Origin of the sequence: Prochlorococcus marinus XMU1405, from assembly GCF_017696275.1 — a bacterium.
Taxonomy (GTDB): domain Bacteria; phylum Cyanobacteriota; class Cyanobacteriia; order PCC-6307; family Cyanobiaceae; genus Prochlorococcus_A; species Prochlorococcus_A marinus_AB.
Window position 1 is genome coordinate 286,410 of the sequence record NZ_JAAORF010000002.1, and the last position, 51,448, is coordinate 337,857.

Annotated in this window: 87 protein-coding genes (2 of these 87 only partly in view); 52 read left to right on the forward strand and 35 right to left on the reverse strand. The window is 28.7% G+C overall.

Annotated features, from left to right (window positions below):
• The 3 genes in view from HA148_RS05075 to HA148_RS05085 are tightly spaced (each overlapping or abutting the next) and all read left to right on the forward strand, a layout consistent with a single transcriptional unit that may run on beyond the window.
• Positions 1-377, forward strand: the end of a protein-coding gene (locus tag HA148_RS05075) for an ABC transporter ATP-binding protein (RefSeq protein ID WP_209130774.1). Its footprint begins 619 nt before the window's first position; only the last 377 of its 996 coding nucleotides appear in the window; its start codon lies off the left edge, out of view; the stop codon is at positions 375-377.
• Positions 367-1,161, forward strand: a complete 795-nt coding sequence (locus HA148_RS05080; RefSeq protein ID WP_209130776.1) for an ABC transporter permease — start codon at positions 367-369, stop codon at positions 1,159-1,161. The genes HA148_RS05075 and HA148_RS05080 overlap by 11 nt, the downstream gene beginning before the upstream one ends.
• A complete protein-coding gene (locus HA148_RS05085; protein WP_209130778.1) occupies positions 1,158-1,952 on the forward strand; it encodes an ABC transporter permease in 795 nt (264 codons plus the stop codon). The genes HA148_RS05080 and HA148_RS05085 overlap by 4 nt, the downstream gene beginning before the upstream one ends.
• Positions 1,953-1,955: 3 nt before the next feature.
• Here HA148_RS05085 and HA148_RS05090 read toward each other — a convergent pair whose 3' ends face one another.
• The 3 genes from HA148_RS05090 to HA148_RS05100 form a co-directional block, all read right to left on the reverse strand.
• Complete coding sequence (locus tag HA148_RS05090) at positions 1,956-2,222, reverse strand: hypothetical protein (RefSeq protein WP_209130780.1); 267 nt, start codon at positions 2,220-2,222, stop codon at positions 1,956-1,958.
• Positions 2,222-2,449, reverse strand: coding sequence for a hypothetical protein (locus HA148_RS05095; RefSeq protein WP_011863020.1), 228 nt, complete (start codon positions 2,447-2,449; stop codon positions 2,222-2,224). The genes HA148_RS05090 and HA148_RS05095 overlap by 1 nt, the downstream gene beginning before the upstream one ends.
• A 445-nt stretch (positions 2,450-2,894) precedes the next feature.
• Positions 2,895-3,707: a sulfite exporter TauE/SafE family protein gene (locus tag HA148_RS05100; RefSeq protein WP_209130782.1), complete on the reverse strand. Its 813-nt coding sequence runs from the start codon at positions 3,705-3,707 to the stop codon at positions 2,895-2,897.
• Between the two features lie 142 nt (positions 3,708-3,849).
• Between HA148_RS05100 and HA148_RS05105 the strand changes: the two genes are divergently transcribed.
• The gene (locus tag HA148_RS05105) at positions 3,850-4,197 is read left to right on the forward strand and encodes an HNH endonuclease (RefSeq protein WP_209130784.1); all 348 of its coding nucleotides are present in this window, start codon (positions 3,850-3,852) and stop codon (positions 4,195-4,197) included.
• A gap of 284 nt (positions 4,198-4,481) precedes the next feature.
• Here the strand turns inward: HA148_RS05105 and HA148_RS05110 are convergent, their stop codons facing one another.
• Positions 4,482-4,883, reverse strand: coding sequence for a hypothetical protein (locus HA148_RS05110; protein WP_209130786.1), 402 nt, complete (start codon positions 4,881-4,883; stop codon positions 4,482-4,484).
• Between the two features lie 179 nt (positions 4,884-5,062).
• On the opposite strand from HA148_RS05110, the gene HA148_RS05115 reads away from it, so the two are divergent.
• The 7 genes from HA148_RS05115 (at position 5,063) to rpsU (ending at position 7,630) form a co-directional block, all read left to right on the forward strand.
• Complete coding sequence (locus tag HA148_RS05115) at positions 5,063-5,269, forward strand: hypothetical protein (RefSeq protein WP_245152019.1); 207 nt, start codon at positions 5,063-5,065, stop codon at positions 5,267-5,269.
• Between the two features lie 36 nt (positions 5,270-5,305).
• Positions 5,306-5,530 (forward strand): hypothetical protein, encoded by a 225-nt coding sequence (locus HA148_RS05120; protein ID WP_209130791.1) that lies wholly within the window; start codon positions 5,306-5,308, stop codon positions 5,528-5,530.
• A 223-nt stretch (positions 5,531-5,753) separates the two neighbouring features.
• Positions 5,754-6,257, forward strand: a complete 504-nt coding sequence (locus HA148_RS05125; protein WP_209130793.1) for a josephin — start codon at positions 5,754-5,756, stop codon at positions 6,255-6,257.
• 74 nt (positions 6,258-6,331) lie between these two features.
• A complete protein-coding gene (locus tag HA148_RS05130; RefSeq protein ID WP_209130795.1) occupies positions 6,332-6,517 on the forward strand; it encodes a hypothetical protein in 186 nt (61 codons plus the stop codon).
• A gap of 1 nt (position 6,518) precedes the next feature.
• A complete protein-coding gene (locus tag HA148_RS05135; RefSeq protein WP_209130797.1) occupies positions 6,519-6,914 on the forward strand; it encodes a phosphoribosyltransferase in 396 nt (131 codons plus the stop codon).
• Positions 6,911-7,369 carry a nucleoside 2-deoxyribosyltransferase gene (locus HA148_RS05140; RefSeq protein WP_209130799.1) on the forward strand — a complete coding sequence of 153 codons (459 nt, stop codon included), beginning with the start codon at positions 6,911-6,913 and terminating at the stop codon, positions 7,367-7,369. The genes HA148_RS05135 and HA148_RS05140 overlap by 4 nt, the downstream gene beginning before the upstream one ends.
• Positions 7,370-7,453: 84 nt before the next feature.
• Complete coding sequence (gene rpsU, locus HA148_RS05145) at positions 7,454-7,630, forward strand: 30S ribosomal protein S21 (RefSeq protein ID WP_002806486.1); 177 nt, start codon at positions 7,454-7,456, stop codon at positions 7,628-7,630.
• Positions 7,631-7,706: 76 nt separating this feature from the next.
• Here rpsU and HA148_RS05150 read toward each other — a convergent pair whose 3' ends face one another.
• Complete coding sequence (locus HA148_RS05150; RefSeq protein ID WP_209130801.1) at positions 7,707-8,039, reverse strand: helix-hairpin-helix domain-containing protein; 333 nt, start codon at positions 8,037-8,039, stop codon at positions 7,707-7,709.
• A gap of 267 nt (positions 8,040-8,306) precedes the next feature.
• Between HA148_RS05150 and HA148_RS05155 the strand changes: the two genes are divergently transcribed.
• Positions 8,307-8,903, forward strand: coding sequence for a uridine kinase family protein (locus HA148_RS05155; protein WP_209130804.1), 597 nt, complete (start codon positions 8,307-8,309; stop codon positions 8,901-8,903).
• Here HA148_RS05155 and HA148_RS05160 read toward each other — a convergent pair.
• Genes HA148_RS05160 through HA148_RS05170 form a run of 3 tightly spaced genes read right to left on the reverse strand, consistent with a single transcriptional unit; the run spans position 8,892 to position 11,146 of the window.
• The gene (locus tag HA148_RS05160) at positions 8,892-10,058 is read right to left on the reverse strand and encodes an NAD(P)-binding protein (protein ID WP_209130806.1); all 1,167 of its coding nucleotides are present in this window, start codon (positions 10,056-10,058) and stop codon (positions 8,892-8,894) included. The two genes, HA148_RS05155 and HA148_RS05160, sit on opposite strands and share 12 nt — an antisense overlap.
• Positions 10,059-10,064: 6 nt before the next feature.
• Positions 10,065-10,880 carry a hypothetical protein gene (locus HA148_RS05165; protein WP_209130808.1) on the reverse strand — a complete coding sequence of 272 codons (816 nt, stop codon included), beginning with the start codon at positions 10,878-10,880 and terminating at the stop codon, positions 10,065-10,067.
• Positions 10,881-10,912: 32 nt separating this feature from the next.
• Entirely contained in the window at positions 10,913-11,146 is a 234-nt protein-coding gene (locus tag HA148_RS05170; protein ID WP_209130810.1) for a hypothetical protein, read from the reverse strand.
• Between the two features lie 169 nt (positions 11,147-11,315).
• Here HA148_RS05170 and HA148_RS05175 point away from each other — a divergent pair, with 169 nt between their 5' ends.
• Positions 11,316-11,720 carry a hypothetical protein gene (locus HA148_RS05175; protein WP_209130812.1) on the forward strand — a complete coding sequence of 135 codons (405 nt, stop codon included), beginning with the start codon at positions 11,316-11,318 and terminating at the stop codon, positions 11,718-11,720.
• Positions 11,721-11,741: 21 nt separating this feature from the next.
• Here the strand turns inward: HA148_RS05175 and HA148_RS05180 are convergent, their stop codons facing one another.
• A complete protein-coding gene (locus HA148_RS05180) occupies positions 11,742-12,422 on the reverse strand; it encodes a peptidase E (protein WP_209130814.1) in 681 nt (226 codons plus the stop codon).
• A gap of 20 nt (positions 12,423-12,442) precedes the next feature.
• On the opposite strand from HA148_RS05180, the gene HA148_RS05185 reads away from it, so the two are divergent.
• The 4 genes from HA148_RS05185 to HA148_RS05200 all read left to right on the forward strand — a co-directional run bounded on the left by HA148_RS05185 (position 12,443) and on the right by HA148_RS05200 (position 13,913).
• Positions 12,443-12,913: a GNAT family N-acetyltransferase gene (locus tag HA148_RS05185; RefSeq protein WP_209130816.1), complete on the forward strand. Its 471-nt coding sequence runs from the start codon at positions 12,443-12,445 to the stop codon at positions 12,911-12,913.
• Positions 12,914-12,915: 2 nt separating this feature from the next.
• Positions 12,916-13,239 carry a hypothetical protein gene (locus HA148_RS05190; protein WP_209130818.1) on the forward strand — a complete coding sequence of 108 codons (324 nt, stop codon included), beginning with the start codon at positions 12,916-12,918 and terminating at the stop codon, positions 13,237-13,239.
• Positions 13,240-13,353: 114 nt separating this feature from the next.
• Positions 13,354-13,503: a hypothetical protein gene (locus HA148_RS05195; RefSeq protein ID WP_209130820.1), complete on the forward strand. Its 150-nt coding sequence runs from the start codon at positions 13,354-13,356 to the stop codon at positions 13,501-13,503.
• 92 nt (positions 13,504-13,595) lie between these two features.
• On the forward strand, positions 13,596-13,913 hold the full coding sequence (locus tag HA148_RS05200) for a DUF3303 domain-containing protein (protein ID WP_209130822.1): 318 nt from the start codon (positions 13,596-13,598) through the stop codon (positions 13,911-13,913).
• A 422-nt stretch (positions 13,914-14,335) separates the two neighbouring features.
• Here the strand turns inward: HA148_RS05200 and HA148_RS05205 are convergent, their stop codons facing one another.
• The gene (locus tag HA148_RS05205; protein WP_209130824.1) at positions 14,336-14,605 is read right to left on the reverse strand and encodes a hypothetical protein; all 270 of its coding nucleotides are present in this window, start codon (positions 14,603-14,605) and stop codon (positions 14,336-14,338) included.
• Positions 14,606-14,708: 103 nt separating this feature from the next.
• On the reverse strand, positions 14,709-14,846 hold the full coding sequence (locus HA148_RS05210; protein ID WP_002806597.1) for a hypothetical protein: 138 nt from the start codon (positions 14,844-14,846) through the stop codon (positions 14,709-14,711).
• A 198-nt stretch (positions 14,847-15,044) separates the two neighbouring features.
• Here HA148_RS05210 and HA148_RS05215 point away from each other — a divergent pair, with 198 nt between their 5' ends.
• The 7 genes from HA148_RS05215 to HA148_RS05245 all read left to right on the forward strand — a co-directional run bounded on the left by HA148_RS05215 (position 15,045) and on the right by HA148_RS05245 (position 20,497).
• Complete coding sequence (locus HA148_RS05215; protein WP_209130826.1) at positions 15,045-15,425, forward strand: DCC1-like thiol-disulfide oxidoreductase family protein; 381 nt, start codon at positions 15,045-15,047, stop codon at positions 15,423-15,425.
• A 107-nt stretch (positions 15,426-15,532) separates the two neighbouring features.
• Positions 15,533-15,718: a hypothetical protein gene (locus HA148_RS05220; protein WP_011818521.1), complete on the forward strand. Its 186-nt coding sequence runs from the start codon at positions 15,533-15,535 to the stop codon at positions 15,716-15,718.
• Positions 15,719-15,754: 36 nt separating this feature from the next.
• Positions 15,755-16,057 carry a hypothetical protein gene (locus HA148_RS05225; protein WP_025931974.1) on the forward strand — a complete coding sequence of 101 codons (303 nt, stop codon included), beginning with the start codon at positions 15,755-15,757 and terminating at the stop codon, positions 16,055-16,057.
• Between the two features lie 66 nt (positions 16,058-16,123).
• Positions 16,124-16,840, forward strand: coding sequence for an MBL fold metallo-hydrolase (locus HA148_RS05230; RefSeq protein WP_209130828.1), 717 nt, complete (start codon positions 16,124-16,126; stop codon positions 16,838-16,840).
• 155 nt (positions 16,841-16,995) lie between these two features.
• Positions 16,996-17,277 carry a hypothetical protein gene (locus tag HA148_RS05235; RefSeq protein WP_209130830.1) on the forward strand — a complete coding sequence of 94 codons (282 nt, stop codon included), beginning with the start codon at positions 16,996-16,998 and terminating at the stop codon, positions 17,275-17,277.
• Positions 17,278-17,327: 50 nt separating this feature from the next.
• On the forward strand, positions 17,328-19,934 hold the full coding sequence (gene pepN / locus HA148_RS05240) for an aminopeptidase N (RefSeq protein WP_209130832.1): 2,607 nt from the start codon (positions 17,328-17,330) through the stop codon (positions 19,932-19,934).
• 401 nt (positions 19,935-20,335) lie between these two features.
• On the forward strand, positions 20,336-20,497 hold the full coding sequence (locus HA148_RS05245; protein ID WP_075440229.1) for a photosystem II reaction centre N prot: 162 nt from the start codon (positions 20,336-20,338) through the stop codon (positions 20,495-20,497).
• Positions 20,498-20,511: 14 nt separating this feature from the next.
• Here the strand turns inward: HA148_RS05245 and HA148_RS05250 are convergent, their stop codons facing one another.
• The 3 genes from HA148_RS05250 to HA148_RS05260 all read right to left on the reverse strand — a co-directional run bounded on the left by HA148_RS05250 (position 20,512) and on the right by HA148_RS05260 (position 22,235).
• Positions 20,512-20,712, reverse strand: coding sequence for a hypothetical protein (locus HA148_RS05250; protein ID WP_209130834.1), 201 nt, complete (start codon positions 20,710-20,712; stop codon positions 20,512-20,514).
• A gap of 93 nt (positions 20,713-20,805) precedes the next feature.
• Positions 20,806-21,981 (reverse strand): formate-dependent phosphoribosylglycinamide formyltransferase, encoded by a 1,176-nt coding sequence (gene purT, locus HA148_RS05255; RefSeq protein ID WP_209130836.1) that lies wholly within the window; start codon positions 21,979-21,981, stop codon positions 20,806-20,808.
• 11 nt (positions 21,982-21,992) lie between these two features.
• A complete protein-coding gene (locus tag HA148_RS05260; protein WP_209130838.1) occupies positions 21,993-22,235 on the reverse strand; it encodes a lectin subunit alpha in 243 nt (80 codons plus the stop codon).
• A gap of 145 nt (positions 22,236-22,380) precedes the next feature.
• On the opposite strand from HA148_RS05260, the gene HA148_RS05265 reads away from it, so the two are divergent.
• Complete coding sequence (locus HA148_RS05265) at positions 22,381-22,860, forward strand: glutathione peroxidase (protein ID WP_209130840.1); 480 nt, start codon at positions 22,381-22,383, stop codon at positions 22,858-22,860.
• A 136-nt stretch (positions 22,861-22,996) separates the two neighbouring features.
• Here HA148_RS05265 and HA148_RS05270 read toward each other — a convergent pair whose 3' ends face one another.
• Positions 22,997-23,578, reverse strand: a complete 582-nt coding sequence (locus HA148_RS05270) for a cell surface protein (protein WP_209130842.1) — start codon at positions 23,576-23,578, stop codon at positions 22,997-22,999.
• Positions 23,579-23,625: 47 nt separating this feature from the next.
• Positions 23,626-24,018 (reverse strand): hypothetical protein, encoded by a 393-nt coding sequence (locus HA148_RS05275; protein WP_209130844.1) that lies wholly within the window; start codon positions 24,016-24,018, stop codon positions 23,626-23,628.
• Positions 24,019-24,189: 171 nt separating this feature from the next.
• Between HA148_RS05275 and dusB the strand changes: the two genes are divergently transcribed.
• The gene (gene dusB / locus HA148_RS05280; protein ID WP_209130846.1) at positions 24,190-25,197 is read left to right on the forward strand and encodes a tRNA dihydrouridine synthase DusB; all 1,008 of its coding nucleotides are present in this window, start codon (positions 24,190-24,192) and stop codon (positions 25,195-25,197) included.
• Positions 25,198-25,215: 18 nt separating this feature from the next.
• On the forward strand, positions 25,216-25,473 hold the full coding sequence (locus tag HA148_RS05285) for a DUF2470 domain-containing protein (RefSeq protein WP_209130848.1): 258 nt from the start codon (positions 25,216-25,218) through the stop codon (positions 25,471-25,473).
• Positions 25,474-25,492: 19 nt separating this feature from the next.
• On the opposite strand, the gene HA148_RS05290 is transcribed toward HA148_RS05285, so the two are convergent.
• Together HA148_RS05290 and HA148_RS05295 are read right to left on the reverse strand one after the other, a co-directional pair.
• Positions 25,493-25,657 (reverse strand): translation initiation factor IF-2 N-terminal domain-containing protein, encoded by a 165-nt coding sequence (locus tag HA148_RS05290; RefSeq protein ID WP_209130850.1) that lies wholly within the window; start codon positions 25,655-25,657, stop codon positions 25,493-25,495.
• A 42-nt stretch (positions 25,658-25,699) separates the two neighbouring features.
• Entirely contained in the window at positions 25,700-25,936 is a 237-nt protein-coding gene (locus HA148_RS05295) for a hypothetical protein (RefSeq protein WP_209130852.1), read from the reverse strand.
• A gap of 443 nt (positions 25,937-26,379) precedes the next feature.
• Between HA148_RS05295 and HA148_RS05300 the strand changes: the two genes are divergently transcribed.
• The 4 genes from HA148_RS05300 to HA148_RS05315 are packed head-to-tail and all read left to right on the forward strand — an operon-like array spanning position 26,380 to position 28,220.
• A complete protein-coding gene (locus HA148_RS05300) occupies positions 26,380-26,799 on the forward strand; it encodes an acyl-CoA thioesterase (RefSeq protein ID WP_209130855.1) in 420 nt (139 codons plus the stop codon).
• 42 nt (positions 26,800-26,841) lie between these two features.
• Positions 26,842-27,039: a hypothetical protein gene (locus HA148_RS05305; RefSeq protein WP_209130857.1), complete on the forward strand. Its 198-nt coding sequence runs from the start codon at positions 26,842-26,844 to the stop codon at positions 27,037-27,039.
• 40 nt (positions 27,040-27,079) lie between these two features.
• Entirely contained in the window at positions 27,080-27,331 is a 252-nt protein-coding gene (locus HA148_RS05310; RefSeq protein WP_011818540.1) for a hypothetical protein, read from the forward strand.
• Positions 27,332-27,350: 19 nt separating this feature from the next.
• Positions 27,351-28,220, forward strand: a complete 870-nt coding sequence (locus HA148_RS05315; RefSeq protein WP_209130859.1) for a restriction endonuclease — start codon at positions 27,351-27,353, stop codon at positions 28,218-28,220.
• 5 nt (positions 28,221-28,225) lie between these two features.
• Here the strand turns inward: HA148_RS05315 and HA148_RS05320 are convergent, their stop codons facing one another.
• Positions 28,226-28,630, reverse strand: coding sequence for an MAPEG family protein (locus HA148_RS05320; RefSeq protein ID WP_025891748.1), 405 nt, complete (start codon positions 28,628-28,630; stop codon positions 28,226-28,228).
• A gap of 373 nt (positions 28,631-29,003) precedes the next feature.
• Between HA148_RS05320 and HA148_RS05325 the strand changes: the two genes are divergently transcribed.
• The gene (locus tag HA148_RS05325; RefSeq protein ID WP_209130861.1) at positions 29,004-29,297 is read left to right on the forward strand and encodes a virion host shutoff protein; all 294 of its coding nucleotides are present in this window, start codon (positions 29,004-29,006) and stop codon (positions 29,295-29,297) included.
• Positions 29,298-29,306: 9 nt separating this feature from the next.
• Here HA148_RS05325 and HA148_RS05330 read toward each other — a convergent pair whose 3' ends face one another.
• The gene (locus tag HA148_RS05330; RefSeq protein WP_209130863.1) at positions 29,307-29,849 is read right to left on the reverse strand and encodes a PAP/fibrillin family protein; all 543 of its coding nucleotides are present in this window, start codon (positions 29,847-29,849) and stop codon (positions 29,307-29,309) included.
• 78 nt (positions 29,850-29,927) lie between these two features.
• Here HA148_RS05330 and HA148_RS05335 point away from each other — a divergent pair, with 78 nt between their 5' ends.
• Positions 29,928-30,212: a DUF1330 domain-containing protein gene (locus tag HA148_RS05335; protein ID WP_011376579.1), complete on the forward strand. Its 285-nt coding sequence runs from the start codon at positions 29,928-29,930 to the stop codon at positions 30,210-30,212.
• Between the two features lie 136 nt (positions 30,213-30,348).
• Positions 30,349-30,528 carry a hypothetical protein gene (locus HA148_RS05340; RefSeq protein WP_209130865.1) on the forward strand — a complete coding sequence of 60 codons (180 nt, stop codon included), beginning with the start codon at positions 30,349-30,351 and terminating at the stop codon, positions 30,526-30,528.
• Between the two features lie 4 nt (positions 30,529-30,532).
• Here HA148_RS05340 and HA148_RS05345 read toward each other — a convergent pair whose 3' ends face one another.
• The 4 genes from HA148_RS05345 to HA148_RS05360 form a co-directional block, all read right to left on the reverse strand.
• Complete coding sequence (locus tag HA148_RS05345; RefSeq protein ID WP_011818547.1) at positions 30,533-30,712, reverse strand: hypothetical protein; 180 nt, start codon at positions 30,710-30,712, stop codon at positions 30,533-30,535.
• Between the two features lie 306 nt (positions 30,713-31,018).
• Positions 31,019-31,321, reverse strand: a complete 303-nt coding sequence (locus HA148_RS05350) for a hypothetical protein (protein WP_209130867.1) — start codon at positions 31,319-31,321, stop codon at positions 31,019-31,021.
• Positions 31,322-31,507 (reverse strand): hypothetical protein, encoded by a 186-nt coding sequence (locus tag HA148_RS05355; protein WP_245152020.1) that lies wholly within the window; start codon positions 31,505-31,507, stop codon positions 31,322-31,324.
• Positions 31,508-31,592: 85 nt separating this feature from the next.
• A complete protein-coding gene (locus tag HA148_RS05360) occupies positions 31,593-31,772 on the reverse strand; it encodes a hypothetical protein (protein ID WP_209130871.1) in 180 nt (59 codons plus the stop codon).
• Positions 31,773-32,010: 238 nt separating this feature from the next.
• Between HA148_RS05360 and HA148_RS05365 the strand changes: the two genes are divergently transcribed.
• Together HA148_RS05365 and HA148_RS05370 are read left to right on the forward strand one after the other, a co-directional pair.
• Positions 32,011-32,193, forward strand: coding sequence for a Nif11 family protein (locus HA148_RS05365; RefSeq protein WP_209130873.1), 183 nt, complete (start codon positions 32,011-32,013; stop codon positions 32,191-32,193).
• Between the two features lie 85 nt (positions 32,194-32,278).
• Positions 32,279-33,040: a PAP/fibrillin family protein gene (locus HA148_RS05370; RefSeq protein ID WP_209131075.1), complete on the forward strand. Its 762-nt coding sequence runs from the start codon at positions 32,279-32,281 to the stop codon at positions 33,038-33,040.
• A 472-nt stretch (positions 33,041-33,512) separates the two neighbouring features.
• On the opposite strand, the gene HA148_RS05375 is transcribed toward HA148_RS05370, so the two are convergent.
• Positions 33,513-33,674, reverse strand: a complete 162-nt coding sequence (locus tag HA148_RS05375) for a hypothetical protein (RefSeq protein ID WP_011818555.1) — start codon at positions 33,672-33,674, stop codon at positions 33,513-33,515.
• Between the two features lie 96 nt (positions 33,675-33,770).
• Positions 33,771-34,145 (reverse strand): hypothetical protein, encoded by a 375-nt coding sequence (locus tag HA148_RS05380; RefSeq protein ID WP_209130875.1) that lies wholly within the window; start codon positions 34,143-34,145, stop codon positions 33,771-33,773.
• Between the two features lie 181 nt (positions 34,146-34,326).
• Between HA148_RS05380 and HA148_RS05385 the strand changes: the two genes are divergently transcribed.
• The 3 genes from HA148_RS05385 (at position 34,327) to HA148_RS05395 (ending at position 35,592) form a co-directional block, all read left to right on the forward strand.
• On the forward strand, positions 34,327-34,533 hold the full coding sequence (locus HA148_RS05385) for a hypothetical protein (RefSeq protein WP_032524652.1): 207 nt from the start codon (positions 34,327-34,329) through the stop codon (positions 34,531-34,533).
• 282 nt (positions 34,534-34,815) lie between these two features.
• A complete protein-coding gene (locus HA148_RS05390; RefSeq protein ID WP_209130877.1) occupies positions 34,816-35,058 on the forward strand; it encodes a hypothetical protein in 243 nt (80 codons plus the stop codon).
• Between the two features lie 126 nt (positions 35,059-35,184).
• The gene (locus HA148_RS05395; RefSeq protein ID WP_209130879.1) at positions 35,185-35,592 is read left to right on the forward strand and encodes an OsmC family protein; all 408 of its coding nucleotides are present in this window, start codon (positions 35,185-35,187) and stop codon (positions 35,590-35,592) included.
• Between the two features lie 610 nt (positions 35,593-36,202).
• On the opposite strand, the gene HA148_RS05400 is transcribed toward HA148_RS05395, so the two are convergent.
• Positions 36,203-36,586, reverse strand: coding sequence for a DUF1499 domain-containing protein (locus tag HA148_RS05400; protein WP_209130881.1), 384 nt, complete (start codon positions 36,584-36,586; stop codon positions 36,203-36,205).
• A gap of 492 nt (positions 36,587-37,078) precedes the next feature.
• On the opposite strand from HA148_RS05400, the gene HA148_RS05405 reads away from it, so the two are divergent.
• The 3 genes from HA148_RS05405 to HA148_RS05415 all read left to right on the forward strand — a co-directional run bounded on the left by HA148_RS05405 (position 37,079) and on the right by HA148_RS05415 (position 37,922).
• The gene (locus tag HA148_RS05405) at positions 37,079-37,225 is read left to right on the forward strand and encodes a hypothetical protein (RefSeq protein ID WP_209130883.1); all 147 of its coding nucleotides are present in this window, start codon (positions 37,079-37,081) and stop codon (positions 37,223-37,225) included.
• Between the two features lie 218 nt (positions 37,226-37,443).
• The gene (locus HA148_RS05410) at positions 37,444-37,692 is read left to right on the forward strand and encodes a hypothetical protein (protein ID WP_209130885.1); all 249 of its coding nucleotides are present in this window, start codon (positions 37,444-37,446) and stop codon (positions 37,690-37,692) included.
• Between the two features lie 83 nt (positions 37,693-37,775).
• Positions 37,776-37,922 carry a hypothetical protein gene (locus HA148_RS05415; RefSeq protein WP_011863089.1) on the forward strand — a complete coding sequence of 49 codons (147 nt, stop codon included), beginning with the start codon at positions 37,776-37,778 and terminating at the stop codon, positions 37,920-37,922.
• On the opposite strand, the gene HA148_RS05420 is transcribed toward HA148_RS05415, so the two are convergent.
• Positions 37,923-38,708, reverse strand: a complete 786-nt coding sequence (locus HA148_RS05420) for a metal ABC transporter permease (RefSeq protein WP_209130887.1) — start codon at positions 38,706-38,708, stop codon at positions 37,923-37,925. It lies immediately after the preceding gene.
• Between the two features lie 17 nt (positions 38,709-38,725).
• Between HA148_RS05420 and HA148_RS05425 the strand changes: the two genes are divergently transcribed.
• Complete coding sequence (locus HA148_RS05425) at positions 38,726-39,160, forward strand: Fur family transcriptional regulator (RefSeq protein ID WP_209130889.1); 435 nt, start codon at positions 38,726-38,728, stop codon at positions 39,158-39,160.
• A gap of 13 nt (positions 39,161-39,173) precedes the next feature.
• Here HA148_RS05425 and HA148_RS05430 read toward each other — a convergent pair whose 3' ends face one another.
• Positions 39,174-39,944 (reverse strand): ABC transporter ATP-binding protein, encoded by a 771-nt coding sequence (locus tag HA148_RS05430; RefSeq protein ID WP_209130891.1) that lies wholly within the window; start codon positions 39,942-39,944, stop codon positions 39,174-39,176.
• Positions 39,945-40,080: 136 nt separating this feature from the next.
• Between HA148_RS05430 and HA148_RS05435 the strand changes: the two genes are divergently transcribed.
• The 3 genes from HA148_RS05435 to HA148_RS05445 all read left to right on the forward strand — a co-directional run bounded on the left by HA148_RS05435 (position 40,081) and on the right by HA148_RS05445 (position 44,110).
• Positions 40,081-41,622 carry a metal ABC transporter solute-binding protein, Zn/Mn family gene (locus HA148_RS05435; protein WP_209130893.1) on the forward strand — a complete coding sequence of 514 codons (1,542 nt, stop codon included), beginning with the start codon at positions 40,081-40,083 and terminating at the stop codon, positions 41,620-41,622.
• Between the two features lie 77 nt (positions 41,623-41,699).
• Entirely contained in the window at positions 41,700-43,049 is a 1,350-nt protein-coding gene (locus HA148_RS05440) for a CobW family GTP-binding protein (protein ID WP_209130896.1), read from the forward strand.
• Complete coding sequence (locus tag HA148_RS05445) at positions 43,037-44,110, forward strand: WD40 repeat domain-containing protein (RefSeq protein WP_209130898.1); 1,074 nt, start codon at positions 43,037-43,039, stop codon at positions 44,108-44,110. The genes HA148_RS05440 and HA148_RS05445 overlap by 13 nt, the downstream gene beginning before the upstream one ends.
• Before the next feature lie 19 nt (positions 44,111-44,129).
• Here HA148_RS05445 and HA148_RS05450 read toward each other — a convergent pair whose 3' ends face one another.
• Positions 44,130-44,285 (reverse strand): hypothetical protein, encoded by a 156-nt coding sequence (locus HA148_RS05450; protein ID WP_209130900.1) that lies wholly within the window; start codon positions 44,283-44,285, stop codon positions 44,130-44,132.
• Positions 44,286-44,842: 557 nt separating this feature from the next.
• Between HA148_RS05450 and HA148_RS05455 the strand changes: the two genes are divergently transcribed.
• Complete coding sequence (locus HA148_RS05455; RefSeq protein ID WP_209130902.1) at positions 44,843-45,118, forward strand: DNA gyrase; 276 nt, start codon at positions 44,843-44,845, stop codon at positions 45,116-45,118.
• 24 nt (positions 45,119-45,142) lie between these two features.
• Here HA148_RS05455 and HA148_RS05460 read toward each other — a convergent pair whose 3' ends face one another.
• Positions 45,143-45,376: a hypothetical protein gene (locus HA148_RS05460; RefSeq protein WP_209130904.1), complete on the reverse strand. Its 234-nt coding sequence runs from the start codon at positions 45,374-45,376 to the stop codon at positions 45,143-45,145.
• A 31-nt stretch (positions 45,377-45,407) separates the two neighbouring features.
• Entirely contained in the window at positions 45,408-45,644 is a 237-nt protein-coding gene (locus HA148_RS05465; RefSeq protein ID WP_011818573.1) for a hypothetical protein, read from the reverse strand.
• A 128-nt stretch (positions 45,645-45,772) separates the two neighbouring features.
• Here HA148_RS05465 and HA148_RS05470 point away from each other — a divergent pair, with 128 nt between their 5' ends.
• From HA148_RS05470 to HA148_RS05490, 5 genes are all read left to right on the forward strand, one after another.
• The gene (locus tag HA148_RS05470) at positions 45,773-47,215 is read left to right on the forward strand and encodes a circularly permuted type 2 ATP-grasp protein (protein ID WP_209130906.1); all 1,443 of its coding nucleotides are present in this window, start codon (positions 45,773-45,775) and stop codon (positions 47,213-47,215) included.
• A 1-nt stretch (position 47,216) separates the two neighbouring features.
• Complete coding sequence (locus HA148_RS05475) at positions 47,217-48,158, forward strand: alpha-E domain-containing protein (protein ID WP_209130908.1); 942 nt, start codon at positions 47,217-47,219, stop codon at positions 48,156-48,158.
• Between the two features lie 11 nt (positions 48,159-48,169).
• On the forward strand, positions 48,170-49,027 hold the full coding sequence (locus tag HA148_RS05480) for a transglutaminase family protein (protein WP_209130910.1): 858 nt from the start codon (positions 48,170-48,172) through the stop codon (positions 49,025-49,027).
• A 174-nt stretch (positions 49,028-49,201) separates the two neighbouring features.
• Positions 49,202-49,675 (forward strand): HNH endonuclease, encoded by a 474-nt coding sequence (locus HA148_RS05485; RefSeq protein WP_209131077.1) that lies wholly within the window; start codon positions 49,202-49,204, stop codon positions 49,673-49,675.
• A gap of 83 nt (positions 49,676-49,758) precedes the next feature.
• Positions 49,759-50,277: a pentapeptide repeat-containing protein gene (locus tag HA148_RS05490; RefSeq protein WP_100883749.1), complete on the forward strand. Its 519-nt coding sequence runs from the start codon at positions 49,759-49,761 to the stop codon at positions 50,275-50,277.
• A gap of 8 nt (positions 50,278-50,285) precedes the next feature.
• Here the strand turns inward: HA148_RS05490 and HA148_RS05495 are convergent, their stop codons facing one another.
• The 3 genes in view from HA148_RS05495 to HA148_RS05505 are tightly spaced (at most 25 nt apart) and all read right to left on the reverse strand, a layout consistent with a single transcriptional unit that may run on beyond the window.
• Entirely contained in the window at positions 50,286-50,639 is a 354-nt protein-coding gene (locus tag HA148_RS05495; RefSeq protein ID WP_209130912.1) for a hypothetical protein, read from the reverse strand.
• A complete protein-coding gene (locus HA148_RS05500; protein WP_209130914.1) occupies positions 50,639-50,830 on the reverse strand; it encodes a hypothetical protein in 192 nt (63 codons plus the stop codon). Before HA148_RS05500 ends, HA148_RS05495 begins: the two co-directional genes overlap by 1 nt.
• Before the next feature lie 25 nt (positions 50,831-50,855).
• On the reverse strand, positions 50,856-51,448 hold the 3' portion of the coding sequence (locus tag HA148_RS05505; RefSeq protein WP_209130916.1) for a carbohydrate kinase family protein. The gene runs 268 nt beyond the window's last position; only the last 593 of its 861 coding nucleotides appear in the window; its start codon lies beyond the right edge, outside the window; it ends in the stop codon at positions 50,856-50,858.

Genomic DNA, 51,448 nt, shown 5'->3' on the forward strand with positions numbered 1-51,448 from the left:
AAACTAATGCAACGATATGCCTAACCAGTCATTACATGAAAGATATTACATCGCTATGCAAGAGAGTTATATGTGTGCACGAAGGGGCAATATCATATGATGGAAAACTTGACCTATTATTAAAAAAACTTTCTCCTGTCAAAGAAATATTAATAGTTTGTCGCTCAGAAGAGGATGCAATTAAATTAGAAAATTCTGGTTTTACTGTTAAAAATAAAATAAAGAATGAAATCACTATAAAAATTGAAAACAACTCTATTACCTCTTCACTAAAAACTATCCTAAATAATTTTGATATTGAAGACCTTTTTATAAATGAACCCCCTATAGATGAAGTTATTGGGAAGGTATTAATCAAAAAAGATTATGATATCTAAATTGATTAACCGTAAATTATTAACCTTATTAAAAGTCCAATATTCAAACATGTTGGAATATAGGGTAGAAATTGCATTATGGGCAATTTCAGGGATTATCCCTTTTTTCATGTTAAACATTTGGACAAACAATAATCTTAATGAATCCATAAACATTAGTGATGTTATGCTTTCTAGGTATTTCTTAAGTGCTTTTTTTGTAAGACAATTTTCTGTAGTTTGGGTTGTATTTAGTTTTGAAGAGGATTCTCTAATGGGGAAGGTATCTCCATATTTAATCCAACCCTTAAATCCATTTTTCAGATATTTTGCACAACATCTTGCTGAACAAATAACAAGATTTCCTTTCGCACTAATAATCGCATTTTTCTTTTTTATTTTTAATCCAGAAAGTATATGGATACCAAATTTAGGTATTTTACTATTATCGATAGTATCTACTTTCTTATCCTTCTTGATTCAATTTTTAATTCAGTCAATAGTTGCATGTCTATGTTTCTGGACAGAGAAAGCATCATCGATAGAAAGATTGTTATTTATTCCAACTTTATTTCTCTCAGGTCTTTTAGCCCCAATAGTCTCATTCCCCGCATATGTTAAATCATGGATTTATTTGACTCCTTTTCCATATCTAATTGATTTCCCTGCGAACTTACTGTCAGGTAATGAAACAAATATTAGTGGAGGCTTAAGTATGCAAATTCTATGGATTTTTTTACTTTTCCCATTATTTAAGAAAATCTGGTCTGAAGGAACGAAAAAATATACAGCAATGGGGTCATGAATTTAAACAAATATTTAAAAGTTTATAAAAAATTCTTACATACTTCTTTGGCTTCTGAATTGGAGTATAAGACAAATATATTAGTTGATTTAATTACTGCAATTTTAAGTTTAGTAGGAAGTATTTTTCTATTATCTATTTTCTTTCAAAATAATGGCTATATTGGAGGGTGGAAATTTGAACAGGCACTAATAATCCAAGCTATTTATACAATTTTGAATGGAATAACAAATACATGGTTCAATCCTAATCTTACAGAAATAGTTAAACATATAAGAGAAGGAACATTAGACTTCGTACTTTTAAAACCTATTGATAGTCAATTTTTTATTTCATTAAAAAAAATAAATCCATCTGGATTTTTAGAAATTATGCTTGGATTTTTCTTGTTGCTCTTCTGCATAAGATTAAATCAAATAAATTTAACTTTAAGTTTTCTAAGCCTATCCTTGATTACGATAAGCTGCTCGATTAGTATTCTATATAGCCTGTGGTTTTTTATATCTACTACTACTATTTGGTTTGTTAAGACTTGGAATGCAATAGAAGTATTGAGATCATTTCTTTATATTGGAAGATTTCCTCTAAATTCATTTTCATTTTCTCTAAGAGTTTTTTTTAGTATTTTCATTCCTATTGCTTTTATAACTACAATTCCTTCTGAAGTTTTTCTAGGACTTTCTCAATTGTGGAAAATATTGCTTGAAGTTATTGTTGCTTCAGTATTCCTTATAACTTCAAGAAAGTTCTGGTTATTCGCATTAAAGTTCTATTCATCAGCATCTAGCTAACTATTATTTAATAACCTCCCTGCAAAATTCCCAAATTTGTTGTTTACTTTTCAGATTAGATAGCCTAGACAAGTTCTTAAAATGAGGTTTAGATTTTTCAACAGATAAAAGCCTACAGTTGTATTCGATTTTATGATTTCTAGATATGATTCCTAATTTATGTGCTAAATCACCAAGGATTATTATTAAAGTGATTAAAAAAACTAAACCGAAAAATTGTGAAATTGATTTTGAATAATTTTCATTTTTAGTTCTTAATTCAAACTTCATTACTTAACTATATGCTGAGGGCATTTGATTGCAGCAATAGCGACAGCCGTAACTTTAAAATTTTCTGACTTCTCAATAACCTTTTTAACCTCCAATGGTCCAAATTTATTGCTTGCATCACTATAGGAAAGAAGTAAAGATTTATAGTTATCATGACCTAAATTTCTATACTCACAAAAATTATCCCCAACATAATTTAAAAGAGTTAGTAAAGTTAATTCAATCATTAAAGCTTTTAACTAGCAAAGTTCTTACGAATGATACTGTGCAGGACATTTTTAACAAGTAAATTACCCAAAAACATTTGAAATTATAAAATAGGATTTTTGCTCATAAACTTAAAAATTACAAAATTTTTTTTAGAATTTTAAATTTTCATATAAGAAAATCATTAAAGCACTATCTGTAGTGTATTGAAAAGATTAAGTTTGCGCTACAGGTAGGGGGTTGCATTTTTCGAGAAATTGGTTTAAAAATAAGATTCCCCATCACCCGGCCCCACATATGTGAGGCCTTTTTTTTGGTTTTTAAATAAAGTCTAAAAGTATTATTAAATAAAATGAGTAATTCATTAACCTCTTTGATGACGAATAAAGATAATAAATAATTTTTTTTTATTTTTAATCCTGCTTTAGAATTTTTACCAAAATGTATTACTAACCTCCAATAATTTTATAAAAAGCTTTTTATAGATTTAATCAATAAGCTAATACCAACCAAAATACAAACTGTTATAAAAGTTTTCTTAATAAGTATATTTCCATTTAATTTTGAGAGGTGAGCTCCGAAGAATCCTCCTGTAAAGGAACCAATTATTAAAACTATCAATAAATTTAATGGAACCGATCCTATTCTTGACAGATATACTGCTCCGACAAAATTCCAAAAAATCCCAACAGTAAAAAATGTCATACTTATGGCTCGAAGAAAATCCATTTCAAAAGTTTTTATTAATAGTATTGTTACAAGCAACCCAGTTCCTGAAGAGATAGAGCCATTTAATATACCTATAAGAAAAATAAAAATTAAAAATCTAATTTTATGAACAAAATTAAGCTGTTTATCACCAGATGACAACCCTAAATCTGGTTTAAGGAATGAGTAAACAGCTAATAATATGGATATTATTCCTAAAATTAAGTACAAATACTTTTCTGATATATATTCAACTACAGAAGCCCCAATAATTACTCCTGGTAATCCAAAAATTAAAATTTGCCAAGCAATACTTATATCATTACCTAAAGACTTGTAATTTCTTAAGGAACCCCCTATTCCTAGTGCTACTGTTGCTAATTTATGACTAGCCAGAGCCTGATAATAAGGAACTCCAGATAAAATTAATGCAGGCAATTGCAATAATCCTGCTCCTCCTCCAGAAATCGCTGAGAACGTATTAGAAAAAAATGATATCAAAAAGATATAAATACTTTTAAATAAAGAATGATCAAAATTTCCAAATAATATTGTTAATAAATAAAGCATTAACTATAAATTGCCCTTTGTATTAATAAATAAAAATTCTTCTTTTCGTAAGAAACATTTGTTTTAAGAAGTCTTATCTTATCTTTTTCAATCATACTTTAAAAAAAACTGTTATTATTTAGAAAAAATTATCAAGAATTTTATGCATAAACAAGATGCAATTTATCTTGATCAGTTTTGTCCAAAGATAAGTAATAAAAGTTGGAGAGAGTCACTTAATAAAGTTACTAATTTTAAATGTATTTATTGCGGTAAACCATCAGAATCACTTGATCACCTACATCCATTGTCAAAAGGCGGTATAAGCAGTACAAGTAATTGCGTCCCATGTTGTTTGTCATGTAATGGTAAGAAATCTGATTCGGAAGTTCTTAGTTGGTACAGGAAACAAAATTTTTATGATCCTCGAAGGGCTATGGCGATACGAGCATGGTTTAATGATGATTTAAAACTAGCTTCAGTTCTTTTGAACTACTTAAATAAAAAATGAAATAAAAAATTTATTTAGCTTCTAAATTATTTAATGTATGGTTGAATAGATTCCTTATATTATAGTGAGTAATGATTTTCTACTTAGATTATTCTTTTTCGGTCTGAATTTATTTTATTCCTAAAAATCGTGATATTAGAGTAATCATCTCTCCACATTATTGGCGAATCTATAACCTTTCTCTCGGGAGACTTTACTGAAAAAATCAAACCAAATACAAAAAGAATAGTAACCAAAATTATAGTCAATACTAATTTGTCTGAAATATTATTCATTAACCTAGTCTATCTTGAAAAATTTTTGTCAGGAGTTGTTTTTTCGTAAATTTCTAAAAAATATGATTTAAAATAATCAACTCCCTCCTTTCCAATTAATCCAAATGACCATCCACAATCATTTATTACTTGCGATGAAATTTGATAAGCCAAGTCACTTTTCTCAATCCATTTTTTCTGTGGATTGTAAGAGAAAGATATAATATTTTCAGTTTTTACAATAGCTGATTTCATTGCTTCATCTTTAGAAAAACCATTTTGAATAGCATTGCAATATTTCTTAGAGAAATTATTAGAGATCCTATTTTGTAGCAAACTTACACTAGGATCAGAGGTGTCAAAAGATAAGCCTATTGCAGGTTTTAATTGGAAAATTATAAATAAAAGTAAGCCAAAAAAGAATTTATGCAACGGCTATTAATCAATACTTTATAAATAATATATTAATATTTTAAATTTGTCTTTTCAATTAAATCTGATAATTATTAAAAGCAAATTAAATTTCAATTTATTAAAAATTAAAAGTATTGCGATAAGTTCAGTAATAATAGTCAGAGGTTTATTTGACTACTTATATGTACGAATCATTGATGACATTGCTATTTTTTCCTGATTGGACAAACGGACTACCCTCAGATTTCTTAATTCTTCATTTTTTTGTAGGAGCTGTTATTTTCCCATTCAACATGATTCATGCTAAAGCAAGAAAAATTGACAGTCAAAACCCACAGGAAGCAGCAAGTGGGTATAAAAATTCAGACAATTCTACATTTTTTGGATACGAAGAAATCAATTAGATTTCCATAAAATTTCTTTGAGTAATAAGTATGTTGATGATAATATTCCTAAATACATCTTTAGATCTCAAAATTTTTAGTCCAAGTGAACCTATAGGAATATTGATTATTTTCTTAGGATTAATATTTTCTGGTATGATTTTTTATATTATTTATGCAGTAAGTACAAATAAAGAATCACTGGAAGATAAAAAAATAAGATCTAAAAAGGAATACCTTCAAAAAGAGAAAATAGGAAAATTATTTCCTAAGAAAAAATGAATTTAATTGTTTTAATACTATAAAGATATTTATTTATATTATTTATGATCAAATCAGTAGGATCCAAAAACATAAGTTTTAGCTCTCTTAAATCAAACATATCCTAAAACTTTATATTAACAACTAAATTTTTATTACGAGGAGTTTATATTGTTAATTGAACAGCAAAATTATTTTCATATCAAGCAAAAAATGTTAAAAATGGAAAAAAAGATTTGAAATCTTGGAGAATTCACCTCAATATCTATTTCTTGCTAGTGGAGTCAATAATGGAGAAGGGTTTTGGCTTGTAGGAATAAAAAATTGCGATGAAAATATTCTTGAGGATAAAAATCTTTTAGATTGCCATAGAAAAGAATTAATGGGTAATGAATCTGCAAAAGATATTCTTTTGGCTATTAATTTAAACATAAATAATTTATTAAATGAACTAAGAAACAAGAATTATTTAATTGAAAGACCTTCAGTGGGGATTTCATTTGATATCCCTTTAGAAATATTGGAAAATATTTTTGATTTTTGGTTAGATATTTATAAAAATCAAGAAGCCTGGGAAGCTTGTCTAGGTCTTCTTAAAGTTAGGAAAAGAATTCCCCTAACAAACCTAATTGAATACAAGAGTTTAAAGGGTAACTCTAAAAAATGGGCTTTAAAAATTGAAACGTTACATACTTATGTTCCTTCTTCTCCTAGAATTGAAAAATCAAATGATCCAATGTGGGAATAATTTTATCTTTAAATACTCAAAATATTTACTTCATTGGATATTTAAGTAAAAATAAAATTACTAATAATTTAAAAATGAATAAACCATATTCTTTTAGTATCGATCAAATGAACGGGATAGTCGAGGATACATACGCCAAGATAATAAATGAATGTGAAAATTTAAAAAAAAATACTAATTGTCCAAATGAGCAAGTAGTAGCACTTTTAAGTGTAATTGCTTCAAATTACGCTACTACAAAAGTAAAAAACGAAAATTAAGATGGTAAGTTATTTTACTTGGAGCGAATTTGATAAGAGCGTAGAACAAATAGCTAATAAATGTAGGTTTAAGGAATTTTCTGGAATATATGGAGTTCCTCGTGGCGGATTATGTCTTGCTGTAGCACTAAGCCATAAATTAAAAATTGAATTAATTTCAGAACCAATAAAGAATTCACTAATAGTAGATGATGTTTATGAAACAGGCATAACTTTGACGAACTTCAAGAATATTGAAGGAGCAATGTTTTTTGTATTATTTAGTAAGATCAAACCTATATGGTGGAATACAGTGCATATATCAAAAAAAAGCCAATGGATTGTTTTCCCTTGGGAAAATACTTTAAATACAAAAAGTGACCGCGAAGAGTACATCAAAAAAAGAGGTTTAAGTTGAGAAAAAAATTATATTTGGCTAATCCATATGGATTTTCAAAACAAACTAAAACCCTCTTAAATGAATTTATTGAAATCTTCAATGATTTAAATGTAGAAGTATTTGAACCTTTTGAGAGAGCAAAACCATTAATGCAACAAGAAAGTGAGTGGGCATATCAGGTTGCAAGAAGTAATTTCCATGATTTAAAAGAATGTGATTGTATTTTTGCGATTGTTAATGGAAATCCACCAGATGAAGGGGTAATGATTGAATTAGGTATAGCAATTGCTTTAAAAAAGGAAATCTTTTTATTCAGGGATGATTTTAGAAATTGTGCTGATAGCAATCAATACCCATTAAACCTAATGTTATTTCTTGGACTGCCTAAAGATAATTGGGAAAAATATTATTTTGAATCATTACAAGATATAAAAAGTAATAAAAAAAGATTTGTGGAGTGGGCTGAAAATTAGAAAATAAACAATCATCCCACAAGTAGAACTTTAAATTTTAAATGTATCTGTTAAAGTGCTAGAATAATATTTATTTATAAAATTTTGACACAAGTTACAGTAGGAGAGAATGAGGGAATTGAATCTGCCCTTAGAAGATTTAAGAGACAAGTTTCTAAGTCTGGAATCTTTGCAGATTTAAAAAGACTTAGACATCATGAAACCCCTATTGAAAAATACAAAAGAAAGTTGCAACAGAGAAGAAAAGCAAGAAGAAGATAATCTGATACAACTTATAAAGTATTTGCAAATCATTAATATTATTAATTTTAAGAGAGATTTTAAATAAAAAATTTAACTATTTTAGCTTTTTTAGCTTCTTAACAAGATTTATTCCTACTCCTGACACAGCAAGAAGATCTTTTTCATCAGCAGCAATAACTGCCTTAGTTGTTTTAAATCCAGCCTCATACAAAGCTTTTGCGGATTTCGCTCCAACACCTGGAAGTGAGGTTAAAGTTTCAATATTTTTCTTAGAATTAACGACTTTAGCTTTGGTTTTGGTTTTTGTTTTGGTTTTTGAAGTTTTTGCAGACTTAGCTGCTTTTTTTTCTTTCTTTAAAGGAGTTTCAGTGGTTACTGCACTTTTAAATAGAATTGATTTTAGTTTGCTTAGAAATTTAGAAATCATTGCAATATATAAGTAATAAAATTAGCTCTTCAATTTAATATAATATCAAATTCCAGGGGAATTAATAATAAAAAATAGCTAATTGAATAGAAATAATTTATTTACAATCATATAAAGACACAGATTTAATATTTATGCAAGCTTACAAGCCATTGCAAGGTGTTTAAAATTAGTCTAATAACTATAAAAAAGAAAAAATGTACTCCCAAAAAATAAAAGTATTTATTATTAGTAAAGTTAAAATCTTAATAAAGAGCAGATAATAAAATGAAGCTTATCTTCATAAGTGGACCCTCTGGAAGTGGTAAAACAACTTTATCTAATCAAATACTAAAAAAAAACAAACAAGGTATTGTTTTAAGTACCGACAACTACTATAAGACTGGGTTAAAAAGTAAATTACTATCAAAATTTGTAGAAGGTTATTTTGATAGGAGTATTAGTTTTAATAACAAACTGTTGAAGAAAGATTTTGATTTTATTTATAAGAATCGAATTTCAATTCGTGATCGTTATTATGATTTTGAAAAGAAAACAATTCAAATTTTTTTAAACGAAAAAAAAAATATTAGTTTTTTAATTGTTGAAGGTATTTTTGCCAGAGAATTCTCAAGCACTTTAAATATTCAAGATTATTATTTTTTAGAAATAAAAACTAAAAAAAATGAGTGCATGAAAAGAGTTGTCAAAAGGGATATAAAAGATAGGGGGAAGGATAAAAAACAAGCTGAAAGTGATTTCTTAAAATCCTGGGACATTTATTACGAAAAAGGGAAACCTAATAGCACAAAAAATAATACAAATAGATTCATTATTGAGAAAAGTTCTGATTTAGATAAGATTATGAAAAAATTATTTAATTAAATCATTAATTTTTTTTTCTAATATCAAAGCACTTAATATTGAGCCTTCAATTCTGCTAAATCCATCTCCTTCAAACCAGTCTCCGCAAAATCCAATTCTATATTTTCTACTAACTTGCAAAGATAATGGAACAGCAATGCCAGAAGGTTGAGAAGCTCTCCATTTCATAATAGAAATTTTTTCATCAAAAGTTAATTTATTTACTATAGAATTATCTTCAAAGAGTTTATTGAAATTTTCAATTATTTTTTTTTTAAAAACCTCTTCATCCTTTGCATTTAAATAAGAATTAACGAACTCTTTATTTTTTGAATGTATTACAATACCTAAATTATTATTAACTTGCCGCTGAAAAATAATTCTTTCAAATCTAAATTTTTTTTCTAAATTTTTTTTTAAATAAAAATACCTTTGTTTTTTAGAATAAAAATCTTTATAACTATAATTTTCATTTGTATAAATTAAAAAAGTTAACCTAGGTATAAATGTTTGTTCTTCTAAGAAATTTAATAGTAAATCTATTTTTTTATCATAATTTAAAGGAATAGCTTTTCTTAATGGAATTTGATTTATGTTTAATATTTTCAATGACCTTTTATGCAACAACAAATTAGTTGAACAAATAAGATATTTAGATGTAAATTTATCTCCATTTTTTGATGTAAGTAACCATTCATTATTATTAAACTTCAAATCAACTATTAAAGTTTCAAAATAAAAATCAATTTTACCCTTTAAATTATTAGATTCAATTATCTTTTGCGATAATTGACTCATAGAACCTAAAGATAGATAATTAATACCGCAAGAAAATTCTGATTTTTCATTTTTTTCTAAAATAGAATCTTCATTTAGAAAAAATGTATCAGAGTCATCAATTTTAATAAATTTATTTTCCAATAATTCATCAATATAACTTTTTAATAGAAGATTATTTTTACTGTTGGATATATTAAAATTTGGAGCACCATGGTTTAATTTCCATCCTTTAAATCTTTTGCTTATTCTTGTACTTGATCTACCTCCAAGTCCGCGACCAATTTCAACTAATGCAATCTTTTTTGTAATATTATTTTTCAGATAATTCGAAGCGAAGACACACGCAGATATTCCTCCACCTATTATTACTAAGTCATATGTAAAATCACTTTTCATAATTACCTATTGACATAAATTATCTTTCATTTTCCAAAAACTATAAACAGAATCAAGCTTCTCTGATGATGAAAAATCAGATTCAATTACAGGTGTAATATTATTTTTTTTATAAAAACTAACTAAGTCGTTTGTGAAATCAAAAAAATTCTCCAAGGCATATAAACACTTTTCAGATATATATACCTCTTTCCAAGGACGAAATTTAAACCTTGCTATAAATTGTTTAGAAGGAATAAATAAACTTCCAAATAAATTTAATTTTTCTTCTTTTGATACATTTTTAAGATAAGTCACCTCATTCTGAAGAACTTTAATATCTGTACCATATTGAAACCAAATTGAATTTATTAATCCAGTCGAAATTTTTCTTTCTAACCTTTCTCTTTCTGAAGAAACATTATAATATTTTTTCAAATATGGATTGTAAGCTATACCTAATTTAACTTTTAAATCTTTTTCTTTTTTTAAATAAGCTAATACATCAACTGAGTCAAAGTTTTTTTTCTTATTTGATCCCGACACAAGCAGAATTTCACAATTTTTATTAGTCTGAGAATTTTTAACAAACTCTAAAAAATCCTGATACGATTTTTCTTTATTTTTTGAATATTGATGATAAAGACTGTAGTGATATGTCACATTAAATTCATTATAGTTTTTAGATATATATTTTATAGTTGAGTTAAATAAATCCTTCTTTATAAGTCCTTTACATGGAATATTGATATTTTTTATATTATTTAATTTGCAGAAATTAAGTTTATTGTCTAACTGAGAAATATTTTTAAATGATAATTCAAACCTTATATTATTGTTCATTATTTCAAAGTCATATTTAATCACTCAACATATTAACGAAAACACGCATCTGCTACGATTCTTATTTTGGAAGTCGTCTTTTTATTCTTACCTTTTAGCAAATAACTAGGGGAAATCTCTAATGCAGCTTTTAAAGAAATTTTATCTTCTGAAGATTTTGCAATAATTTGATAAAAACATTTCCAATTTTCTGGTATTACTAAACCTGGCCATGATAGATAAAGACCTATAAAAATCCCGAAAAATAAAAATAAAAGAAATCTCATAACAAATAAAATTTTTAATTTTACTAATTAAAATTTAAAAACAATAATTCAATTGTATTGGAAAATAATTAATAAATTACTTCCTTTCTTCTTATCGCAGATATTTATTCCATGAAAGATTTTCATGAACTCGAGAGGTTAGAATAACAAAAAAGTATTATTTTAGAATATGGCTAGCCAAGATTATCTAATTGCAATAGCTTTAATAGAGCAAAACTTAGTTAGAGCAATGCCTCTTGGAGGTAAAGAAATTAAAGGTAATTTAGAGGAATCAGAAAATTTCAAGAAACTTGGAGAAGAGATAATTTTAAATCTTCTAATGAGAGTGTTTCAAAGAAGTGATGAAGGTTCTTTAAAAAGGGCTTCTGAAGAAAAAGGTTTGCTACTTGTTCATATGCATCCTAAAAGAATGCAGAAAGAGCTTCCATTCATAAAATCTGAATGGATAAGAGATGGAGATACACAACAGTTTCTAAAATATCTTGGCAATCTCTCAAAAGAAGTATGGACTGCATCTTTCGTAAAATACAAAGGGATTGAATTTACTTCTATCTCGAAGAATGATGAGATCTAAAATATATTAAAAATATTTTTTTCAAAGAATTTCTTTCTTTACAATCTTATTTTTCCTTGTAACTCTAAAGCAGTTTCTACCATTACCAAAATCAATTGAGGAATAGTCAAAATCATTTTTAATATGCAAGGCACAATTGCCCTCAATACATATACAAGATTCAATAATTTCTCTCTGAATAACATCATTAACGTAAGGTTCCCTCTCTTTCTCTTCATCGAAATGCGGGCAGGCAATACCTTCAACTATACCTAAGCAATCAATTATGGCTAATTCTTTAGCATAAGAATCAGTTATGCCTTTATCAAACCAGCAAATAGCCCCAGCACTTACACCACTCATTACAATTCCTTGTTCATAAGCAATTTGCAAAATTTTATGTAAATTCCATTCTTTCCAAACAGCTAACATACTTTTTGTATTTCCTCCGCCAACATAAATGATATCTTGAGTTAAAACTTTCTCTTCTAAGTTTTCTGTTCTAGAGAAGAAATCAATATGGCTTGTTATACAATCAAGTTTAGAAAATGCTCTATAAAAATTTAGTTTGTACAAACTACTATCGCCAGATGCTGTTGGAATAAAGCAAATTTTAGGTCTTTTTTTATTAATTAAAGAAACTATATATTTTTCAATTTCAAGAGAGCCTAATGACCGTCCAAACCCTCCTCCCCCAATTGCGACTATATTTTTATTAGGCATATTAAATAAATGATTTATATATGAATTTAAGACAAATCACCATTAAAGATCAAATGGAATTAAAGAAGGTTTATTTTGATTCAATTCAATCTTTAGATGAAAAAATTTATAGTCAAGAACAAAAAAGAGCCTGGTCAAGCCAAGCTTGGAAAAACCCAAATTTTGATAAGTCAATAATTAAAGGAAAAGGATGGCTTATAAGTAAACAAGGAATAATTATTGCTTTTGCCACAAGATATCCCACCGATAGAATTGCGCTATTTTACTGTAAAGCTGAATTCCAAAGAAAAGGCTACGGCACTAAGTTACTTCTTAAATTAGAAGATGAAGCAAAGAAAGAAGGTTTAGATTCTCTTTATACTGAAGCGAGCTTAATAAGTTATGAATTATTTCTTAAAAATGAATGGGAAATTATACGTAAAGAAAAAGTCATTTTAAATAACATTTTTTTTGAAAGATATAAAATGACTAAAATTATAAAAATTAATTAATAATGTCTGGCAAAAGCAAGGGATTAATTCTTATTCAAAGGGTTCTAATTTGGGCATTATACTTTTTTTCAGGATTTATACTTTATTCAAACCAAGGTATTTTGCCTTCATTGATAATTACTTTCTCAAGAATTATTTATCCATTATCTATTTTTTGGTTACAAATAAGAATTAAAAAAAGAACCAATTTTCTGCATATTGATTCAAAAATGACAACTTCGCAATTATGGTTCAATTTATTACCCGTTATTGCATCTCTATTAACTGTAATTTTTTCTTTAACTAATTCTTTCTTATATATCCTAGGAAAATTAATTAACTCTTAAATAAATCAATTATTGTTAATTAGCCTTAGAAATTTCTCTAATAAAAAACATAATGTAAAGAAATTTGTCTTTTACTTATATTTGTTTAAATTTTAAATAGTGATCAATAAAATCATGAAAAATATTTCATTAAAGGGAAATATTAATTTTGATAAAAAAAAATATATAAATAATTATGAATTATTCTCTTTAAAAATCACAGATAGTTTATATAAAAAAGATATTGGCAAATTCCTTGAGACTCTCTCTTCTCACTTTATTTAGGAAAATATTCTTTTTCTGATCTTCAAATTCAAACAGTCCCATTAATTAATTAGTATTTGAGGGATAATGAGTAAAATCTTAAGAATACTCCAATGCAATTATTTCTTGCTGACTGCCAATTCCCAGATATTGAGAATCAAGTGAAAGCTTATCAATTATTTGTAGAAGCTTGGGATAATGGTGAAATTGCTAAATCAGATAAAACAGATAAATTTGAGATGTTATTTAGAGTTCATGCTCCAGGGGAGGGTAGAGTAGTTTGTTTATGTAAGGCAGAGAGTGATAAAGAAATTTTCGAGCATTTTGCTCCATGGAGAGCCAAATTTGGCATTCATATGGAATTTACACCTGTAATAAGTTGTCAAAATGTTGTTGATTACCATAAAGATTTGTTTAAAACTTTAGGGTAATTAGCTTAAATCTTAAATTTATCGTGATTAAACCTTTTTCCAATCTTATTTATAAAAAAAAAGATAGAAATTTTCGTTCTTCAAAAAATAAGCTTAATAAAGAAGAAAATGTCAAATCTAAACCATTAATAATATTTGGTTTTATCATCTCATTAACTTCCATCTTTTTACTTTTATTCACCATTAATAATAAATTTGGATGATATATGAGTAATTAAAACTATTACCTGAGAACAAATATGTTCTATTATTAAATTAAAAATAACTAACTAAATGGCGTTTAACGAAGGGGGAATGGCATCGGGCCTTCTAATCATCGCGGTATCAATAATTTTTGCCGCCGGTTTTGGATTTTTAGTCTTGCATTTTGTACCTGGTACTCCATTTTAGGTTATCCAACTGAATTTGATTCACAAAATATCTTAAACATTAACAGTTTCTAAATCCTGCATTTGATTATCATCAGAATTAGATTTATTCTTTAATCGATAGGCATAAACTAAAGATCCTAAAGCTATAGTACTAGAGGCAAAAATCCCCGATATTAGTATCAAGGCAAAAAGAGCTCCAATTAATCCTCCTTTTAATCTAAGCAAATTTGATTTGATTAAAAGTATTGATAAGAAAATAATAGTAGCTTTAAGAGAAGAGATTTTCAAAAAAGTAAATGGATAAAAAGGATTTAACAACATTTTTTGACGTAATATAATTTAATTTATTCTAAAAATAAATTTAAAAAACCGCATAAAAAAAGACTCAAATGAGTCTTTTAAAATCTATATTAAACATGATGATTTATGCATCAGGGTCAAAATTCTTTAGGTTTGGACCCGCCACAAGACCAACAAGACCAAAAAGGACTAAAGAACCAATTCCAAAGCCTGCTGCCCATGGATTGAAACCACCTAAAGCAAAAGAAGCTAATAAATTCATGATTTTAAAACATAATATCTCCGAGTTAGCATACAGATTTTTATGAAAAATATACCTATATTGAGACATTTCTTCGTAATTATTAGAATGGTTTAACTATCCCTTTATAAAAATCCACAAAATTTTTATTATTTGTTTTATTATCGGAGTACCACCATTTGTTGGGGCACTTCAAGACCATCCAAACTGTTTTTTCTAATGAATTCCAACTATATCTTTATTTATGATGGAGAATGCCCTTTCTGCAACCATTTTGCTGAGCTCCTTGAGATCAAAAGCAAGATAAATAATATTAAAATTCTTGATGGTCGTAAAAATTTAACTCTAATTAAATCTCTTCTAGATAAAGGTTATGATCTAGATAAAGGAGCTATTCTCCTGAAAGATGAAGATATCTTTCACGGAGCAGAGGCAATTAATACTATTTGTAGACAGATAAATAATCCCTCAAGTAGTTTACTGTTGTTACTTACTAGAGTGTTTAAATCAAATAAACGAACAAATTTGATATTTCCTTTACTAGTAAGAGCCAGAAGATTCGCATTGATATCAAAAGGTATATCGTTATCCCTAGTTTAAAAATAAAAACTTTCTAAATATTAAATAACATATTTATAAGCTTCTGTATCAATAAATGATAATTAATTATTTCTTAGCTAGAACTAGGTGGTAGTAACAAGTATTAAATGATAGAAAACTTCAATCCATTTATTTCATTGGGTGGTGATAACCAAAAAGTTAATCATATGGCTGAAGCGGCACTTGAAATGAATTTAACTTGCAATGATTTAAAGAAAGATTTAAATTTAACTGATGGTGATGTAGTGGATATGTTGCAACTAGTCATGGATAGATTTAAAAATAGTAACTAAATATCTTAATTAATCACTAAATATCTATTTTTTTTAATGAAAACAGTACAAATTGAGTTTTCGAAATATGAATTAGTTAACTTTTTATGGCCTGAATTAATAGAAGACTACGGATTTGATAAAGCCAGAAAAATAGTTTCTCAAGCTATTGACTTACAAAAAATGAATGGGACTAAAAATAGCACCATGCCAATCATATTTTCAGGAACAGGAGGATTAGCTCTAATACCAATACAAATGCTAGAAAAAGAAAACTTTGAGATTAGTTATAAAGATAATCAAGTTTTAATATTTAATCTTAAAAGAAAGTCATTTCAAATCTTAAATGAAGCAAACTAATATAAATTAGTAATTTCTCGATAAAGCCAAAATTACCTTATAGTCTAATAAAACAATTAATTGATAATGACTTTTGAAGCGACCTACCTTGGTTCAAATGGTTGGCTTATAAAATTTAAAAAAACCAATTTAATTATTGATCCTTGGCTTAAAGGAGATTTAATATTTCCTCCAGGTGAGTGGTTTTTTAAAGGATCATTAGAAGAAGAAATTTCAATAGATAAAAAAATAGATATTATTTTATTAACTCAAGGATTACCTGACCACTGTCATGTTCCAACATTAGAAATGTTCAGAAAGGATATTCCTATAATTTGCCCTAAAAGTGCTGTTGAAACATTAAAAAAAATTGGTTTTAATTTAATTAAAGTGCTTAAGCCAACTGAAAAGACAAATTATTTTAATTTAAGTTTTGAAGCCACTGCTGGAGCTCCAGTACCACAAATAGAAAACGGATATATTGTTAAAGACGATCAAGATAATGGGTTTTATATAGAACCTCATGGATTTCTTGATGAAAATTTAAACAAGCAAAGTCTTGATGCAGTCATTACTCCTACAAAAAATTTAGAATTACCCTTAGTAGGTTCTTTTGTAAAAGGTGCTGATGTAATCCCTAAATTGATTAACAAATTCAATCCAAAATATATACTTTCAAGCACCATAGGTGGTGATGCAAAATATACAGGCTTTTTAAATAATTTTATTTCAGTTCAAGATTACGCAGAGGAATTAAATTGTAATCTTGTAGATCTAAAGAGTATGCAATCTATTATGATTTAAAACGAACCAAAAAGAACTTTAATAACGTCATTTAGCTTGAAATCTAATCTAATTTAAAAGGAGCTCAAAAAATTCATTCATTTTTTATTACCTCAATACTTTTATTAGCTTTAAATAGTAGCTATATATGTGAAAAGTCAAAGCTTAATCTTGTAATGAGAAATAATATTAATGGTGACTTTTCCATAGTAGAAAAGATATCTGAGTTAAAGCCAGGAGCATTTATTAATATTAATTGGAATAAAAAAAATCTTATGCTTCCATATTCTCTAAGGAAAGATTATATTTCTTTTACAGATAAAAAATGGGACTGGAGGTACCAATTTAATAAGGACGGATCCGCTGATATTAATAATCCTTCTTTATACGAATTACTTCCTTCAGGAAAAGTTAAAGCACATTACTGTCAATCAGAAGATAAAAGTTCTAACTTATAATTTCAAGATAAAATATTATAGTTTTTTAACTTCTGAACTTCTTTGTAAAGATGAACAATCCTATAAACCAAGAAAGTATTTCAAGATATGTAAAACTTAAAGATTACAAAGTTTTTGATTATGAAATTCCAGAAATCTTTTTGGACTTCGTAATTAAGAAAAATCTTGTAAACGTTACGACGAAACTAAAATTGGTAAAAACAAATAAGAATACAAGAAATCTAATCCTTGATGGCACGGATATATTTATTAAAAAATTATTTATAGATGACTCACTACTAGAAGAGGAAAACTACGAACAGCAAAAAAATAACTTAAAAATTAAAAATATAAATAAAGATAATTTTTTATTAAAAATAGAAGGAATAATTAAACCAAAGGAAAATATATCCCTTTTAGGAATGTATGAGAGTAATGGAATTATAACTACGCAATGTGAGGCAGAAGGATTTAGAAGAATAAGTTTTCACTCTGATAGGCCTGATATTCTAAGCAAATACACCGTGAGAATTGAGGCCGACAAGAATGATTATCCTGTTATGCTTTCAAATGGTAACGTCGTAAAAGAAAATGATCTTAAAAATAATCGACATGAAATAATTTGGGAAGACCCATATCCAAAACCCTCATATCTATTTGCATTGGTAGCGGGTAAACTTAATTGTGTAAAAGATAATTTCACAACAAAATCGAATAAAAAAGTAAAAATAAATATTTATGTTGAGTATGGCGATGAAAAATATGTCCAACATGCAATAAGTTCCTTACAGAAATCTATGAGATGGGACGAAGATAAATATAACCTTGAATACGATTTGTCATTGTTCAATATAGTTGCAATTAGGCACTTTAATATGGGAGCAATGGAAAATAAAAGTCTCAATATTTTCAACTCAAAACTAATACTCGCTAATTCTGAAACAACAACTGATCAGGAATTAGAGAGAATAGAGGGTGTGATCGCCCATGAATACTTCCATAATTGGACGGGTAATAGAGTAACTTGTAGGGATTGGTTTCAATTATCTCTTAAAGAGGGTTTAACAGTATTCAGAGATCAACAGTTCACAGCAGACCTTCATAATCATGAAATCAAGAGACTTGAGGATGCAAAATTTCTTAGAGGGAATCAATTTAGAGAGGATTCTGGTCCAACATCGCATCCTGTAATGCCAGAAAGATACAAAGAAATAGACAATTTCTACACGACCACGATATACGAAAAAGGATCAGAAATAATTAGAATGCTCAACAATCTTGTAAAAGATGAAAATTTCTTAAAAGGATTTAGTAATTACATTTCAACATATGATGGTAAGGCAGCAACAATAGACCAATTTGTCGATAAAATTTTAGAGCATAATAATGAAATCGATCCTGAAGAATTTAAAGTCTGGTACAAGCAAAATGGCACACCAAAAGTTAAATTCAAGAGAATCTGGGATCAAACAGACGAAAAACTTACAATTCAAGCATCTCAAAGTAATCCAATAAAGAACAACCCATATAATGATTTACCTCTAATAATTCCTATAAATCTGGCTATATTTTTCGGAGACAATAAAAGAATAGAAAAAACAGTTGTTTTAAAAACAAAAAAACAAGAATTTATTTTTAGGAATGTTAGATCTAACCTCAAAATTCCTTTTGTAACTTATTTTCGCGAATTCTCTTCACCAGTTGAGTGGGAATCTGACACTACCTTGCATGAAAAATTTTTAATCTTAAAATATGAAAAAGATTTTTTTACACTATCTAATACTCTAAGAGAATTATTTAAAAAAATCATTTTATGCAGATTAGATGAAAAGCCAGATCACAAGGTTGAAAATATATTAATCAGCAATTTAATATCATTTATAAAAAATAAAGATATAAATTTGTCTCTTCTATCAGAATTACTATGTATTCCGACATTTGCTGAAATTGAATCAGAGATAAAAAATATAGACCCTTTAAAGATATATAAAATTATTGACGAATTAAATCATTTATTCGGTACCAGATTAAAAGAAGAATTAAATTTTAAGCTTCAAGAAATAGAGAAAAATCTAGATAAAGTTTGGCCAGAAGGTAAAAATGAAAGAAAACTAATCGAAACTATTTGGAAACTACTCTTGCACAGTAATGATGAGGAAATTAAATGCAAAATAATTAATTATGTCGATAGTAATTCGATGACGTTAGCAAAAGCTGCATTGAATTCTTTCAGTAGAATTAATTGTCCCGAAAGAAAAATTATTTCAAATATATTCTTCAATAAATGGAAAAATAATAGTGTCGTTTTGGATAGTTGGTTCTCATTCAATGCATCTATAGAAATTGATGAAAAAACAAATAGCATTGAAAAATTATTTCAAAATAAGTTTTTTGATTCAAAATCACCTAACACTTTAAGAGCTATATTAAATACATTCGTAACAAGAAATAGTACTTTTCATGCAATCGATGGTTCTGGTTATAAATATATTGCAAAAAAGATAATTGAATTTGATAAATTAAATCCAATAGTAATTTCCCGTTTTGTAAAAGTATTTAGTAGATATAATTTTTATTCAGAACCTTACAAAAGTAATATGATAGAAACAATAAAGCAGATTAAAAAAAATAAACTATCAAAAAATACTAAAGAAGTTTTAGATGCAATAATAGAGTAATTTTTTGAAGATATTTAATTAAATTTAATAATAACAATTGTAAATATTAATAATAAAATAAATATAATATATTTATTAATAAAAATATAATCAAATACATTTTTATTATTATCTTTATTCCACTTTTTATTTACATATTCCTTAGTTATAAATTTATTAGGTCTACCACAATATAAACATGTTGGGGAAGTGTTTAAAATTAAATTTTTACATTGGGGGCACTTTTTTTTTTCCATAATTTAATTTTACTGAATAAAATTGAAATCAGAAACAACAAACAGAATAAGTAATTTAAATTTTATTTATTATATTTTGGTTAATTAAATATCATTGCAAAAAAAAAATTGACTCTAACTATTTAAAAAAATTCAATAGAATGAAAAATTATTATTTGGTTTGAAATGTTTGCTATTGCACTTGGAATGTCCCCTATCGAAAAAATCACTGTTGCGATATCTGCTTCAATTTTTATAATCGCCTTTACATGGGTCTCGATTAAGGGAGATTTAAGAAAACTTGCTAATGAACTTATTGAAGATAATGAAAAAAATCAGGATAATTAAAAAAATCTTTAATCCTACTTTGCATGCAAAGTAGGATAATCAATAATATGCCTAATTTCTTTTAGAGAAGAACCATAGATTTTTTCACCATTTATGTGAACACCAATCCATTTTTCTTTTTGATTAATAAAATAACTTTTAGTAATATCCCTCTCGAGACAGTCTTTATTATCCCAATTTAAAGTTATATCCCAACCTTTATAATTTTCTATCATTGAGAAAGAGGAAACATACTCAAATAATACCCATAGAGACATAGAACAAAAACAAAGGAAATAAGTATTTTTTTCGTTATTTTTATTTAATATTTAGGTAGTACTGACTTTTATTTTAAGAGCAGCTTCATCTGCATTCTTTCTAGCCAAATTAATATCAGAATTTGATGAGAGAACAACTCCCATTCTTCTGCCTTTTCTGGAAACTGGTTTGCCAAATATGAGCACTTTGGTCTTTTCAAACTCTAATGCTTCATTAAGACCCTTATAAATAGGATTTAAATACTCTTGGTTAGAGAGTATAACTCTGGTTGCAGAGGGTTCTATTAGATATATACGAGGTATTGGTAAATTCAAAAAAGCCCTTAGATGTAATTCAAATTCATTAATATTTTGACTAACTACTGTAACCATACCAGTGTCGTGTGGTCTTGGAGATAATTCTGAAAATATAACCTCACTTCCTTTTATAAAAAATTCTACTCCGTATAATCCAGCTCCATTAAGGTTATTTAATATTCTACTTGTCATTTTCTTAGCTTCAATAATTAAGGACTCCTTAATCTCTAAAGGTTGCCAACTACATTGATAGTCTCCATTTGATTGAAGATGTCCAATTGGTAAACAAAAAATATTTTCACCATTTTCTTTTCTTACAGTAAGAAGTGTAAACTCACAATCAAAATTAATAAATTCTTCAATAATTACACCTTTAACCTTTCCTCTTGAATTTGCTTGCGCCTGCTTCCAAGCATTTTGTAAATCATTTTTTGTTTCAACCAAACTCTGCCCTTTTCCAGAAGAGCTCATTAAAGGCTTAAGTAAAAGTGGGAATCCAATTTCGTCAGCTTTTTTTTCTAAATCATCAAATTCAAAAATGTATTCAAACTTTGCAGTTTTTATTTTTAAATCTTTAGAAGCTAAGTCTCTAATTTTATCTCTATTCATTGTAATTTCTACAGTTCTGGCGTTGGGAACAATATTGAATCCTTCATCCTCGAGTTCTTTTAGAGCTTCAATTGAAAGTGCCTCTATTTCTGGGACAACATAATCAGGCTTAAATTCTTTTATAACATTTTTTAAAATGTTTTTATCTCCCATATCAATTACTCTTGAATAATCAGCAACTTGCATTGCAGGAGCTTTTTCATATCGATCAATTGCAACAACTTCTAATCCTAATCTTTTGGATTCTATTACTAATTCTTTTCCAAGCTCGCCACTCCCAAGTAATAAAATTCTCTTTTTAGAAAAAAATGATTCTTTCATATATATAAAACTTATTCCTCATCATCAGAAGGTTGTGAAGATGTATCATCTGTAATTTTTTTATCTTTAGAATAACTAAATAAGATATTTCTACCAAACCAATTTTGACTTCGCATGCTATTAGTTATTGATCTTGAAATTGCTCCTAAAAAAAAGATTCCAATTATTGCCCAAATAATTCTTTCTAAAGCAATTGCAGGTGAAAAACCTTGACCGGAATTAATAATTTCAGTAAGTGGGTCTAAAGGGTCCAAATTTAAACTGATTAATAATATTAATTATAAATGGTTAAATAGATGAAAAATTAAAACTTATAAAAGAAATAACCAAAACTACCATATAAATTAAACACAATAAAGTCTATACAATGCTATCTTCAAAGGGTAATTTTTTTTAGACATGCAAGTTGACGTACAAAATACTACTGTTCTTTCCGCAGACGGATCATCAATAAAACTAGGTGAATATTCAGGGGAGGTAATTTTAATTGTGAATGTAGCTAGTTATTGCGGAAATACTGTTCAGTATGAGGATCTTCAAAAGCTACATGATTTATATTCAAGCAAAGGCTTAAGAATACTTGCATTCCCATGTAATGATTTCGGAAAACAAGAACCAGACTCTCTTTCAGAAATAAAAGATTTTTGCACAACAAAATATGGAGTCAAGTTTGAAATTTATGAAAAAGTTCATGCAAAAGGCAACACCACAGAACCATACACAACCCTTAATAAAGTTGAACCTGAAGGAGATGTTGAATGGAATTTCGAGAAGTTTCTGATAGGGAAAGATAGTAAAGTAATTGCAAGATTCAAGCCAGGTGTTAAACCGTTTGACGAAAACTTAATAGCAGCTATAGAAGTAGCTTTAGATTCATAACAACCTTGTTGTAATTTAAATTAAAATATTAAAAATAAAGAGTATTTTTATTTAATTAAAAAATAAGCAAATTATTTTAAAATTTCCTTTTTTTAGGATCCAAGCTTGTCTAGTATTCTTTAATTTATTTTAAATCTTATTTATTATCAGAATCAACTTCTACGTCTATTATTTCATCTTTAACAGTTCTTTTTTTAGGTTTAATTGATTTTACTTCTGGCTCTATTGTTTCTTCTTTAACTTCACTTTCTTCTGATTCCTCTGGTTTTTCTTCTGACTCTACTGTTTCTTCTTTAACTTCACTTTCTTCTGATTCATCTGGTTTTTCTTCTGACTCTACTGTCTCTTCTTTAATTTCACTTTCTTCTGATTCCTCTGGTTTTTCTTCTGACTCTACTGTCTCTTCTTTAATTTCACTTTCTTCTGATTCCTCTGGTTTTTCTTCTGACTCTACTGTTTCTTCTTTAACTTCACTTTCTTCTGATTCCTCTGGTTTTTCTTCTGACTCTACTGTTTCTTCTTTAACTTCACTTTCTTCTGGTCCCTCTGGTTTTTCTTTTGAATTCTCTAAGCTTTGATCTTCATCTTTACTTAATAGGAACTTTAATAGTTTTTTTAATAATAAGAAACCTTTTTCAACTCTTTTTGGACCTAAAATTGAAAGCAAAATTACTAATATTATGAATATTTCAGGTGAATTTAAACCTAATAGTTTCATAAAATTTCATATTCTATTTATATTTTAGTACATGGTAAAAATTTAATCTAATTATTCTCAAAAGTTGGTAAATAGAGTTCCCTATTTGATGCAATTAAACCTTCTTCTTTAAAAAAAATCTCTAGGTCTTTTAGATCATTTATATCTACAAATTCACCACAATTATCTATTATATTATTATGAGTGAAATTCCATAAATCAGCCAAATATTCGTCATCATCTGGAAATGCTACAAATTTCAAATATGTATTATTCAAAGCATATTCACTAGCAAAATCAGAATCTAAACCTTCCCTCTTAGCATCACAAAAAACTTTGGCAAATCTTTTGCCTACAGAAGTTTGAGCACTTGATAAATCTAAATTACCTTGAATAGCATTTACATTTATTGGTGCAATAAAAATAATTATTGGAAGAAAAATAGATACTAATATAAACAAGAAAAAATTTCCTTTATAAATTTCAACTCAACATAAACTAGCAAAAAAAGTAATCAATTAGGCCTATTTAAGTAAAAGCACTTATTATAAATCAAGAAATAAATAGAAAAAATAAAATCAGCTCCATATCTGAATTTATAATAAAAAAAGATTAAATATATTTAAAATTATATGTCTTCAAATATAAGGCTAAAAGGAAGGGGAGTTAACAGGATAATTACGAGTAAGGTCATGCTATCGCCATTGGCAGGAGTTACAGATAACATTTTTAGACGACTTGTACGTAAATGGGCCCCAAACTCTTTACTTTTTACAGAAATGATAAATGCCACAAGTCTTAAAAAAGGATATGGCACTCAAAAAATCAATCAAATAGATTTAGAAGAAGGTCCAATTGGAGTACAAATATTTGATAATAGGCCATATGCTGTTTCTGAAGCTGCGAAACAAGCTGAGGACTCTGGAGCTTTCTTAATTGATATAAATATGGGATGTCCAGTAAAAAAAATTGCAAAGAAAGGTGGAGGCAGTGCCTTAATTAAAGACCGAAAACTTGCTATAGAATTAGTCAAAAATGTTGTAAAAGCTGTTAGTGTTCCAGTAACAGTAAAAACACGACTCGGATGGGATAGTAAAGAAGAAAATATAGAGGATTTCTTATTTAAACTTCAAGATGCGGGAGCAACGATGATCACACTTCATGGAAGAACTAGAAAACAGGGTTTTTCAGGAAATTCAGATTGGGAAATGATCGGGAGACTTAAAAAGTTATTGGAAATTCCAGTAATTGCTAATGGAGATATCAAAAATCCAGATGACGCACTTAATTGTTTAAAAAAAACAAATGCTGATGGTGTAATGATTGGACGAGGAATTTTAGGATCCCCATGGAAAATAGGAGAAATAGATTATGCCCTTAGAGATAATAAAAATTTTAAAGAACCAAACACAGAAGAAAAACTATATTTAATTATTGAGCATCTTGATGAATTAATAAAAGAAAAAGGAGATCATGGATTGCTAATTGCAAGGAAACATATCTCATGGACATGCAAAGACTTTAAAGGAGCATCAAATTTGAGAAATAACTTGGTTAGAGCTGTTGATAAAAATGAAGTTAAAAATTTGATAATTAAAATGATTAAAACTTTGAATAATGAAAAAAATAGATTAGCTTAAAACAAATTTATTTTTTTAATGAAAATTATTAGTAAAGAAACAAGTAAAAGAGTTTGTGATCACATGAACAATGATCACATAGATTCAGTGCACAAATATCTTATTCATTATGGGAAGATATCAAAATTTGAGAATGCTTATATGGAAGAAATTAATAATAGTTTTATAAAAATCAATTACGATGGCCAATCAGCAATTATCAATTTTAAAAATGAAATATCTGAAGAAGAAATTCATTCAACTTTAGTATCAATGATTAAAGACATAAAAAAATAAAATAATTTATAAAAAAATTCTAATTTTTATTTTCATAGTAATCAGTTATCTTTTTACATTCTTCAAATGAAAGCATGCTCAATCTAGATGTGGCTTTTATTTTTAGAATTGCACAAACAGCTAATAAATCAGAGCTATCTAAATTAAGTGCTTCAGAAAGTTCTAGGACCCTAAGACCTTTCATTAGTATTAAAATATCTTTTCTACATTATCAAGAACCTTAAAATCAATGGGCTGCATTTTTTCCTAAACCTGCAACGAATGGAAAAGTTTGTTCATCACCAAATATATCTTCTACCGAAGAATTAGAAATATTAGTTTTTTTATTATCAGGCTTAATTTCTTTAATTTCATTAGAAATATTATCTTTAATGTTATTTTCAATTTCTTTTGCTAATAAATTATTCGTATTAGAAAATATTGAAAAAACTAATACACATAAAAACAAAATAATTCTTTTCATAAAAAAAATTTATCTAATACTATTGTTATATGCCAATAGAGTCATTTAGAAAAACAAGATAATTTTAAAACAAATCTATATAAATCAAAATCAAAAAATATTCATCTTCCCAACTTATTTCTATTTTTAAATCTAATTAAAAAATAAAGACCTAGTAACAATAGAATTGCCAAGGAGTACTGATTAAGAAAAACATAAACCATATAGACGAGAAAGGGGAATAAGCAGGCCCTTTTGAAATTTAATTTCTGTTCCCTTGACATATTTTTCCAATTTAAATATTCTTCCCATTGAAAAATCTTCTTCATTTTTCTACTTCTATTTTTACGATTAAACATAACTTTATAAATATAGTTTTGATGAATCTTATGTTAATAAACAAAATTAATCTACAATATCAAAATAAGTTTTTTCATTGAATAAAAATATTTTTTAAATAAAAGATGAACTCAAAACCAGTTTGGAAAATAGAAAAAATTGTTTTACCTCAACATGCAGATCATGCAGGCGTAATGTGGCACGGTAAATATTTTAATTGGCTTGAAGAAAGCCGAATAAATGCACTTTCAGAAGTAGGCATAAGTTATTTCGAACTAACTAAAAATGGCTTAGATTTACCTTTAATCAATACTTCAATAAAATATAAATCTCCTTTATTCCTTGGTGAAAAAATAATCATCGAGAGTGAATTCAACATTGATAAAAGTCCTAGGATTAATGTAATTTCAAAATTTCTTAACAAGAAAAATGAAATCTTAACGATTGCTGAAGTCAATTTAGTCTTAATAAGTAAACTGAATTTCTCTATAATAAGAAAAAGGCCAGATTTCCTATCGGAAGCCTTTAGTAAGTTAAACGGTTGAAATTATTATCCGCCAATTGAATGATTTATTAAATAATTAATTATGAATATATTTCAAGTTATTGATTCTTATCAATTTGAGATGGAATCAAGATATCAAGAAAAATCAATGCTTACAAATCTTTTTACAGAGCACAAATTTATAGGTTGGTTAGGGTTGTTCATAGTATTTTTCTCTATCTTTGCAATTTTTGTTTTTCAATTTCTTGAGTGGGAAAGTAATGACAATAATAAAAGTTAAGAAGATTTAATGCTTATAATTCAACTGAATGACTTAAAAAATGGCTATCTACTTAAAAATAACTAACCCTACAGAGGTTGTAAAAAAAAAGACCTCAAAATGGCTTACAGATATTACACCTGAAAGAATTGATAGAAAGTTGGTCGAGGATGAAGTTATAAAAGGCATTATCGAGCAATTAACATTAGAAGGGATAAAAGGAGAAATATCAGCAATTAATGGGTTTGAAGTAAATGAATCTTCAGTAATAACAAAAAATAATTTTGTTATTAGAAAAACAAAAACTTTTTAGATCGAAAATAAAATCTTAGATGAAAATTTTTTTTATTTTAATTATTTTTATCATTCTTTTAATTTTTATAATTGCAAGAAATTATCAAATTAAAAAGAAAAAGTTTAAATTAAATAATGCCTTAAATTCCAATTTCTTTATTCAAACAATTAATAATTTAATAGAAGAAAACAAATACAATTTGTTAGAGGAGAGGATCAGATTAAGGGAAATAGATGCCTACGGTAACGAGGACTATAAAAAATGGATTGGCAATCCACCTCTTGATGAAAAAGCTATTGAGAAAAATATATTAAATGGATCCAAACGATTTAAAGAGGGAATACCATACTTCTGGGAGAAAGTAATTTTAAAAAAATTTGGCAGTATGGAATTATTTTTCGATAAGTGGAGATCATATTGTAATGAAAATCCTACTATTGATGATGAGATAATTGGATCTATTAGAAAGCTAGAGACTGAAGATTGGTTTGTATTCATAGCAAGTCAAATAGAGAAATCATGCTTAAACCTAATAGAAAAAAACTACTCAAGTAAAAACAAGGGAAACTACAAAAAAGGTATTAGATTTGAAAATCATTGTATGCAAATTCTCAAACAAAATGGCTGGGAAGTAAAAGAAACCCCTAATACAGGAGATCAAGGGGTTGACTTAATTGCGTCAATAAAAGATTTGAGAATATGTATTCAATGCAAAGATCATGAAAAAGCTATTGGAAATAAAGCAGTTCAGGAAATTTCAGCTGGTAAATTATTTTGGAAAGGGACACATGCAATAATAGTCTCAAAATCTGGCTTTACAAAGTCTGCTCATCAACTAGCAAAATCAAATAAAGTGGAACTAATCAATGAATATCAATTAAAAGATTTAGAAAAGTTTATTGTTTAAACAGTTTATATCAATTGTGTTAAGCCTTCTTTGTAAAGCAAAAGTGTTGTAAAAATTCCTGAGGCCCACATTAAACCTCTAGCTGTTGGGATATTAAATACATATGCACCAATATATAAAAAACGAAAAATAGGATGAATCAATGCTGCAATTATTGCAATATTAGAGTCAGTTAAAGAAATCAAACAAAGAAGACATGCTGGTGCATGTAGAGAAATACTTTCCCAACAATTTTGATGACACCAAACTGCTCTTTTTCCAAAAGAAGGTAATTCATCGAATAAAGCCCTTGGAGCAGACATATTTTCAACAGAATATCCCGCTTTAACTCGCCCTATAGTTAATGGAATAATTGATAATAAAACAACACCAACTGATAGACAAAGGCTCCAGGCAAAAGCTACTTGCATATGATTTAAATAATATTATTAGCTTAATAATTGAAGCTCGTTATCGTGATAAATGAAAAATCATTACCATAGATAAAAATTTGCAAAAAATGCTGTAATTTATTTTAAAAAACTTTTATGGATATTTCAAAGATAGTTTTAATTTTTGCTTTAAGTTTACTAATATATTTTGCTTTTCTGTTTTTAGGATTTTTTCTTAAGAATAAAAATCTAAAGGCACAGAATCTAAAAAAAGAAGAATAGATTGTTAATTCCACGAAATTTACTATTTTCTAAATGTTTTTATATCTTTTTGGATATATTTCATGGAAATAAAATTTGATCCTAATAATAATAAGGGATATTTGAAATTCAATAAGACAGTTGCTGGTATATGAAAAAATTTTATAAGTTTTTTAAAAGTTTTATATTTATATCACTTTGGCTTATTTTATCTTCATTTTTAACCCAATATTGGAATACCTTTCATTGGGAATATATTTACTTAAACTTCAGAATTATATTTGATAAAGAATTTTGGTTTGTTGTAGAAAAAATTCTTTTAGGATTTGATATTGGTTACTGGTTAGAAGAAGCACTAAAATTCTTAAGTTATGAAATACCTAAAGAATCTTTTAAATATTTACCAATTTATTTCGTATTAAAGACTATATGGATAAAGAATTAATTTATTTTTTTAATAGATTTTAATAAATTCCTTAAAATTCTTGAATAAAGTAGGTGAATTTATTTTTCTTAAAACAAATAATGTTCCTTTATCACCTCTGCAGATTCTAAGCTTATTACTTAAATAAGTTATCTCTAACCAACCTAATTGTTCATTTTTTATTTCTTTCATAGCCTTTATATTTTTTCTTCCGAATTTAGGACCTATAACACCAGCATGTGTAAATTTGACCCCAATTTTTTTTTCATTTATGTAATTAAGTCTTAATAAAATACCAGTACCAATAATTGATTTTATTCCTTTAGGTTTAAGTAAATTAAGACCAGACAAATTAAAGGGATCAAGAATTTGAAGATTATCAATAAAAGGAGAATATTTTAAAAAGGGACTATTAGAACTACTCCACCTAAGCTCCCAAACACCCTGTAAATCATTTTTACCTTTCCTAAAGGAAAAATTATGATCAATTTCAAGTTGTTCGGCAATAGTCTGTATACTCTCTGAATTTGGAGATTTAAGAAGTAAATTTAATAAATCATCTTCGGATTCCATTTAATAACCGCTGAGTATATAGCTAAGGATTAATACTTACCTCAATGTGCTATATTCTACCCAGAATATGTTGGTTTGATGACAAAGAGCTATTGGCTAAAGAAAATTTCAATTCCAAATGCTGATTTATTTCTGGAATATATAAGGACAGTATTACCTTGGATTAAATCTGTGGGAGGAGTAATCGTAAAAAGAGATTTGATACAAGAATCAACCTCAAATGAATGGGACGGAGGTCAGCTTGGATTAGTAATTGAATTCGAATCAAAATTTGCTGCTAAAAAAGCATTTTATTCTGAAGTATTTCAAAAATATCTTCAGTCCAGAGATTTAATGGAACTAGTTACTATAAGTACTCTCTAAAAAATCAACCAATAGCGATCTCACACAAACAACTTATAAGTATTTATTACTATTAAATTATTTATGTAATATTTATAACTTCACTAGCGATAATATATTTTGCAAAATTTAATTGTAAAAGTAATCCGTTAGTCAAATGAACTATTCAACAGAAAAAGATGATTATTTGATGACAACCCCATATACAAAAAAAATTCAGCAAAAATTTGAAAAGGTTAAATCTTTTTTAGAGCAAAATGGATTTAATCCTTCATCAGAGAGCTTAATGCAAGATATAGTAAGTTCAGAAGAATATATCGCTAGAAAAGGCTTATAAAATATCAGAATATATTCAGAGTCCTTAAATAATAAAAACCGCCTATTAGAAAAGGTAACAATATTCCAATAAATAAAAAAATGGATTTCTTTGATTCGCCTTCTGATATGGGATTAATTTCTGGTTCAATTGCGAAACCATTCTGCCTACCACCGCTTTCGGTTGTATAACCTTTTTTATTCATAAGAAAAATAATCTATGCAGATTATCTCATGTAAAAACTTATTTAAAAAAATTTTTTACAATTAGAATTAAACGAATTTTTAGATCTATTAATTGATTTCAATCTGAGATTTCAATTTAGCAGCTTTCTTTAAAAGACCTACAACTTCCTTGCGGCCGTTAGCAAACTCAGCCTTGTTGAGTAACTCACTATATTTTTTTGTGATTTCTCTATGGTTCATTTTCAATATTAACTATCATTAATTATAAAGTTACTAAATTAAGTTTTTGTATAAAGGATATCAAAAATGAGTTTAAGTACCTTTAACTATTTAAACCAACCTTTTTTCTTTGGTTTAATCTCTTCTTTAATAACTTCTTTTTTTCTCCCAAATAATCCCTTTTTTTGGACTGGCAAATTCTCTTCAACAGGTTTAGATTTTCTGTTAAATAACCCTTTTTTAGGTTCCTTTTTAATTGATTCTTTTGTTTTGGAAATCTTTGTTTTTTTAGGATTTAATTTTGTATTTTTGGGTTTGCTATCTGCAAATAAAGTTTGATATACAAAAAAACCAAAAACAGCAAAGAAGCCTAATGCCTGAACTAGAGCAGTTCCAAGATTATCAAACATTTAGGCCTCAACTTTGTATAGTGATTCTTTTTCTTTCGTATCTATACATTTTTTATCATCAGAAAAGCATTCGATTTCTGCCTTCTTCTCAGTATGAGAACTGCAGCCTCCTGCATTTGCATTAGACATTGAAAATAAAGTTAGTACCCCTAAAATTAAGGCACATGAGGTGTTAATCAGTTTCATAAGTTTTATTTTTATTATGGAAAAATAATTTCGCAATTGCGAAGATAATCTTCTCTTCTGCTAAAAGTATCCCCTTTTTTTATATCTATTTGTAGAAATTAACTAAATCGATAATTAATATTGCTAGTAATGAAAAACCTAAAATGAAAGGTAAATAAGGATATTTATTTAAAATTTGGTTTAGTTGATTTTTCGATGTTTGTTTTTCCTTTTTCTTTTCTCTAGGCGGTAAGCCTAATTCTTCCCTTCTCTTGGCTTCTCCCATATTTTTTTTAAACTACTTAAGACTATCTTATATACTTGTTAGTGGTAGTGTATTGTTTTAGATTTGAATTATTAACGGTTAATTTAGTTTGAATTTTGGATATATTAAAAATATAAAAAAAATTACATGATAGAAGTAGTTTGGTCAGTAAATATAATGATTGCAATTCTGATTATTGGTGTTGCCTGGGTTCTTTATTACATATTTACTTATGATCAAAAATTTACTTCCTAGATAAATGTCAGATAAAGATCTAAGTAATTTTCTAAAAAAAATAGAGCAACTTAATCAAATTGCTGAGCTAATAAAAAATAATCCTAGTAAAAAGTTATCCCTTTCAAAATGCGAGAATCATGATGAAGTAATTAAATTAACTACTGAATGGGGTTTTGACATTGGTAAAAGGTGGGGAGAATATTAATTGATTTTATTACCAGCATTATTAAAATTGCCATCAACTTCAAATTAAATTCCTAAGATTGATTAGTATTTCTTGTATTGGAGTTATGAAAGAAATTGGAGAGATAAAGTCAAATATATATAAAATAGCTGCTGTTACAGATAGAGGTCAAAGATTAAATAAATTAATTTCTCCGATGTATGAGGAAAAAGCTAATGAAATGGATGAATTTATTGATGCTCTAAAAGACTTTAATTTTGAAATATCAGAAAAATTATTGTCTGGAGAGTGGGAATTGATTTTTTCTAATGTTGAATTATTTCGAAGTTCTCCATTTTTCCTTGCTATTGAAAAGGCATTAAATGATGAATTTAAAAGTAATCTTTTTTTTAAATTACATCAGTTGCAAGTAGGATCCTTTGGTATATCAACTATTGGAAGAATTGCTCAAAAGATTGATTTTGACAAAAAAGAATTTATATCTACTTTTGACACTACAATATTTGGGCTCACAACAATTCCTATCTTAGGTTGGTTCAAATTGTTGCCTACTTTTGGTGGAAGAGTAATTACCTTAGCAAGTGATTTAGTTTTAAGAAATAATTTACTTGAAATGAACTTACAAAAGACAAAAGTTTCCAAAGTTGATGGACTTAATAAGATTCCATTATTTAGTGAATTACTTATGGATAGATGGTATCCAGTTAAAGAGGTATGGAATAAGTTACCTTGGAATAAAGAATCCCCAAATTGCCAGGTTTCAATTGTATATTTAGACGAAGAAATGAGAATTATGCAGGATATGTATGGGTCTATTTTTATTTATATAAGGCCTTCAATTTCCTTGTTGAATTCAAATAAAATCTAAATATTAATTAAAAGACTGACTAATATTTTTAGTAATTTATAGAATAAATCCATTAAAAATTTATTTTAAAGATTAATTAACAAAAACATCTCACAACTTAAATACAAATAGGTTAAGTTCATATTGAACATTTTTTTATTATGCTTAGAAATCAAGAAAAAATTCAGTTGTTAGAGGAATATTCCTAATAGGAGGATGGGGCTTAGGTCTAGATAGATTCTACGAAGGAGATAAAAAAGGTGGTTTTTTATCAATCATTGGTTGGAGTATCACATTTTTTAGCTTTATTTTTCTTAAATGTTCAGGGTATGAATATGTTGAGGATGTAAAAAATTATTCAGATTATTCCCCTAACCCTTTAATAGTTTTCCCTTTACTGGCAGCAGCATATGGTGGCTTTCTCATAATTAAGAAGGCATTTAGATTAGCAAAGCAATTTGAGAATGCTGAATAATAATACCAACAGACAAATTCAAGATAATAATCCTGATCCTTTTAAATAAAATTTAAATAAAAGAATTACTAAAAGATTTACTATTGCTAAGGCTACTAAACCATTTCTGTTTTTAACATCTAATTTCTTGACTAAATTAGAAAGATAAACGACTGGATTTTCTGGCTCTTTATTATCCAAATTTTATTTAAATATTAATTTGACAAGAAAATATCACAGTTTCATTTGAAGAATCAAAATTGTAAAGATGAATATCCAAAAAGTAAAAATTAATTTCTAACCCATAATTCCTGCATTTCTTAAAAACGCTTTACCCATATTGCCAATTACAAAAAATAGAGACAAATTAATTAAAAGGATTATTAATAATGCCAACATTTTATAGTTTGGATTAGTTGAAATGCCATCAAATCCATTATTAAGAAATCTTTTAAAAAGTGATTTGTCAATTTTTAGTTTTTGTTGCTCAGAATCAAGTTTTACTTTTTCTTCTGAAGAATCTTGATTGCTTGCTTTCTCTAGAAATTCTGTAAATGCCGCAACATTTACTTCTTTTTTATTCCCCTCATTAAGATCTTTATTGTCTTCATTCAAATTGGGGGCTGATTCGATTGAATTATTTTCATCAGGATTAAGTTTTGAATCTTCCAAATTAGTATTAAATGCTAGGAGTATATTACACTATAAAAAAAACCCACTCGATCAATTGAAGAGAGGGTTAGCTAAGGTTAAAGTTCTTTCATAAATTATAATTTATTTTAATTAAATTTGCGGTTGTAGCATAATGAAGTTTTAATTTAGATTAAATTCAAGATGATTTTCTTTAATTCATATGTTAGATGCGAATACTAAAAAAGCATGTAAAGATAATCCCTCAATAAGAGAAATTAAAATTAGAAATATAGAACATGCTATTGAACAAGCAGAATTGATGATAAAAGAATCAAAAATGAGCCAAGAAGAATTAATCTTCTTAAAAAGAAAAATATCGGACTCAAGACAGGATTTAGAGATACTTTATTTAATGAAAATTCAATGAATATAAATTTGTTAATCTTTAAAAAGGATTGAATTTTTGCAAAGAAAATTAATTTGTATATTTGAAGACTAATAAAGTTTAAAGGGAATGTAAAAATTTTTTTAAAGGTTCTAGTTATGTCTAAAAATAATCTATATATACCTATAAAGGTTGTTCCATACATATTCATATCACTTACTGCTATTGCAATAACAGCAGCTACATATGTAATTACTTAGTTCTATCTGCTATGTAAAGTTTTTAGATATTAAATAAATTAAAATATTTGTAATAAATAATTATATGAATAAAGTCAAAATAGCAATTTTTACAATATCAATAATAATATTTTCCCTTATAGGGATTAAAAAATTATTTTATATAAATCAAGTTAGAGATTTAAGAAATAAAGAAGAATCATTCTTAAATGAATCTATACGTGTTTTAAATGAATGTTTCGATCTAGAAAATAAAAATAAAAGAACTCTTAATAAATCAATTGAATTAATTGAGTATTGCTTAGAGGAATATGGATATAAGAACTGATTTCAAAACTTGAATGATGAATTTCCTTAATACTCCATTAATATACAAATAAAAAATTTCTAATCAATATTCTTTATGTTCAGTAATTTTTTATTAAAAATATTCTCCTAATTTAATTTTTTTAAAATGACTAAAGTGAAATGCTCTTATTTAGGAAATTTAAACTGTGAGGCTATTCATCTACAATCTGGAAGTCTTATTAGAACGGATGCACCTTTAGATCACTGTGGTAAAGGTGAAAGTTTTTCCCCAACTGATTTATTAGCGACATCTCTAGGTACTTGCCTGCTAACCATTATGGCAATCAAAGCTAAACCTAAAGGATTTGATTTGAAAGGTATATATTTAAATATTGAAAAACTAATGACACAAAATAGCGAGAGGAAGATAAAAAAACTAAAAATAGATATTTTTATACCAGAGAGCACTTCTAATGAAACTATTGATTTCTTAAAAAAAGCTTCCAAAGAATGTCCAGTTACAAGAAATTTATCTCAAGAAATAGATATTAAAATTTGTTGGCATCATGAATAAATCTCAAACATATTAATTACATAAGAAATAATGAAATACTTTATTGGAATAGTCATTCTTTTATCTGGAATATATATAATCACAGACTTGGCATTAAAGACTAGGTATACAAGAAAAAGACTTTCAAAAGGGAAAAAATAAATCACAAAAATTTTAATAATGGAGATAAAGGAAATAGATTTATTTAAGTTTTATTTATTCACTATTCTTTGATCAATCAAACTAATCAAAGGGATCATGAAATTTACATTTATTCCAACAGTACACCATGTATAAATAATAAGAAAAAATATTTTTATAAATAAATTAGGGGGTAAGGTCAAAAATATTTTGAAAAACCCTCCAATGAATAATACCAATATTCCAATTTGAAAAACACCTTTGATTATCCATTTAAGTCCATATTTTTTAATGTTTATAAAAAACCAGAAAAAAACAAAACTAGATAACAATAAATATATAAAATTTATGATCATCTTTTTAGAGAAAATCTAATAAATTTGCCATTATCGAGGCATGATGATAATTATCACTTTTTTATCGGCTAATTTTTTTTAAAAAAGGAAAAGTTATACAAAAAAAAATAAATTATTATTTTTTACTTTTTATCTTAAAACATTTTCGATTTTAGTAAATCAACTCTTTTTTGATTCACTCCCAAATCACTTTCTCCAACTCTTGATTCTGATCTTATTGACAAGATGTTTGAATTAGGAAGAAAGGATACTTCTAAATCGTCTACATACTTCATCCATTTACTAGTTGCTTCAGCATGTAGATAATCGCCATCAATCTCCACAATCTCAGTTCTTGGAGTGTTTTCGATAAATGTTTTAATCTTTTCAAAAGGTTTCTCAATATTGTTAACCCCCCATTCTTCTCGTACACAATGAGCAATCTCTACACAAGGTTTTAGTTCTATATGTGAGGCAAATGATGAAGAAGGGAATAAAAAGCTTGAACAAAGTAATATTGCTAAAAAAAGTATTTTCATTAACAGAAGAATTTAACAACACATAATCTAACGAATTAAATTACTAATTAGTTAATGACCCATCTCATTATTTTTGAAGAAAGCATATATATATTTATATATTCTGGATTTAATATGAATTTATAGTAATCCAAAAAAAAAAGACCTCTCAGAGAGAGATCTTTTTAAAATTGATTTATACCAAGTGTTTCCTTGTTTCCACTGAAATAAATCAATTCCTCCTACACACAATCCTAATATCACACCAAAATCCAAATAATGTAATACCTAATAGACCTCTATCTTAACTGTCACATCACAAAAAATGCAAAAAGTACTCAAACATTGCGATCGAGTACTTTTAAAGTTATCAGAAAAAAGTGTGTGAGGAGTTTCTGATGTATTTAATTTACTCCGTAGGTAATTTAAAAGGCTACAGTATAAATTACTAATTATTTAAATCTTTTAAAAAAATTGGAAGTTGATGAAAAAATAATCAAAAACAAAAAATTCATGAAAAGCATTTACAAAACAATCATTTTTATTATTTCGGCATTTGCTCTTTTTTCAGTAATAGTAGTTGTTGTCAAATATTCGCTTACTTATATTGAAAATAATCCCGAAAAATACTTACCTACGGAAAAGCAAGACAAAAATTAAGTATAAATCCACTTCAAAAAATCTATAAAATGTCTTAAATATGTTCTACACAGACAGCTTGAGTCATGAAAATCAAAAGTACTACAGTTCTTAATCAGAATAATATTCATTTAAGTCAATTTAAAAATAAGCATAAATATCAAATACTTGAGAATTACTGGAAGAAAAGAAAGAAAGAATGTGAAAAAAACCTTTCAAAATTTTGCTAACCGATAATTATGAATTTTATTTTTTCTTTTTTATTAGCATCTGTAATGTGGGTACAAGTTCCACAATGGGAAGCAGACTGGTCAAAATGTGCTGTAGATGTTCCCGATTCATCGTGTCACTGGTACGTAGCTGCTCCCGATAATACTTTTGGGGAAGGATTTAATTGGGAAAACGCTCCTTGGTTTAATGCCAATGGATTACAGGATGTAGCTAAAATTGACAAAGAATCTGTAGTAGAAAAACTTCAAAATAACTAATGTTTCTATTTCATCAATTAACTTTTAAAAGTATTTAACTCTAGTTGCTTAGTGGTTAACTTTTGATTAATTAAAAAATTTTTATGCGTTTCAAAGTAAGTCTCAAAAAAAATGGAAAGGAATTTGATGAAGTTGTTATAGCTAATAATAAAAAAGAGGCTATGGAAGTAGCTTTAAAAAACAATCCAGAAGCTCAAGCATTAAACTCTGATTGGACATTTAAGATTTAATTATTTGCGAAGTTTAGGAATCAAAAGAGATGCAACACAAATAACACTAATTGCAGGTCCAGGCGAAAGATTAAAGACTATAGAGAGAATAAAGCCCAGAAGTGAGATGCATAATCCGAAAAATGAAGACTTCATCATTGCAATTCTTAAACTATGAGCCTTATTTAGCCCTAACAGAGTTGGAGTAGAAAGAAGAGCAATAACAAGAATTACTCCCACTGCTGACATTGAACTAACAATTACTAATGCCGTTGTAAAACTTAAAGCAAGATTTAATAAAGAAACGTTTATACCACTCGCGGATGCACCTTCTGGATCCAATCCCACATAAACAACCTTTTCATATCCAAAAGTCATTAAAAGTATAAATACTAAAAAAGCAATTATTGTTCTAAGTAAATCTCCAAAATTTGCTGTCAATAAATCGCCAAATAATACTGCCTCCAAATCAATCCTTATTCCGAGTAGAGGGATTATAAGGACTCCAAACCCAAGCATTCCGGCTAATATTGTGTTCATTATTGCTTCATAATTTTCACTTTTTCTATTAGTTAAACTTTCCGCAATTACTGAGCCCAGAAGACCACTTATAACGCCACCAATTGAGGGATGTATACCGAGCGCTAATGCGAGAGCAAGTCCAGGCAACACACAATGAGAGATTAAATTAACTTGTAATAATCTCTTATGAGTGATTAATACAGTTCCCATAGCTGGGCATAAGATCCCGGAGAATATAGTTATTATTAATGGAACCAGCCACCAGTTGTTATTAATAAAAGACATTATTCGAAAGATTCGGTATGATCAAAAATACGAGACAAAAAATGATTTCGGAAACAATGGTAACTAAGTCTGACATTACCAAAAGACAAGAACAACTTCTTGAAGAACTTAATAAATGTGATGATGAATTGACTGGTCAAGAGTTGCATAGACAATTGATAGAAAGCGGAAAGGCTATGGGACTGACGACTGTTTACAGGAATCTTCAAGTTCTGATAAAGCATGGCTTAATACGTTCTAGACATCTCCCAACAGGAGAGGTTCTGTACACTCCCGTAGATAGAGATATTCATCATTTGACCTGTGTTCAATGTGGTGAGACATCAAAAATGGAAGGATGCCCTGTAAAAGATATTCATACACCCAAAACAAATCCAAAGAAATTCCAATTGTTGTTTCATACCCTGGAATATTTCGGGCTTTGCCAAAACTGTTATCAAGCTCAGAATTAAAAAGGAACATTTTCTAATCACAGAAATTATTTTCGTTTATAGAGCTAATATTTATAGCCTCTAATTTATCTTTTATTTGGTCAGGACTACCAACTGCCAAAACACTTTTATCAAGAACGATTACTTGATCATAGTTATTTAAAGACTCGCCCCAATCATGGCTACTTACGAGCAAAGAAAGTCCCGCATCCGCAAGTTGACGAACAATTTTTAGAAAATCTTCCTTTGCAGGTGGGTCCAAAGCTGCACAAGGTTCATCTAAAAGAAATATTTTTGCAGGGGACATAAGAGTTTTTGCTAATAGAGCTCTTTGCTGCTGTCCTCCTGAAAGAGAATCGAGTCTTCTATTAGCCAAATTTGCAATGCCTACTCTTTGCATTGTCGCCTCTAATTCACAACATTTATTAATCCAAGAATTTGGATATGCTAGAAGAGTCTTAATTTGAAAGGGGTTGTTACTTCTTGATTTTGAATACTTTATTTGACCAAGAGATACCAATTTTTCAACCGTAATGGGGAACTTCCAATTCATAGAACTTCTTTGAGGCATGAGTGCCACAAGAGCTCTAGATCTATATAAATTTTCACCGTCAATTTTTATTTCGCCTTTATCTGGAGTATTTTGTCCTTGCAATATTCTCAAAAGAGTTGATTTACCAGCACCGTTTGGGCCGACTAACGCTGTTAGAGTTCCAGGTTTAATCTCAATCGATACCTTGTTCAAAGCTGGCTTACTTTTTTTTGTGTATGCAAAGGTTAAATTTTCAGCGACTAAAGTAGCCATTAATTAATCATTTAAAAAAGTCACTTTACAAGCTTACCAATAATACAAATTGCGTATTATTTTCATAACATTTGATACCTTTGCTTGTCAGGCATTATGAAAATGATTATCATTTTTAAGTGTTTAATTATTTTTCATGTCAATTTTTAAAAGAATTTTAACAAATAGAACAGGTTCGAGTAAGTCAATTATTAAAAATTCCTTAATCGCTGGAACGATTATATTTTCTGGTTTTGGGAAGGATGTTATGGCTAAAGGAAAATCATACGTAGCTGTAGAACCACTAGTTTGTGATTTAGTTAAATCAATTGCATTACCATCTGACAAAGTTACATGCTTAGTAGATAGAAAACAAGATGTTCATGACTTAAAGATCAATCCAAGGCAAGCTCAATTACTAAATAGCGCAGACAAAGTATTTACTCTTGGTAAAGAAATGACTCCAAGTATGAGAAATTGGGAAAATAAAAAGAATACTGTTGTTGTAGGTGTTAGTGCAATAGACGTAGATGATCATTCTGATCATGGAGGTCATGATGATCACTCAGACCATGGTGGACATGATGATCACGCTGAACATTCAGCTAAGTTAGATGACCACTCTGATCATGGAGGTCACGACGATCACTCAGATCATGGTGGACATGATGATCACGCTGAGGGTGCTTTCGAATGGGCAGGCAAATTCCAACTTTCTAAGGGTTCTTACAAATGGTCATTTGAAAAAGTCGATGGAGAATATGCAGATCCTGCAATGAAGATGGTGATTCTCAAATCTAATGACATAGAAGGGTCTGAAGATTTAGCTAAAGAACTATTAGGATCTAAAGACTCAATAAGCAGAAAAAATGATGGTACTTTGATAGCAAGTAATAAAGCTTTTGTTCTTAACTTTGATCAAAGAAAAGAAAGTACTGTTTTTAACGTGGATATCAAAGAAGATGGTCAATATATATTTTTTACTGAACACATGCCTTTTGAGTTTGAAGCAACTCAACACTTTTTTAAAGACGTTTCAAATAGTGATGTAGAACCAATAGCACAAGTACCAGACGAAGGAGAGGGGCATCATCATCATGACCATGGAGGACTAGATCCTCATGTTTGGCATGATCCACATAACATTATAAAAATGGGAGATCTTATAAGCAAAAGTTTAAAGAAAGATATTTCAGTTTTTAATAGAGGTGACAGAAAATTAATTAATGAAAGATTCGAAAAAGCTGATTCTCTCTTAGAAGGCTTAGATAGTTGGATCGTCGAACAAGTAAACTCTATTCCTGAGGGAAACAGAGTAATTGTCTCTAAACACAAAGCAATGGAATACTACGGGGATGCATTTGGTTTTGAAACCATTAGTTTACTTGACTTTCTTGGAGACTCCTCAAGCTTAAGGCCAGACAACATAAGTTCTACTTTAAAAATGTTAGATGAAGAGAATGTTCAGGCAATATTTCCTGAACAGATTCCAGCATCTAAGTTATTAAGGAACTTAAGTAGACAAAGTTCAGTTCCTTTAGCTTCTAATCAAATATTCGTTGATGGATTGATGATGGATGGTAATACGGTTTCAGTAGCCGTTCACAACACTTGTACAATTGTTGATTCATTAGGTGGAAGCTGTGATAAAGAATCTGGCTCCAATCTTGAGTCTGAATGGTACAAACTTTCAGATTAAATTTTTCTAATAAAAACGGTTTTCATTTCTTATTATTACTATTATTAAACTATTGTTTATTTAGTAAAAATCATTAAATGAGCATCAAAGATAAAGTTCCCGTTACTATTCTCACTGGATTTTTAGGTTCAGGGAAGACTACCTTGCTTAATAGAATATTGAGTGAAGAGCACGGGAAAAGAATAGCCGTAATTGAGAATGAATACGGTGAAGTAGGTATAGATCAAGGGCTAGTGATTAATGCCGATGAAGAAGTATTTGAGATGTCAAATGGGTGCATTTGTTGTACTGTACGCGGTGATTTAATAAGAGTCCTTGGCAACCTTATGAAAAGAAGAGATAAGTTTGACTATGTTTTAGTTGAAACGACAGGATTAGCAGATCCAGGTCCAGTTGCTCAGACTTTTTTCATGGATGAAGAGATTAGTTCTGAATTTACTCTTGATGGAATTGTGACTTTAGTTGATGCTGCACATATCGATCAGCAACTAGGAAGGAGTGATGAAAGTTCAGAACAAGTTGCATTTGCAGATGTTCTTGTCCTTAACAAAACTGATTTAGTCTCTGATGATGCACTAAATACTCTTGAATCGAGGTTGAGAGATATGAACCGAATGACTCGAATTATTCGAGCCGAGAATGCCAAAGTACCAATTGAAACAGTCTTAAATCTAAGTGCATTTGATCTTGATCAGATCCTTAAACGCAGGCCAACATTCCTTGAACCAGAATATCCTTTTGAATGGACAGGTGTTTACGATCTTGATGCAGGTAAATATGAATTAATGCTAGAAGATGGACCAGATCCAGAAATGTCCCTAGTAGCTCTAGTTAACCAAGGTGAGAGTGAGGAGGAACTTAAAGATGGGGCTGAATCCTCCGTAAGACTTTATGCAGAAAAAACTAATACTTTAGAACCTGGAAAAACTATCCCATATGGAGAACATATAAATCTCAAATTAGATGATAAAGGGAATAAATCCTTCATCCTGAACATAGAAAAACCAACCAAAATAGGTTTGTTTACACAGCACACTGCTGAAGAATTCAATATGAAAGTCATTAAAAGTGACGAAAATAAAGAGATTCCATTTAATACTGAAAGATTCTGGCAAGCAGAGCACGAACATGATGATGAAGTAGGCTCAATTGCTATAGAGCGTTTTGGAGATGTTGACCCAGAAAAACTAAATACTTGGATGGGAAGACTTCTATCAGAAAAAGGAGTGGATATATTCAGAACTAAAGGTTTCATAAGTTACTCAGGTAACCCAAGGAGAATAGTTTTCCAAGGAGTTCACATGTTATTTACTGCACAACCTGATAAAGAATGGGGTAACGAACCTCGTAGAAATCAACTTGTTTTTATCGGTAGAAATTTAAATGAGAAAGAGATGCAAGAAGGCTTTGATAAATGCCTGATATAGAACCATTTAGCCCAAGAGGCATGTTCCATGAAGGATGGACTGCTGAAGTTAACGATTACGCCATAGCATGTGGCTGGGCTCTTAAAGGGAAACAATTTATTGTTGGCGACGTGTCAGGAGGTCTTTTTTCGTTCGAAGGAGATACTGGAAAAATTACTTGGGAAAAAGAAAATATACACTCCGGGGGTCTATTAGCGATGGCCATTCATCCAGAGGGTGAGATTTTTGCAACATCAGGTCAGGATGGAAATGTTCAAATTTGTAATTGCCATGAAGGTAAAGTAATTAAAACACTTAATCTTGGTAAGGGTTGGGTAGAACACCTCAAGTGGTCTAATGACGGTTTATTTCTAGCGATAGCTTCCTCAAAAAAAGTATATGTTTTTAATGAAATTGGAGAAGAGAAATGGATCTCAGAAGACCATCCAAGCACAGTAAGTGCAATAACATGGTCAAACAAAAATGAGCTCGCAACTGCATGCTATGGCAGAGTGACATTCTTTGACATTGTTAATAATAAAACGAATCAAAAACTCGAATGGCAAGGATCATTGGTCTCTATGGAATTAAGCCCTGACGGAGATATAGTCGCCTGTGGGAGTCAAGACAATTCAGTTCATTTCTGGAGAAGATCAACAGGAATGGATGCTGAAATGACTGGATACCCTGGAAAACCAAGTCACCTTTCATTTGATGACAGCGGAAAATTATTAGCGACTAGCGGCAGTGAAAGAATTACAGTATGGAGCTTTATAGGCAATGGTCCAGAAGGGACTATGCCAGGAGAGCTTTGTCACCATACAGAACCTATTTCGAGCCTAGCCTTTTCAAATAAAGGTATGCTCGTAGCCTCAGGATCCAGAGATGGTTCTGTTGTCGCAAGTTTTCTAAAAAAAGACGGTAATGGAGACCCAGTTGGGGCTGCATTCGCAGGAGATTTAGTAGGGGCAATATCCTGGAGACCTGATGATTGTGCACTTGCAGCAGTTAATGCAAAAGGTGTAGTAAATGTATGGAAATTTAAAGTCCGTACTAATCTTTTTTCTAAAGGATTTAAATAAAAATTAGAAATTTATAAAATCACCAATAGTTAGCTTTTAAATGTCTTTCCATACAAATGACCTCACAGTCATTATCTATTCCTTTAGGGTGAATATCGCAATATGAGAGACATTGAAAATATTCATCTATAGGATTAGATTTATCATTTTTACTAACTTCTTTCGAATGATCCATAAAAGAGTTCCTCAATTTAAAATTAAGATAGACGAATTAAATATCAAAAGAAATAAGCAAAACTTACTAAATATATCTCAAAAAAATTAACGCGATTGATTACTACTCTCGGACATTTTTAATTAAAAAGCAATGCGTATAAAAACGGATTGTCTTTAGAGAAATATTTTCCTAATTTTATATTGTTGAGTTCTAGGAGGTCTTTCAAAATGATCGATAGCCTGCCTGAAATTTCGGAATAAACCGAACTAATTTAATTAACTGCTCCAATTATTTTTTATTAATGTCTAAGCTTCCTTCTTCTGCGTCGTTTAGGTGCCCTATAAGAAACAAGCTTAATTCTAGAGTTTTTGCCCCAGTTAAAGACAATTAGTTAATTTTGGTGAGCATTAGCTTAATAGAAGTTAGCAACAAGGATCCATGATTTAGGTGCGTTATTAACTTCAGTAAAAAATATAAGTAAGAGATAAAAGAGGGCTTAAATAAGCCCTCTTTTTTGTTATGGGATGACTTTCTTCTAATTTTATAGATAATGATTAAAGCAATAAAATTTCAAAATGGTTCAATATTATTGCCCATATTGCAATCCTAAATATCAATTTCAAAAACAATCCTCAAATGGTACTTTGATTTGTGGCTTGTGTGGAGAGGATCTTGTAAAAAAACCATTTATTAGGTTGAACCAGATTATTGCTTTAGTTGCCGCGTCATCATTACTTCTACCGTTAATATATACTTTTATTTTTTTAATTAAAAATCAAATAAATCCTCCCAATAAAAATTATCAAGCAAATAGTACATTAATGATAATTATCAAAGAAACACTTTCATAAAAAAATTTAAAAAATCTCGAGAGGTTAACCTCTACACAGTGATTTATTTAAACAAGAATTTTTACTCTCAATATTTATTTGATCATCAATATTTTTTAATTTGTTTTTATTACTTATTACTTTAACCTTTTGGCCGCAATGGTCTTTGCAACCACCATTAAATAAATTATGTGCGTACAAATTAGAAATATTCGTAAGTAATAAAAGAAAAATTATTTTATAAATTTGATAAAAATAAGACTTAATTTTTAATATCATTTTCTCAGAATTAGTAAATAAATAATATCAGTTAATTCCAAGGAGTGTTTATAAGTCCCCAGATATCGAAGAAGAAAAATAAAACTGCAATAACAACAAGATCCCATGCTCTTTCCCTAAAAGCCCAAGGCGCAATAAAAACCTCTCCAAGTCCGTGAAGTGCTGCCCCTACTGGTAGATGATCAAGAACCAGCAAACTGTGAGAGAGGATAAAAAGAAAGCTTGCGAAATATCTAAAAAAAACAAATTGCCAATTACTAGAACTCATACCTTTTAGATTTTTAAGAAATATACTTCAATGATCAAAATAATGATATAGATCAACTCAAGAGATATTTTTTTTGGTAGCCATAAATACGAATAAAGATAAAAAGCTAAAGTAAAAATTATTAAACGATGAAAAATATGTTTTCAAGTTATAAGCCTAAAAATAGTTTTGATGAATACTTTAAGGATAATGTTAACTCTGCAAGAGAAATATTGATTCCACTTCTTTCATCTTTAGATAATATGGGAATTGAAGAATTAAACAGGAATCACTCTGCCGCAAAAAAATTATTACTAAGACATGGTGCAACTTTTAGATTAAACGATACTGGTTTTAAAGGTACTGAGAGAATATTACCTTTTGATCCACTTCCTAGAATAATTAGTAAAGATGATTGGGTAACGTTAGAAAAAGGCCTAAAACAAAGGCTTGAGGCAATTGATTTATTTCTAGATGATATTTACAATTCTCAAAAAATAATTAATGATGGAATAATTCCAAGAGAATTAATAGAGAGTTCAGAAGGTTGGAGACCTCAGATGATAGGTTTCAAACCTCCACTAAATAAATGGTGTCAAATTTCAGGACTTGATTTAATAAGGGATAGGAATGGAGATTGGCATGTTTTAGAAGATAATTTAAGGTGCCCTTCTGGGGTTGCTTATTTTTTAGAAAATAGATTAGTTATGAAAAATATTTTTCCTAATCTTTTCTCAGGAAGAATAGTAAAACCAATTGATGAATATCCATCATATCTTTTAAAAACTCTTCAAGAACTTGCGGTTTGGACAGATACACCCAAGATAGTTCTACTTACTCCTGGAATTTTTAATAGTGCTTATTTTGAACATAGTTATTTAGCTCAAGAAATGGGAATCCAACTAGTTCAGGGTCATGACTTAGTTTGTAATGATGATTATGTATATTTAAAAACCACCTCTGGATTAAAAAGAGTAGATGTCATTTACAGAAGGATTGATGATGATTTCTTAGATCCTCTTAATTTCAGAAAAGATTCCTGCCTTGGTGTTAGCGGATTACTTGATGTTTTTAAAGCAGGTCATGTTGCTTTAGCAAATGCACCTGGGACGGGAATAGCAGATGACAAAATGATTTATTCTTTTGTTCCAAAGATGATTAAATATTATCTTGATGAAGAAATTATTATTAAAAATGTAGAAACTTATATTTGTCATTACCAAAAGGATCGAGAATATGTTCTAGAAAATTTATCAAAACTTGTTGTTAAGTCTGTCGCAGAAGCTGGGGGGTATGGAATGTTAATTGGCCCTCACTCAACAACTAGTGAGATAGAAGAATTCGCTAATAAAATTAAAAATAATCCTAGAAATTTCGTAGCACAACCAACATTAGAATTATCTACTGTGCCATCGTTATGTGAGGGAGAACTATATCCATGTCATGTTGATTTAAGACCATATATCTTAAGAGGAAAAGATTCATGGGTTAGCCCAGGTGGGCTTACGCGGGTAGCATTAAAAAAAGGATCATTAGTCGTTAATTCTTCTCAAGGTGGAGGATGCAAAGATACATGGGTTGTAGGGGAATAATATGCTTTTAAGTCGTGTAGCAGAATCTCTTTATTGGATCAATCGTTATTTAGAACGTGCGGAAAACATATCTCGTTTCGTGGAAGTAAGTGAAGCAATGTCATTAGATTGTCCACCAGGAAGTGCAGAACCTTGGCTCCCGTTAATTGATGCCTCTAGTGACAGAGAATCTTTTGATAAAAGATTCCCAGAAAAAAAACCTAATGACGTTATTAATTTTTTAATAAGAGATCGTTTAAACCCAAACAGTATAATTTCTTGCATTCAAATGGCAAGAGAAAATGCACGACAAATCAGAGATGTCATGACCACAGAAATGTGGGAACAGATTAATATTTTATATTGGAATATGCAAGAAGGAGAGGCAATATGGAATAAACCAAGACAAGAACAATTAAGTGAAATAAGGAGGGAATGTCAGCTTTTTTATGGGATTACAGATGCGACTCTAAGCAAAGATCTTGCCTGGAGATTTAGCATGCTTGGAAGATTAATCGAAAGAGCTGACAAAACATCAAGAATTTTAGATGTTAAATATTATTTACTCCTACCCAGCTTAGATGAACTTGGAGGAGTTCTTGATGAGCTGCAATGGATTGCACTTTTACGCTCAGCTGGAGCTTATCAGATGTTTAGGAAAGCAGTGCAAAATTCTATAAAGCCTAATTCAGTTGCGAGATTTCTTTTACTTGATCCAATTTTTCCGAGATCAGTAAGATACTGTCTTGATGGGATAAGCAATACTCTCAAAACAATAGATACCTCACCATCTAATGAAAATCCTTCAGAATTAGAATGCATGAGAGGTTTGCTTAAAGCAAAGTGGAGTTATATCAGAATTGAAGATATAATCAATGATGGTTTACATGAGGCAATCGATTCATTGCAAATGGATTTAAACAAGTTAAATGATCTCATTCAAGAAAAATATTTTATTAATTAATAAGTTTATTAATGAGAATTAAATACATTCACAAACTTGAATATAAATACGAAGATCCTGTTCAATTAGGCGAGCATAGATTATGTATAAAGCCAAGGTCGAATGGCTTCCAAAAACTAAAGAATTTCGAATTAAACATAACCCCAGAACCAGATATTATTTATCCATTACTTGCTGCAAGCGGAGAAGAGATAAACAGAATCAGATTCCATGGATTAACAGATAATTTAATTATTGAATCAATCAGCGAAGTTGAAACCATTAAACATCCAAACATTATTGATGGGGTTAAAAATAGAGATTTAACATTGCCTTTTTGTAGAAGCATTATCAACAGAGATTTACAGGGAGCATTAGAAGGGTGGATGCCAAATGGACAACACGATCCATCTGCCGTAGAACTTGCCCAAGAAGCTTTAGCAGGAAGCATTAATAACGCATTATCATTTACCTACCAACTAATAGAGATAATTCAAGATCGGGTTAAATATACTAAAAGACATACAGGTCCAGCATGGCCGGCTAGCAGAACACTTAGAGAGCGTATAGGTTCATGCAGAGATTTAGCAATGCTGATGGTTGAAGCTTGTAGGTCTATTGGTATCCCAAGTAGGTTTGTAAGTGGTTATCATTTTGAAGATCCCTTACCCTCTGAGTTGGATTTACACGCTTGGGCTGAATTATATATTCCAGGTGCTGGCTGGAGAGGTTTTGATCCAAGCGGAAAAGGATTAATAGATGATAGATATTTAACATTGGTATCCTCTTCAAAATCTAATTTAACCTCTGTAATAACGGGAAACTTTATAGGAAAAAATAATTTAGAAAATACTTTATCTTGGGAAATCAAACCTCTTGAAATTAAATAAACACTAAATTTTTAATCTTTTAAAATAACAAAAAAATATAAATAATAATATGTTTCTTTTTTAGTGTTAATTGATACGTTCTTGGATATATATATCTGTTTTCATTTGTTTAATCTTTAAAGAAAATTGAACTCAAGTTTAGAAATTCCCGTTATCAAATCAAACAAATCGAAAATGTTTGAATTGATAAGTTATGAAAAATTTCGCGATACAAAAGATGTAAGATTTTTTGATATTAGTGTTAATAAATCAAACTATAGAGATCTAGTTATTCACAGTGGTCCTGCAGTAAGTCCGCCAAATGATGAAGAGTTTAATAATTGGCAATTTTACATACATCACAATCAAGAAGATAATCTACTAGCTATTTCTGGGGGAAGAACATTTTTTCTTATCAATTTTGGCTGGGATTACCCCTTTTATAAAGTTAGATTAGAATCATGCGGATATATTCTAAGAATACCTAGAGGAACATTTCATAGATCAGTTTCTGACGAAAACGGTTCCATAGTTTTAAATCAAGCTATAAGAGATGAAGGCGGTACAGTTGAATCTGAGTTCAAGGTTACAAATAGCAAAGATAACAAAAAACTTCTTGATTGTATAACGAATCTAGAACCTAGATTTAAAATTTACAGTGTTAAATAATCTTAAAAAGGAGTTCCAAATTTACACATCAATTTAAAAAATTATCTAATTGTTATAAAATAAAAATATTGGAATTTTTGGGTATGAAATTTTTTAGTTTTTTAAAATATTTTTTATGTATAACTTTTTCTTTCTTAGTTTTATCTTCTCCAGTTTTTGCTGGGGCAAATGTAGCTGTTAAGGGTGAGGGGGATGAAGTTCCAAGTTATGTTAGAGCTAATATTACAGGATTTGATTTCCATGGAGAAGATCTTCATTTGTCTTCTATAGCTGGAGCTGTTGCGAGAGATGCAGATTTTAGTGATGTTGATTTACATGGAACTACCCTAACCCTATCGGATTTAAAAGGTTCTAATTTAAATGGGATCGACCTGACTGATACTCTTTCTGATCGAGTTAATTTCCAAAAAACAGATCTTAGAAATGCTGTTTTAATAAATATGATCGCATCAGGCAGCAGTTTTGCAGGAGCTCAAATAGAAGGAGCAGATTTTTCTTACGCTATTCTTGACAGCGAAGACCAAAGAAATCTTTGTGAAATTGCGGATGGAATAAATCCAACAACAGGCGTTTCAACTAGAGAAAGTCTTGAGTGTAGTTAGCATTAAGATTATAAGTAAAATTTCTTTCCATTATTAAATTTATAAATCCTTTGTTCTTCGTCTTGAAATATCATCTCACCATTTAATTTAGATTTCTTAAATTTTGAAAGTCTTGCTCTGTGAATATTGGATTTTCTATTAATATTTTCTTCGTTATCATAGACTCCAATATAAATATTTATATTAGGATTTGAAAAGGTTTTTTCTTCCTCTCTTAAAAAAATTCTGTCAATATTTGTTTGCGTGCTCTGCAGTTTATTTTTAAATTTATCTAATTTTAGATTCTTTGGTTTTTTAGAATTAATTTTTTTGAAGCCCAAAAAAATAACTCCTAAAATTAGAAAAACTAAAAATATTTTCATTACTTAATTTTTATTTTAATATCTACACCTAAGTCACTTTTAGTAGTTAATATTTCTTTTTTTACGATTCCGTAGGTAAAAATTTTAGATAATGTTTTTAAAGATTTAAAAACTAAAAAAACAGTAAATAAAAAGAAAAGAATAATGTTTTCTACAAGTAGATTTTTATTTTTGTTATCTAAATTACTCATATAAGTCTTAAATCAATTTTTTTTACTAACTATTTGCATATGGGCCGAAAAATTCACTTGCGTCTCTTCCCATTACTTTAGCAAGATTTAAACTTTTATCTATATCCCATTTTGATGCCATTCCATAAAGAATACCCGCAGCAAAAGAATCGCCACATCCATAAGAATCAACCTTTAATTTTTTGTTTTTAAGAGCCTTATATCTTCCTCCAGGGAATAGTATGCCTCCCTTCTCTCCCTCGGTTTTAATAGTATATTTGGGTTTTAAAGATAAATCAGAAAAAGAAAAAACTTCCCCGGGATCAAGATTACTGCCTATTAATCCATCTAAAAGAACATTTGATTTATTAATTGTATTTAATCCTACCCTTGGTGTCGTACACAGTATTGAAGCTGATCTAGCCATTTTAAAAATCTCTGAATCAGATGCCGTAATAAAAATTCCGTCCATTTTTTTTAAAATGTTCCATTCCAACTTGTCTTTATGAGTTGGAGCTAACCTTTCACCAATAACTGTTATTGCTCTTTCACCTTGAGAGTCAATTAAACTAAATCCTCTTCTAGTTGGTTTATCACGCCAAGCTACATGCATCTTAATTCCCATATTTGAGAGAATCC

Coding starts and splice junctions, on each gene's coding strand:
- HA148_RS05080 (WP_209130776.1), top strand. CDS start 367: ATGATATCTAAATTGATTAACCGTAAATTATTAACCTTATTAAAAGTC.
- HA148_RS05085 (WP_209130778.1), top strand. CDS start 1,158: ATGAATTTAAACAAATATTTAAAAGTTTATAAAAAATTCTTACATACT.
- HA148_RS05090 (WP_209130780.1), bottom strand. CDS start 2,222: ATGAAGTTTGAATTAAGAACTAAAAATGAAAATTATTCAAAATCAATT.
- HA148_RS05095 (WP_011863020.1), bottom strand. CDS start 2,449: ATGATTGAATTAACTTTACTAACTCTTTTAAATTATGTTGGGGATAAT.
- HA148_RS05100 (WP_209130782.1), bottom strand. CDS start 3,707: ATGCTTTATTTATTAACAATATTATTTGGAAATTTTGATCATTCTTTA.
- HA148_RS05105 (WP_209130784.1), top strand. CDS start 3,850: ATGCATAAACAAGATGCAATTTATCTTGATCAGTTTTGTCCAAAGATA.
- HA148_RS05115 (WP_245152019.1), top strand. CDS start 5,063: ATGACATTGCTATTTTTTCCTGATTGGACAAACGGACTACCCTCAGAT.
- HA148_RS05120 (WP_209130791.1), top strand. CDS start 5,306: ATGATAATATTCCTAAATACATCTTTAGATCTCAAAATTTTTAGTCCA.
- HA148_RS05130 (WP_209130795.1), top strand. CDS start 6,332: ATGAATAAACCATATTCTTTTAGTATCGATCAAATGAACGGGATAGTC.
- HA148_RS05135 (WP_209130797.1), top strand. CDS start 6,519: ATGGTAAGTTATTTTACTTGGAGCGAATTTGATAAGAGCGTAGAACAA.
- HA148_RS05150 (WP_209130801.1), bottom strand. CDS start 8,039: ATGATTTCTAAATTTCTAAGCAAACTAAAATCAATTCTATTTAAAAGT.
- HA148_RS05155 (WP_209130804.1), top strand. CDS start 8,307: ATGAAGCTTATCTTCATAAGTGGACCCTCTGGAAGTGGTAAAACAACT.
- HA148_RS05160 (WP_209130806.1), bottom strand. CDS start 10,058: ATGAAAAGTGATTTTACATATGACTTAGTAATAATAGGTGGAGGAATA.
- HA148_RS05165 (WP_209130808.1), bottom strand. CDS start 10,880: ATGAACAATAATATAAGGTTTGAATTATCATTTAAAAATATTTCTCAG.
- HA148_RS05170 (WP_209130810.1), bottom strand. CDS start 11,146: ATGAGATTTCTTTTATTTTTATTTTTCGGGATTTTTATAGGTCTTTAT.
- HA148_RS05175 (WP_209130812.1), top strand. CDS start 11,316: ATGGCTAGCCAAGATTATCTAATTGCAATAGCTTTAATAGAGCAAAAC.
- HA148_RS05180 (WP_209130814.1), bottom strand. CDS start 12,422: ATGCCTAATAAAAATATAGTCGCAATTGGGGGAGGAGGGTTTGGACGG.
- HA148_RS05185 (WP_209130816.1), top strand. CDS start 12,443: ATGAATTTAAGACAAATCACCATTAAAGATCAAATGGAATTAAAGAAG.
- HA148_RS05190 (WP_209130818.1), top strand. CDS start 12,916: ATGTCTGGCAAAAGCAAGGGATTAATTCTTATTCAAAGGGTTCTAATT.
- HA148_RS05195 (WP_209130820.1), top strand. CDS start 13,354: ATGAAAAATATTTCATTAAAGGGAAATATTAATTTTGATAAAAAAAAA.
- HA148_RS05200 (WP_209130822.1), top strand. CDS start 13,596: ATGCAATTATTTCTTGCTGACTGCCAATTCCCAGATATTGAGAATCAA.
- HA148_RS05205 (WP_209130824.1), bottom strand. CDS start 14,605: ATGTTGTTAAATCCTTTTTATCCATTTACTTTTTTGAAAATCTCTTCT.
- HA148_RS05210 (WP_002806597.1), bottom strand. CDS start 14,846: ATGAATTTATTAGCTTCTTTTGCTTTAGGTGGTTTCAATCCATGGGCA.
- HA148_RS05215 (WP_209130826.1), top strand. CDS start 15,045: ATGAATTCCAACTATATCTTTATTTATGATGGAGAATGCCCTTTCTGC.
- HA148_RS05220 (WP_011818521.1), top strand. CDS start 15,533: ATGATAGAAAACTTCAATCCATTTATTTCATTGGGTGGTGATAACCAA.
- HA148_RS05225 (WP_025931974.1), top strand. CDS start 15,755: ATGAAAACAGTACAAATTGAGTTTTCGAAATATGAATTAGTTAACTTT.
- HA148_RS05230 (WP_209130828.1), top strand. CDS start 16,124: ATGACTTTTGAAGCGACCTACCTTGGTTCAAATGGTTGGCTTATAAAA.
- HA148_RS05235 (WP_209130830.1), top strand. CDS start 16,996: ATGAGAAATAATATTAATGGTGACTTTTCCATAGTAGAAAAGATATCT.
- pepN (WP_209130832.1), top strand. CDS start 17,328: ATGAACAATCCTATAAACCAAGAAAGTATTTCAAGATATGTAAAACTT.
- HA148_RS05245 (WP_075440229.1), top strand. CDS start 20,336: ATGTTTGCTATTGCACTTGGAATGTCCCCTATCGAAAAAATCACTGTT.
- HA148_RS05250 (WP_209130834.1), bottom strand. CDS start 20,712: ATGATAGAAAATTATAAAGGTTGGGATATAACTTTAAATTGGGATAAT.
- purT (WP_209130836.1), bottom strand. CDS start 21,981: ATGAAAGAATCATTTTTTTCTAAAAAGAGAATTTTATTACTTGGGAGT.
- HA148_RS05265 (WP_209130840.1), top strand. CDS start 22,381: ATGCAAGTTGACGTACAAAATACTACTGTTCTTTCCGCAGACGGATCA.
- HA148_RS05270 (WP_209130842.1), bottom strand. CDS start 23,578: ATGAAACTATTAGGTTTAAATTCACCTGAAATATTCATAATATTAGTA.
- dusB (WP_209130846.1), top strand. CDS start 24,190: ATGTCTTCAAATATAAGGCTAAAAGGAAGGGGAGTTAACAGGATAATT.
- HA148_RS05285 (WP_209130848.1), top strand. CDS start 25,216: ATGAAAATTATTAGTAAAGAAACAAGTAAAAGAGTTTGTGATCACATG.
- HA148_RS05290 (WP_209130850.1), bottom strand. CDS start 25,657: ATGAAAGGTCTTAGGGTCCTAGAACTTTCTGAAGCACTTAATTTAGAT.
- HA148_RS05295 (WP_209130852.1), bottom strand. CDS start 25,936: ATGAAAAGAATTATTTTGTTTTTATGTGTATTAGTTTTTTCAATATTT.
- HA148_RS05300 (WP_209130855.1), top strand. CDS start 26,380: ATGAACTCAAAACCAGTTTGGAAAATAGAAAAAATTGTTTTACCTCAA.
- HA148_RS05305 (WP_209130857.1), top strand. CDS start 26,842: ATGAATATATTTCAAGTTATTGATTCTTATCAATTTGAGATGGAATCA.
- HA148_RS05310 (WP_011818540.1), top strand. CDS start 27,080: ATGGCTATCTACTTAAAAATAACTAACCCTACAGAGGTTGTAAAAAAA.
- HA148_RS05315 (WP_209130859.1), top strand. CDS start 27,351: ATGAAAATTTTTTTTATTTTAATTATTTTTATCATTCTTTTAATTTTT.
- HA148_RS05320 (WP_025891748.1), bottom strand. CDS start 28,630: ATGCAAGTAGCTTTTGCCTGGAGCCTTTGTCTATCAGTTGGTGTTGTT.
- HA148_RS05325 (WP_209130861.1), top strand. CDS start 29,004: ATGAAAAAATTTTATAAGTTTTTTAAAAGTTTTATATTTATATCACTT.
- HA148_RS05330 (WP_209130863.1), bottom strand. CDS start 29,849: ATGGAATCCGAAGATGATTTATTAAATTTACTTCTTAAATCTCCAAAT.
- HA148_RS05335 (WP_011376579.1), top strand. CDS start 29,928: ATGACAAAGAGCTATTGGCTAAAGAAAATTTCAATTCCAAATGCTGAT.
- HA148_RS05340 (WP_209130865.1), top strand. CDS start 30,349: ATGAACTATTCAACAGAAAAAGATGATTATTTGATGACAACCCCATAT.
- HA148_RS05345 (WP_011818547.1), bottom strand. CDS start 30,712: ATGAATAAAAAAGGTTATACAACCGAAAGCGGTGGTAGGCAGAATGGT.
- HA148_RS05350 (WP_209130867.1), bottom strand. CDS start 31,321: ATGTTTGATAATCTTGGAACTGCTCTAGTTCAGGCATTAGGCTTCTTT.
- HA148_RS05355 (WP_245152020.1), bottom strand. CDS start 31,507: ATGAAACTGATTAACACCTCATGTGCCTTAATTTTAGGGGTACTAACT.
- HA148_RS05360 (WP_209130871.1), bottom strand. CDS start 31,772: ATGGGAGAAGCCAAGAGAAGGGAAGAATTAGGCTTACCGCCTAGAGAA.
- HA148_RS05365 (WP_209130873.1), top strand. CDS start 32,011: ATGTCAGATAAAGATCTAAGTAATTTTCTAAAAAAAATAGAGCAACTT.
- HA148_RS05370 (WP_209131075.1), top strand. CDS start 32,279: ATGAAAGAAATTGGAGAGATAAAGTCAAATATATATAAAATAGCTGCT.
- HA148_RS05385 (WP_032524652.1), top strand. CDS start 34,327: ATGTTAGATGCGAATACTAAAAAAGCATGTAAAGATAATCCCTCAATA.
- HA148_RS05390 (WP_209130877.1), top strand. CDS start 34,816: ATGAATAAAGTCAAAATAGCAATTTTTACAATATCAATAATAATATTT.
- HA148_RS05395 (WP_209130879.1), top strand. CDS start 35,185: ATGACTAAAGTGAAATGCTCTTATTTAGGAAATTTAAACTGTGAGGCT.
- HA148_RS05400 (WP_209130881.1), bottom strand. CDS start 36,586: ATGAAAATACTTTTTTTAGCAATATTACTTTGTTCAAGCTTTTTATTC.
- HA148_RS05405 (WP_209130883.1), top strand. CDS start 37,079: ATGAAAAGCATTTACAAAACAATCATTTTTATTATTTCGGCATTTGCT.
- HA148_RS05410 (WP_209130885.1), top strand. CDS start 37,444: ATGAATTTTATTTTTTCTTTTTTATTAGCATCTGTAATGTGGGTACAA.
- HA148_RS05415 (WP_011863089.1), top strand. CDS start 37,776: ATGCGTTTCAAAGTAAGTCTCAAAAAAAATGGAAAGGAATTTGATGAA.
- HA148_RS05420 (WP_209130887.1), bottom strand. CDS start 38,708: ATGTCTTTTATTAATAACAACTGGTGGCTGGTTCCATTAATAATAACT.
- HA148_RS05425 (WP_209130889.1), top strand. CDS start 38,726: ATGATCAAAAATACGAGACAAAAAATGATTTCGGAAACAATGGTAACT.
- HA148_RS05430 (WP_209130891.1), bottom strand. CDS start 39,944: ATGGCTACTTTAGTCGCTGAAAATTTAACCTTTGCATACACAAAAAAA.
- HA148_RS05435 (WP_209130893.1), top strand. CDS start 40,081: ATGTCAATTTTTAAAAGAATTTTAACAAATAGAACAGGTTCGAGTAAG.
- HA148_RS05440 (WP_209130896.1), top strand. CDS start 41,700: ATGAGCATCAAAGATAAAGTTCCCGTTACTATTCTCACTGGATTTTTA.
- HA148_RS05445 (WP_209130898.1), top strand. CDS start 43,037: ATGCCTGATATAGAACCATTTAGCCCAAGAGGCATGTTCCATGAAGGA.
- HA148_RS05450 (WP_209130900.1), bottom strand. CDS start 44,285: ATGGATCATTCGAAAGAAGTTAGTAAAAATGATAAATCTAATCCTATA.
- HA148_RS05455 (WP_209130902.1), top strand. CDS start 44,843: ATGGTTCAATATTATTGCCCATATTGCAATCCTAAATATCAATTTCAA.
- HA148_RS05460 (WP_209130904.1), bottom strand. CDS start 45,376: ATGATATTAAAAATTAAGTCTTATTTTTATCAAATTTATAAAATAATT.
- HA148_RS05465 (WP_011818573.1), bottom strand. CDS start 45,644: ATGAGTTCTAGTAATTGGCAATTTGTTTTTTTTAGATATTTCGCAAGC.
- HA148_RS05470 (WP_209130906.1), top strand. CDS start 45,773: ATGAAAAATATGTTTTCAAGTTATAAGCCTAAAAATAGTTTTGATGAA.
- HA148_RS05475 (WP_209130908.1), top strand. CDS start 47,217: ATGCTTTTAAGTCGTGTAGCAGAATCTCTTTATTGGATCAATCGTTAT.
- HA148_RS05480 (WP_209130910.1), top strand. CDS start 48,170: ATGAGAATTAAATACATTCACAAACTTGAATATAAATACGAAGATCCT.
- HA148_RS05485 (WP_209131077.1), top strand. CDS start 49,202: ATGTTTGAATTGATAAGTTATGAAAAATTTCGCGATACAAAAGATGTA.
- HA148_RS05490 (WP_100883749.1), top strand. CDS start 49,759: ATGAAATTTTTTAGTTTTTTAAAATATTTTTTATGTATAACTTTTTCT.
- HA148_RS05495 (WP_209130912.1), bottom strand. CDS start 50,639: ATGAAAATATTTTTAGTTTTTCTAATTTTAGGAGTTATTTTTTTGGGC.
- HA148_RS05500 (WP_209130914.1), bottom strand. CDS start 50,830: ATGAGTAATTTAGATAACAAAAATAAAAATCTACTTGTAGAAAACATT.